This window comes from Variovorax sp. WS11 (assembly GCF_010499245.1).
In the GTDB taxonomy this organism is placed as follows: Bacteria; Pseudomonadota; Gammaproteobacteria; order Burkholderiales; family Burkholderiaceae_C; genus Variovorax.
The window spans coordinates 2,388,500-2,441,423 of sequence record NZ_JAAGOW010000001.1 but is presented as its reverse complement, the minus strand read 5'-3'; the positions used below and the strand labels follow the sequence as shown (position 1 = coordinate 2,441,423).

Genomic DNA, 52,924 nt, shown 5'->3' with positions numbered 1-52,924 from the left:
CTACGTGGCCCAGCTGCTCGGCGACGGCGTGCTCGTCTACTTCGGCTACCCGCATGCCAACGAGGACGATGCAGCGCGCGCCATCCACGCCGCCCTGGAGGTGATCGCCGCCATCGGCCGGCTCGCGACAAACGGCCGGCACTCCCTGCACACCCGCATCGGCATCGCGACCGGCCTCGTCGTCGTCGGCCAGATCGGATCCGGCACACCGGCCGCCGAGCTCAGCGCCAGCGGCGAAACCCCCAGCCTGGCCGCCCGGCTGCAGGCCCAGGCCGCGCCCGACTGCATCGTCATCGCCGACCGCACGCGCCAGCTCCTCGGCGAAGAGTTCGAGCTCGAGGCCCTGGGCGCGCTCGCACTCAAGGGCTTCGAAGCGCCCGTGCAGGCCTGGCAGGTGCTGCGCGAGCGCCGCACCGCCAGCCGCTTCGAGGCCATCCACACGCAGCAGCTGTCGCAGCTGGTCGGGCGCGACAGCGAGCTGGCCCTGCTGCTCGAGCGCTGGAACACCGCCTGCGAGGGCGAAGGCCAGATCGTGCTGCTCTCCGGCGAGCCGGGCATCGGCAAGTCGCGCATCACCCAGGCCCTGCGCGAACGCACCGCTGCCGAAGGCCGCGAGACGATCGTGCTGCAATGCTCGCCCTCCCACAGCAACAGCGCCCTCTACCCGCTGGTGCGCTGCATCGAGATCGCCGCGAACCTGGCGCCGGCCGATGCGCCCGACCGCCGCGCCGCGCGCTTCGAGCAGTACCTGGCCGAGCACGACGTCGCGCTCGCGCCCGAAGCCCTGGGCGGCCTGCTCCGGCTGATGACGCTGCCCGACGGCGGCCGCCCCGCCCCGGCCGGCCAGACGCAGCAGCAGCAGAAGGCCGCCACCTTGCAGGCCGCCATCGACGTCGTGCGCGGCCTTTCGCTGCGCGCGCCGTTGCTCGTGCTCATCGAAGACGCGCACTGGATCGACCCCACCACCGAGGAATGGATCGGCCTGGCCGTCGATGGCCTGCGCGACGCCCGCGTGCTGATGCTGCTGACCTGCCGCCCGCAGTACCTGCCCTCCTGGGGCAACCCCGTGAACTCGACCCGGCTCACGATGAACCGCCTGAGCCATCGCCAGTCGGCCGCGCTGATCGGCAGCGTTACCGGCGGCAAGCCGCTGCCCGCCGAGCTGGTCGACGAGATCATCCGCAAGACCGACGGCGTGCCGCTCTTCGTCGAGGAGCTGACCAAGACCGTGCTGGCTTCCGCGCTCGTCGAGGACACGCCGGCCGGCTACCGCCTGCACGGCCCCCTGCAGACGCTCGCGATCCCGTCGACCCTGCAGGATTCGCTGATGGCGCGCCTCGACCGGCTCGCACCCGCCAAGGAGATCGCCCAGGTGGCCGCCGCCATCGGCCGCGAGTTCAGCCACGCCCTGCTCGCCCAGGTCATGCAGATCCTCGCCGCGCAGCTCGAGCAGGCGCTCGACGAGCTGCTGCGCGCCGAGCTCGTGTTCCGCCGCGGCACGCCTGCCGAGGCCGGCTATGCCTTCAAGCATGCGCTGATCCGCGACACCGCCTACAACAGCATGGTCCGCAGCCAGCGCGCGCTGCGGCATGCGCAGATCGCGCACGCCCTCGAGCGCAACGAGCCGCAGACCGTCACCATCCATCCCGAGCTGCTGGCCCAGCACCACCAGGAAGCCGGCCACGTGAGCGAAGCCCTCCGCTACTGGACCGCGGCCGGCGACCTGGCGCAACAACGCTTTGCCAGCCGCGAGGCCAGCATCCACTACAAGGCCGCGGTCGCGCTCATCGCGCGCCTGCCCGCCGGCCCGTCGCGCAGCGAGCTCGAGCTGGCCCTGCACCTGAAGCTCGGCAACGCGCTGACCGTCTCGGAGGGCTATGCCTCGGGCGCCACCGACCAGAGCTACGCCAAGGCCCGCGAGCTGGCGCGCGAGCTCGGGCGTGTCGAAGACTACGTGAGCGCCTGGGTCGGCTCCGCTCCGTCGATGAACTCGGCCGGGCGCAACGGCGAGCTGATTGCAGGCATCCACGGCATCGAGCCGGCGCAGCTGGCGTTGCTGGCGCCGCGGTGGCGCGTCAACGTCTCGATCGTCCTCGGTGCCGCCCACTACCTGCGCGGTGAGATCGCCGAGGCGTGGCAGCACCTGGAGGATGCGAGGCTGCTCGACGACAGCGTGCAGCTCACGCACGAGCACCCCGTTGCGGGCGCCGACCCGGCCATCATGATCCGCGCCATCAGCATGCGCGTGCGCGGCATGCGCAGGGCTACCTGGAGCAGGCCGAGGCCCTCGCGGCCGAGGCCCGTGCGCATCGCCGAAGTCCGGGGCCCACGCCCGCCCACCATCGCCATGGCGAAGCAGGCGTGGATCAGGGTCCTGCTGTCGAAGGGCGAGCATGCCCAGGCGGCCGCGGAAGCGAAGCAGATGCTTGCGTTGTCGGAACGCTTCGGCATCCAGACGCGCGTTGCCAACGCCTGGATGTTTTTGGGCCGAACCAACATCGCGCTGGGCGATGTCGAGCCCGGCATCGCCCTTCTGCGCAAGGGCTACGAGCTCTGGGTATCCGCCGGCGGCAAGCAGCAGTGTTCGCAGTACGGCGCGCAGGCGGCCGATGCGCTGTTGCGGGCCGGCCGAAGCGAAGAGGCCAGGCGTTACCTTGCCGACGCGCAGGCCGCCCAGGCCGAGACCGACGAGCGCTTCTACGAGAGCGAGCTGCTGCGGCTCGCCGGCCGCCTGCTGGAGGGCGGCGGCGACGATGCCGGCGCCGAGGCGCGGTACCGCGAGGCCATCGCCATCGCGGAGGCGCGTGGACTCAAACTCTTTGCCTTGCGCGCGGCCCGCGACTTGGCAAACCTCTGGCAGCGCCAGGGCAAAGGCACCGAAGCACGGCAGGTGCTGCAGCCGCTCCATGCGTGGTTTACTGAAGGCTTCGGATTCAGCGAGCTCCGCGAAGCGAAGGCCGTGCTGGAAAAACTGGGCACGCAGCAAGTTCAAACGAACCAGAGGTAGATGACATGCAAATACAAGTGAACACCAGCAACGGCGTCGAGAACAAGGACGCCCTCGAACGCTGGGCCAACGAAGAGATCAAGCAGGCGCTGGACCGTTTCTCTGCCGACGTGACGCGCATCGAGGTCCACCTGAGCGACGAGAACCACGACCCGAGCGGCGGCGGCGACAAGCGCTGCGCGATGGAAGCGCGCGTCTCCGGGCGCCAGCCGGTGACCGTGACGCAGCATGCGCCCAGCCTCGACGAGGCCTTTCGCGGCGCGGCCGACAAGCTCAAGCGTGCGCTCGACAGCGCCCTGGGCCGCCAGGACAAGCACCGCGACCGCGAATCCATCCGCAGGGATGAAGACGCGCTCGACGACTGAGGGCTTCATGCGGGCATGCGTGGGGCACACGACGCCCCAGGTGCTCAAATATGATCGAGCTCGCGAAAGCTATCGAGCGCCAATCGAGCGCACGCAGGGCTATTTGTTCAAACACCAACGAAGAGAGAAATCACCATGGCAAAAGCCTATTGGGTCAGCGCATATCGAGCCGTCAAGGATGCCGACAAACTTGCGGCCTACGCCAAACTGGCCGGCCCCGCCATCACTGCCGGCGGCGGGCGCTTTCTGGCGCGCGGTGTGCCGGCCAAGGTCTACGAGTTCGGGTTGTCCGAGCGCACCGTCTTGATCGAGTTCGACAGCGTCGAGCAGGCCACCGCCACGCATGACAGCCCCGACTACCAAGCCGCGCTGGCCGCGCTGGGCGACGGGGCCGAACGGGACCTGCGGATTGTCGAAGGCGCTTGAGCGCCGCCATCAAGGCGAGATCACCATCGCCCCGTAGTAATACACGGTCGTCGTGGTCCCGTTCTGCAGATGCTTGTACCGCAGCCGGAACGCATAGGCGTCCGGCGGCAGGCATTGAACGACGGGCTGGCCATTGAGGAACGCGCCCGTTCCGTAGCACCCCAGGTAGCGCATCGTGTGCCCGAGCGTGTGGCCCGGAATCGTGCCGGTGACGACCTGTAGCCAGTTCCTGCGGTGGTTCACGTACGCGGCGGCGTCCTGATCGGGCGTGGTCAGGTATTCGAGCCCGTCGTACTGCAGCGTGCCCGGCGTGGCAAACGCGGTGAAGTAGCTCTCGCTGATATTGCGCTGGCCCGCCTTCAACGCCAGCACCTGCCCCTCCGTCCCGAATACGTAGGGCACGTTCGCGTCGGGCGCCACGGTGTAGCTCACCGGCAGCGTCACCGACAGCGGCGCCGGGTAGGTGGGCGTGCTCTGCTTCACCGAGATGGTGAGCGTTGCCGTGTAGGTGCCCGGCAGCGCGAGCTTTGCGCCGACGGTCAGGGCCGCCGTGCCGTCGGCGTTGGCCTGCGTGAAGTCGGCCGAGAAAAGCGGGTTGTTGCTGGAGACCACCAGGTTGCTGGAGGCCCAGCCGCTGGGTGAAGTGACGCTGACCGTCTGCGGCGTGGGCACGGCGCCGAAGCCGGTGGCCAGCTCTACCTTGTCGACCGCCGGCACCGCGTTGTCCTTCACCTTGATGTCGTAGGGAATGCTGTAGGGCACGTTGCCCAGGCGCACCGAGCAGCGGATGTCCAGGCACACGTAGATGCGCAGCGAGCCGGTGAACTCGCCGACCTTCTCGAGCTTCTTGCCCTTCAGCATGATGAGCATCCCGGGCGGAGGACCGGCCGTCACCGACACGGAAGTCGCCGACTCGAACAGCCCCGCCGGGTCTTCGATCAGCACATAGAGCGTCTTGCCCGCCACCACCGAGGCGTCTCCGATCCCCGTGCCGCGCAGCGATGTGTTGAGCATCACGTTGCCGACGCGTAATAGGTGCCCGAAATCGAAGTGGGCGTCACGTTGCTCCGGACAGATTGACGGTGGGGTGTACGTCGCATCGATGGGCAGCGTGGTCGGCGGGTTCGGGTCCGCCGGGCCGGTGGCCGAGCCGCTGCCGCTGGCCGGAAGCCCCGCGAATCCACCACCGCCGCCACCACCACCACCGCCGTCCGCACGGCCGCAAGCAACAAACGCCAGGCGAGCGCGCCCAGCGACCTGAAAGCCATTCATCTCTTGTTCTGCCTTCTTTGAAGTTGTTCAATGCCGGGCGCCGGTCAGTGACCAACTCCCCCTCGTGAGCGGGCGTGAGGATACAAAGCGTTTCCAAGAAAAGCAACCATTAGTTCTAAATTTTCTGGCGGATGATCCGGACGGTCGAGCGTCTGGAAATCCGAAGGGCGAGCATGACGAAGCCTTTCGCGGCGCGTAGAGTTGTCTGCAACTCGGAAGGCAGCGGAAATGAGCCAGGTCGCACGCACACACGTTCCCTTCATGGCCCGCTCGGCTCCACGATTCCGAAATCGCTGCTGCTCCTGCTGCTGCACGCCGACGAGGTGATCGAATGAAGCGGCGCGACGCGCTTCCCGCTCTTCTGGCAGTTGCCGCGACCGCGCCGGATTGCGCTTTGGCGCAGCCTCAGGGAGCAGTCGGGCGACGGGTGCTCGGCCTGCTCTATCCGAACCCAGGTTCTGCAAAGGCAACCCCGATCGGCGCGCGACTCAAGGAGCTCGGGTGGGACGAGGGCGAGAACCTCCAGATCGAGGAAGCCTCGGCGGAAGGGAGCAACGATCGCCTCGACGCGCTGGCGGCCGGGCTCGTGCGCAAGCGCGTCGATGTCATTTGGGCTGCGGGCCCGGAGGCCGCCCTTGCCGCCGCGCGCGCCACGCGCGACATTCCGATTGCGTTCTATGGCGTCGCCTTCCCGGTCGAGCAGGGATTGGTCGACGCGCTCGCGCGCCCCGGCCGCAACGTGACGGGCCTGGCTTCCAACGCGGGCAACGAAGGCCTGAAACGGCTCGAGATCCTCAAGGAGATCTTGCCGGCCATCAGGCGGCTCGCCATCGTGACGACCGCTTCGGCGGTGGGCACCCTTGCCGGGGGCGAATACCGAGTGCCCGTCAACCTTGTGGAATCCGCCGCCACCGTGCTTGGCTTCGAGGCGCAGACCTTCCCCGTGTCCCGTCGCGAGGACCTCGACGCGGCATTCGCGAAGATCCTCGAGATGCGCGCGCACGCGGTCTGGTTCGATCACACCGCGCTGACCTTCCGCGAGCGCCACCGGATCGCAGACTTCGCCAGCGGCGCGCGCCTGCCGAGCATCGGCGGGATCAAGGAGTTTGTCGAAGCCGGCGGCCTGCTCGCGTACGGCGCCGATCGCGGGTGGATGATCTTGCACAGCTTCAACCATGTCGACAAGCTGCTGCGCGGTGCGCGCGCGGCCGAGTTGCCGGTTGAGCTGCCGAGCAAGTTCGAGCTCACGCTCAACTTGAAGACCGCCAGCGCACTCGGCCTGACCATCCCGCAGACGGTGATGCTGCGTGCCGACCGGGTGATCGAATGAGTGCCGTGCCTCGGACGAACCCTTCTCTCGTCCAGGCGCTCTTTGCGGGCACGATCTTCAAATAGGGACTCGCGCGAGCCTGGAAGTCGCGAGATTTACGGCGCAAGCGAGACTTTGTGCCTCGCGCCCATGGCCGGGCGCCGCCAACAATCGCGGCCTCAAAAGAACAACCGGAGGCCGTCCCCCGTGCCCACCAACAAAGAACAACGACGCAGCAGCAGACCCGCGAAGACCCTCATCGCCATCACCGCCCTCGCCCTCGCCTTGAGCGGCTGCAGCACGATGGTGGCGTACACCCCCAAGGCGAACGCGCCCATCCAGACCCTGAAGTACACCCAGGGCGTCGGCACCGTCGCCGAGAAGAACGAGAGCCATGAGATCTTCATGTACCCGACGTTCCGGACGCAGGGTACGACCATGCCGACCTTCACCATCGGCTACGCCAACAACGGCGGCGAGGCCATCAACTTCACGCCCGACAACGTCAAGGCCTTCTTCCGCGGCCAGCCGGTGCCGATCTACACCTACACCGAGCGCATCGCCGAGATCCAGAGCGAGAAGCAGGCCAAGCAGATCGCCCTGGCCATCGTCGGCGGCCTCGCGGCCGGCGCTGCCGCCTACGGCGCGTCGCGCCAGACGTATCGATCGAACTACTCGGGCTACACCGCCGGTCCGCGCGGCATCAGGACCTTCGCGGGCACGAGCACCGTGCGCGTGTACGACCCGCTCGCCGGCATCGTGGCCGGCGCGGCCGTCGGCGGCGCCACGGGGCTGGGCATCCAGCAACTCGAATCCAACGCGCAGAACCAGGAGCAGGCGGCCCATTCGATCCTGCAAGCCAACACGGTCGAGCCGCTGCAGATGGTGACGGGGGATCTGGTGTTGAAGGGGTGCTGCGATCCGTATCCGAAGGCGCAGGATGTGATTCGGTTTGAGGTTACGGCGGGTGGGAAGGTGGCGGTGTTTGAGTTTGAGAGGGTGAAGGTTTCGAAGTAGGACTCCATCGCCACTACGACCGCTTCATGTGGGAGCGTCGTCGCCGCCTTGCCGGGCATGTTCCACCATCAGACTGCGATATTGATCATCGGGTGACTTCGACCTGTCCGAGGCCAAGTCTCTCGCGAGAATGCCGATCTCGCGTGCAGTCGCGACGGGGACCGGCGACGCGGCCTTCACGCAGGGGCCGCGATCCTGGATGCTGATTGCCGCGTTCCGTCCGTCTTCAGTTGGTCGCCGTCTTGCTGGCGTTGTCATCGTTGCGGGGCGATGCAAGTGCCCGTCCGGTGAATTCGTCAGCGCGGACGGATGCCTTCTTGCACCGCTGCGGTCTTCGCGGCTCTGACGCGGCCTCTGTCCCCCGGATCGATTCAGTCTCAAGCACCAGGCCATTCACGCCTCCTTAGAAAGGAGGATGCGCGCTTGGGTGTGTGTGATGGAGACTCGCAGTGCTCATAGGCAGAGTGGCTGCATCATCCCGCGGAATGTGGGACGCGGTCACGCGAATCGAGCCTTGCTGCCGCAGGTTCGGAGGAGGCCATATGTACGTTGACAGTGATCGCGCATGCGCTTCGCGGGTACATCCAACAGCATGGCAGGAGCCTCGACTGATATCGAGATGGACGTCAGCCTTGAGATCGACCTTGCAGGTCGCAGCGTTGGTAACTGCTGTCTCAGCAGGGGCTGCAGGATCTAGCATTGACCCCTCTTCTCTGGACGCCTGGCGTTCATTTCGCGCTGCACAACCATTCCAGGTCCAGGTCATAGCCGTCTCCGCGCCGGATGGCGACAAGGCGCGCATGCTCATCCTTTCCGAACCCGCCCCGACTATCAGATGGGAAGCCCTGAGGGCGATGCTTGAGCGAACCCAAAACCGTCATCGTAGAGGGCCGGCGAGCAGCGCTGCGTGAACTGACGTTGGACATAGTCGGCGCACCTTAGGAGCAATGCCACCCCCCGAGAACATCCGTGTTGACCCCAGGCAAGCGCTCAACGTCCGCGTTGCAATTCGTGTCTGGTGACCAAGCGCTCATAGAGTGACTCCAGCACCAGAGCCAGAGGCCCGTAGATGCCCGAACCGGTAGGCGACCAGTGGAGTGCGCTGTCTTCCACCGGCAGCACGGAACCTATCAATGCCGCGATGCACCGGCCTTCCCGGGCGCGCACCTCGGCACACCGCGCGGCGTCAATGGCGTCGAAGCACGCCTGCAGACGCAGCATGCGAGCGAGAAAGACCTCGGTGTCCAGCGACGGGAAGGCGCCCTGGACGCGCCGGCAGTCAGTTTTGAACTTCGCCACCACGCACGGCGCGTCGCACGTGGCGACAACGACACCGACATTGATGAACTCGGCCGTGCCGATGTCGTGCACGTAGCGAAGAACTCTGTAGGTGTAAGAGCTTTCCATCCCTCCATCGTCGACGAACGCCAATGCGTTTGCTCTACGAAAAACGTAGACGAGGCCCTATCGCCCATTCCGCTCAATGCTCTCCTTGAGCCGCACCATACTTTCCTCCCCCACCCGGACAAGCCCTGTCCGCGGCTGATCCATATCGACAATGATCGTGAACACCATCGCGATCAGCAACGCGAACAGCGCTGTCGATCCGTGCCGTCGATGCCCCGTCAGTCCATACCCGTAGGCGATGAAGCCGAGGGCGCCCAGCGCGACGACGACCAGCAGGCCGATCACGATCTGCGGCACATGGTTGTCGAGCGCGGCACGGCGCTTCTCGTTGGCGTTGAACATTTCGTTCAGCGACTGAATGACCAGGACCGTCGGCGGCGAGATCGGGCCTTCCGCCGCGGGTGTACCTGCCAGCGTCCAGAGCTGCGCCTCGATGTCCGACGCGGCGGCGCTGGCGGCGGCTAGCTGCGCCGGGTCGACGCCGGCGCGCATGAAGTCGATGCGTGCCGCGACATAACTGTTCAGCAGGTTCGAAATCTGTTGTCGCTGCAAGGGCGGCATCAGCTGCGCTCGGAGGGATGTCGTGCGGATGGCATTGACTTCTTCCTGAATGAGCGCCTTGCGCACATCGAAGCGTGACGCCGCCATCGCAAAATTGAAGCCCAGCAGCAGGGCAAGGAGCCCCAGGAGGGCGGCCTCCAGCGCGTTGATGTGCGATCTCGACCTCTCGTCATTCCGATCGCTGCTGCGGCGACCGGCCCGAAAAGCGATCTCGAGGACAGCAAAGAATGCTGCGATGACCAGGAGGAACAGTAGGCCCTCATCCACGCCAGCCAGCATGCTTGACCTCGCTCAAAGTTGATCGTCGCGGCGGAGGATCACCCATCCAGGCCGGATTCTGCGCCTCCATGCCAGCTACTCAAACCCCTTGAACTCCACCACCTCCCTCACATACCGCGCCTCCTCCCCCGCCGTCATCGTCCCCTCGATCTGCTCCAGCTCCAAGCATTCCAGGTCATACGCCACCCATTCAAAAAGCCGCGACTTCGGCATGTCCTCCAGCTGGTCCTCGTCCACCCAGTCCTGCAGCCGCTTCGGCGCACTGTCCAGCAGCATCCGCAGGTAGATCGCCCGCTTGATCTTCAGCTCGCTCAGCTCCTCCGCGGTCATACCCAGCCGGAGCACCACGACATGGTTCTCCCATGCCATCTCCCGCCCCGGCCGTTCCTCCAGCCGCGTCGACCGGCCCCGTGCGCGTGACGACCACGCCACCCGCCGGCTCTGCGCGATCGCCCTGGCATGGGCCAGCCCTTGCAAACTCCGCAGTGCCGTTTGAACGATGGGGCGCATGGTGAGGCGCATCAAACAGTCGGCCGCCACGCCGCGCGAGTAGGACGATCAAGATTCCCATCGACATCGCCGGCGTACCGAATGTCAAAAGACATGGCGTTAAGAAGAAAGGCCGCTCCGCCTACGCGCCGCAGGCCTCCTGTCCCAGCGAAATCTCTCCGGCCCGTCGCCTACCTTGGGCGCTCCAACACCGCGAGGAGATCCACCGTGCCCACTGCCGCCATTGCCGGCCCCCCTTCCAAGTTCCTGATGCTGGCCGAGTGCCGGGCACTCTGGGAAGCCAGCGCGACGCTCGCGCTATGGCCGTTGCTCCAGTGCGCGCCGCGCGGTGACGGCCATGCCGTCATGGTGTTGCCCGGCCTGGGCGCGAGCGACGGTTCGACTGAGCTGCTCCGCAGCTTCCTGGAAACCCGCGGCTACGCAGTCCATGGCTGGGGCCACGGCACCAACTGCGGGCCGTTGCCGGGTGTCGAGAAGGGCCTGCTGGACCTCCTGCATCGCCTGCACCAGAGCTCGGGCAAGGTCAGCCTGGTGGGCTGGAGCCTCGGCGGCGTGTTCGCCCGGATGCTCGCCGCCAAGTCCCCCGAGACGGTGCGCAACGTGGTCACGCTGGGCAGCCCCTTGCACGGCAGCCCCAAGGCCACGCGCGCGGCCAAGGTCTACGAGCTGCTGAGCGGCAGGCCGGCCGACGATCCCCGGCGCCAACGCTGGGCCAGGCCCACGCCGATGGTGCCCACCACCTCCATGTTCAGCCGCTCCGACGGGATCGTGTCGTGGCGCAGCAGCCTCGACGAGGAGACGCCGTTCTCCGAGAACATCGAGGTGGAAGCGAGCCACTTCGGCCTGGGCGTTCACCCCGCCGTGTTCTATGCGGTGGCAGACCGGCTGTCGCAGCCGGATGGCGGGTGGGCCCGCTTCGCCGCGCCGGCGAGCTTGCGTCCGTTCTACCCCGACCCGGCAAGGCCCTGAGGGCCTGCCTGCGGCCCCGGCCGGCCGATCGCTACATCGGGCGTCCATTCCCGCCTACACGGGCGGACGAAGTTCGGGGCTGTGCCGACCGGCAGGCGAATGCAGTCTGGTCGCATGGACACCGAGGAGCAGAGATCCTTCCTGCATCGCGGGCGCCGCGTGACCATCTCCCATTGGACGGATGCCGGCAAGATCTACGTCCGCGCGGAAATTCACCAGGGGAACACGCTGGTCTGCGTGCTGTCGAGGTCCGGCATCGTGGAGCGCGCGCCCAGGCTCATCGCTGGCCTGCACAACGCAGCCATCAAGTGGGCAGAACACGATGCGGCCGTGTCGAAGCGCCCCGGTCAGCCCTGGCCGCTCCGACCGGGGTTCACGACTAGACCCGCACCTCGCTGATCTTCGCGCCCTGCAGCGAAACGCCCGCCTCCAGGCCCAGGTTGGTCAGCACGAAGCCGACCACCGGCTGGCGCATCGTGTTGGTGTCGATCCGGCCGTTGGCGCCCATGGTCGCAGCGGCGACCGAGGCGTCGGCACCCGCCGTCCAGCCCTTGCTGTTGCGGAACTTGTCCAGCGCTTCCTGCGTGGTGAACAGATAGACGACGGCCCTGGAATGCGCGCCGGCCTGGAAGCCGATCGAGCCGGCCGTGGTGCTGTAGTAGGCCTGGGTGCGGTTGCCCACGCGCAGCGCGCCGCGCCCGTACTCGGCGCCGATCCCCAGGCTCCCGCCAACCACCGACGGGAACACCAGCACGCCCTTGGACTTGGCGACCATCTCGCGCGAATCCGGTACGGCGTTGTAGAGCTTGGAGAGCGTGGCGTCGACCTGCGCGTCGATGGACGTGCGCGACGATGCGCTGCTTGCGTTGTCGTCGGGCCGTGTGGTGGTGCAGCCGACGAAGGCAATGCTGCTGGCGGCAAGAGCTGCCGCGGTGAAGACGGTGCGGAGCTTGAGGGTGTTCATGGCCATTCCTTTCGTAACTTTACGATGCAATTTCTGCTTGCGAACGGTGCCAGTCCGTTGCGCATCAAGGTGTAGGACGGCCCTGCGCGCGGGCATCGAGCCCCTACAGTGGCGGCTCAGCCACGTCGAGCGCCACCCGATGAACATCTCCCTGCGCCAGCTCCGCTACTTCGTCGAAATCGCCCAGAGCCGCAGCTTCTCGCGCGCGGCCGAGCATCTCAACATCGCCCAGCCCGCGCTGAGCCAGAACATCGCCGCGCTGGAGCAAGACCTCGAGGTAGTGCTCTTCAAGCGCCATGCCCGCGGCGCGGAGCTCTCGCCCGCGGGCCGGCTGCTCTGCGACAAGGCGGTGGACTTGCTCGCGCGCACCGATGCGCTCAAGGAACAGGTCGCGGGCCGCGATGTGCGGCCCTCCGGCACGGTGCGCCTCTCGATCGCCGGTTCGCTCGCCGGCCTGCTGGTGGCGCCGCTGCTGCGGGCGGTGGCCGAGAAATTTCCCGATGTCGAGCTGACGGTGCGCGAAGGGATGTCGTCCGAAGTGCGCGCGCAGGTGGAGTCGGGCCAGGCGCACCTGGCCGCGATGCCGAGCCCGTCGGAGCTGCAGGGCATGGAGTCGCTGCCGGTGTTCGAGGAGCGCTTCATGCTCTTCGGCGCCAGCGCGGCGATGCGCCGCAAGCCGGCGCAGATCCCCTTCGCCGAGGTCGCGGCGCTCACGCTGGCGGAGCCCGACGGCGCGCACGACCTGCGCAAGATCATCGAAAGGGCCGCGAGTGCGATCGACAAGCGGCTCGACGTGCGCTACGAGCTCAACAGCCCGGCCATGCTGATCTCGGTGGTGCGCGAAGGGCTGGCGTTTTCGATCATGCCGCCCAGCGCCTGCCACGAGGCGGTGGCGGCGAAGTCCATCGCCGGACGGCTGGTGGTGGAGCCGGAGCTCACGCGCATGCAGGCGGTGGTGTGGCCGCGCGACCGCCCGCTGAGCCTCGCGGCGCTGGCGGTGCGCGACACGCTGATCGAGATCGTCCGCGGCATGGTGCGCGACGGCCGGCTGCACGGCCGCATCCCCGGCGCGAGCCATAAGAAAAAATGAAAGCGGCGTATCCCTAGACAGTATTGGATTCGTAGCGCCGGAGCGCTCACAGTCTCCACCAAGCGCTAGTGCCTACGCACGGCGCACCGCAGGAGACACAACACATGGCACAGAAGAGAAACGTCGTGGTCATCATGTCCGATGAGCACGACCCGCGGATGATGGGATGCTCCGGCCACCCCTTCGCCCAGACGCCCCACCTCGACGCGCTCGCGCAGCGCGGGGTGCGCTTCACCAACGCCTACACGCCCAGCCCGATCTGCGTGCCGGCGCGAGCCGCCTTCGCGACCGGTCTGCGGGTACACCAGCTGCGCCTCTGGGACAACGCCATGCCCTACACCGGCGAGCAGCGCGGCTGGGGGCATGTGCTGCAGGAGCATCGCATCCGCGTCGAGAGCATCGGCAAGCTGCACTACCGCAGCGAGGAAGACCCGGCGGGCTTCGACGCCGAGCACCTGCCGATGCATGTGGTGGGCGGGCACGGGATGGTGTGGGCTTCGATCCGCAACCCCTTCCGCCCGCGGCCCGACGGCCCGCGCATGCTGGGCGAGCGCATCGGCCCCGGCGAATCGTCGTACACGCAGTACGACCGCGCGGTGACGCAGCGCGCCGCCGAATGGCTGGGCGAGGCCGCCCGGCGCGCCGAGCAGGGCTTCGTGCTGTATGTGGGCCTGGTGGCGCCGCATTTCCCGCTGGTGGTGCCCGAGGCCTTCTACAACCTCTACCCCACCGACCGCCTGCCCGAGCCCAAGCTGCACCCCGGCACCGGCTACCAGCGCCATCCGTGGGTGCAGGAGTACTGCGACTTCATGGCCTCGGAAGAACGCTTTGCCGATGCGGACGAGCGGCGGCGCGCCTTCGCGGCCTACTACGGCCTGTGCAGCTGGCTGGACCACAACGTGGGCCAGATGATGGCGGCCCTGCGCACCGCGGGACTGGAAGACAGCACGCAGGTCATCTACACCTCCGATCACGGCGACAACCTCGGCGCGCGCGGCGTGTGGGGCAAGTCGACGCTGTACGAGGAGAGCGTGAAGGTGCCGATGCTGCTGGCCGGCCCGGGCGTCGCGCCCTCGGTGTGCGACACGCCGGTCGACCTGCTGGACCTGTTCCCCACCATCCTCGAAGGCGCGGGGCTCGACCCGGCGCCCGAGATGGCGGGGCGGCCGGGCCGCTCGCTGTACGAGGTGGCCACGGCCGCGCCGGAGCCCGAGCGCCCGATCCTCAGCGAATACCACGCGGCCGGCAGCAACACGGGCGGCTTCATGCTGCGCAAGGGCCGCTGGAAGTACCACTACTACGTCGGCTTCCGGCCCGAGCTCTTCGACCTGCAGGACGATCCGGAAGAGTTGGTCGACCTGGCCGGCAGCGCAGCGCATGCGGATGTACTGGCGGCCATGCACGAGGCGCTGCTGGCCATCTGCGACCCCGACGCGGTCGACCGCCAGGCGCAGGCCGACCAGGCCCGGCTGATCCAGCACTACGGCGGGCCGGATGCGGCGCACCAGCTGGGCTCGTCCACGTCCACGCCGGTCAAGGCGTGAGGCAGGCGCCATGATCACGACCGACATCGACGAGCGCTACCTGAAGGACTGGAGCGGCCTGCCCCACGGCATGCCGAGCGAGCTGCACCGGCCGACCACGACCGAGGAAGTCGCGGCCCTCGTGCGCCGCTGTCGCGACGAGAAGCGGCGCATCACCGTGCAGGGCGGCATGACCGGCCTGGCGGGCGGCGCGGTGCCGGGCGACGGCGACGTGGTGATCAACCTCGAGCGCATGAACCGCATCGAGGACATCGACGCGCTCGAAGGCGTGATGCAGGTGCAGGCCGGCGCCACGCTGCAGCAGGTGCAGGAAGCGGCGGCCGCGCAGGGCTGGATGTTCGCGGTCGACCTGGGGGCGCGCGGCAGCTGCACGGTGGGCGGCAATGCGGCGACCAATGCCGGCGGCATCCGCGTGATCCGCTACGGGACCATGCGCGATTCGGTGCTGGGCGTCGAGGCGGTGCTGGCCGACGGCACGGTGGTGTCCTCGCTCACGCGGCTGGTCAAGAACAGCACGGGCTTCGATCCGCGTTTTCTGTTCATCGGCACCGAAGGCACGCTGGGCATCATCACGCGGCTCACGCTGCGGCTGCATCCGCCGATGGGCGAGGTGGCTGCGGCGTGGGTGACGGCCGATCGCTTCGAGGCGCTGCCGGCCTTGCTGCGCGCGCTCAAGAGCCGCATGGGGCCGGCGCTGTGTGCCTTCGAGTTCATGTCGGGCCGCTTCGTGGGGATGGCGTCGAAGCTCTGCAAACAGGCGCCGCCGCTGGGCAGCGCGGCGCCCTGGCACGTGCTGATCGAGGCGGCCGGATCGGCCGGCCAGTCGATGGAAGACGAACTGCAGTCGGCCCTGGCCGATGCGCTGGACAAGGAAGAGATTGCCGACTGCGCTTTCGCCGCCACGCTCGCGCACCGCGAGGCCTTCTGGCGCCTGCGCGAGTCGATCCCCGAGCTGCTGTCGCACCTCAAGCCCACGGCCGCGCTGGACATCGGCATGCCCTGGGCCGAGACGGCCGGCTATATCGGCGAGGTCGAGGCGGCGTTGCGGCAGCGCATTCCATCGGCCGAGCATCTGTTCCTCGGCCACCTCGGCGACAACAACCTGCACCTCATCAGCGGGCCGGTCGATGCACAGGCCCTGCACGAGGTCGACGAGATCGCCTACGGCGCGCTGCGCGGACGCCGCGGCACCATCAGCGCCGAGCATGGCATCGGCCGCTTGAAGAAGGAATTCCTGCAGGTGTCGCGCAGCCCGGCGGAAGTCGAGCTCATGCGCCGGCTGAAGCAGGCACTCGATCCGGCCCAACTGCTCAACCCGGGCCGCATATTCGATCAGAACGAAGGAGACATCGCATGCAACGCAGAACCGTCCTCGCCGGCCTAGGCGCCTCCCTGTTCGGAGGCATCGGCACGGCCTTCGCCCAGGGCTACCCCAACGCGCCGGTGAAGATGATCGTGCCCTATTCCGCCGGGGGCGGCATCGATGCGGTCGCCCGCCTGATGGCGCAGGGCATGGGCGAAGAGCTGAAGCAGAACTTCGTGGTCGACAACCGTGCGGGCGCCGGCGGCATGCTCGGTGCCGAGGCCGCAGCCAAGGCGGCGCCGGACGGCTACACCGTGCTGCTCGCGGGCAACCCCGAGCTGACCATCACGCCTTCGCTCCACGCCAAGGTGTCGTATGCGCCGCTGAGCGACTTCACGCCGGTGGCGCTGGTGTCGCAGTCGCCCAACCTGCTGGTCGCCAATGCATCGCTGGGCGCGAAGACGCTGCGCGAGGCGCTCGATGCGGCGCGCAAGACATCGGGCGGCATCACCGTCGGCACGCCCGGCAACGGCACGCCGCAGCACATCGCGGTGGAGCTGCTGCGCTCGCAGACGGGCTTGGACATCGTGCACGTGCCCTACAAGGGCGCCGCGCCGGCGACGGTCGGGGTTCTGGGCGGCGAGGTGTCCTTCGCGCTGGTGGGCGCGCCGCCGCTGCTGTCGCACCTCAACGCCGGCAAGCTGGTGGCGCTGGCGGTGACGCAGCCCAGGCGCTCGCCGCTCGTTCCGGCCGTGCCGACGGTGGGCGAGGCGCTGGGCATCATGCGCGACGACGACTTCGTCGCGTGGTACGGCGTGCTGGTGCCTGCGCGCACGCCGGCGGAGATCGTCCAGCAGCTGGAGAAGGCCGCCTTCGCGGTGCTTCAGCGGCCAGACACGCGCGCCAAGCTCGCCGCGCTGGGGACCGATCTGGTCGCGATGCCGGGCAAGCAGTTTGCGGAGCGCATGCGTGCGGAGACGAAGCAGTACGGGGACATCATCAAGCGCTTTGCGATCAAGGCGACGTGAGGCGGACCTGGTTCGCCGGCGGCTGCGGAGCGCCCTTCTTTCGCTTACCGAGCGCACCGGCGCCCGCGGCCTTCAGGAGCCGCCGAAACGTAGGGCATTCCATATGGCTCGGCGCCGGGCAGACGGCCGCGTGGCGAAGGCTGTCGCGCATGGCGCTCAACTTGCGGATGGTCTTGTCCAGCTCATCCGCCTTGGCCGCGAGCATCTTGCGATCCAGACGCGGCTGCCCTTCCGGTGCAAACATGTGCGCGATCTCGTCGAGCGAAAAACCGGAGGCGCGCCCCAGCGAGATCAGCGCCAGCCGTTCGATCACGCCGGGGTCGAACAGCCGCCGCAGCCCGCGCCTTCCGGTGGAGGCAATCAGCCCCTTCTCTTCGTAAAAGCGCAGCGCCGACGCGGGAATGCCGGATTGCTGCGCGACCTCGGCAATGTCCAGGTGTCTCATGCTCTTGCTCTTGCTCTTGACTTGAAGTCGGCTTGAAGTTGCACAGTCTAGCTTTCGCCCCCTGGGCCAGCAAAGGAAAGATGACCATGGACACCACCACACCCCAGACCGGCAACGACCAGGCGGCCTTCTGGAACGGCCGCGCCGGACGCGCATGGGTCGACGAACAGCAGGTGCTCGACGCCGTGCTGCAGCCCTTCGAAGACCTGCTCGTCGAGGCGGTCGTCGCCGCGTCCGCGCAGCGCGTGCTCGACGTCGGCTGCGGCACCGGCGGCACGACCTTGGCCATTGCGCGGCGGCTCGGCGCCACGGGCCGCTGCATCGGCGTCGACGTCTCGGAGCCGATGATCGCCGTCGCACGGGCGCGCGCCGAAAGCGAAGGCGCGCCGGCCAGCTTCGTCTGCGCCGACGCGCAACGCCATGCCTTCGAGCCTGCGAGCTTCGACATGATCGTTTCGCGCTTCGGCGTCATGTTCTTCGACGACCCGGTCGTGGCCTTCGCGAACCTGCGGCGAGCGGCAAGCAAGGATGCGAGGCTGCACGCCATCACTTGGCGTAGCGCGGCGGACAACCCGTTCATGACGACGGCCGAACGCGCCGCGGCACCACTGCTGACCCTTCCCCCTCGGCCGCCAGGCGCGCCGGGCCAGTTCGCCTTCGCGGATCGGCAGCGAGTGGCTTCGATCCTCGAAGAGAGCGGGTGGACCGGCATCGACATTCAACCGATCGATGTCGCCTGCACCTTGCCCGAGAAGGAACTGGTCGGCTACTTCACCAGGCTGGGTCCAGTCGGCTTGGTGCTTCAGGACGCGGACGAGCGCACGCGTGCGCGCGTCATCGCAACCGTCCGCGCGGCCTTCGACCCGTTTGTGCAGGCAAGCGAAGTTCGCTTCTCCGCCGCCTGCTGGAGCGTCAGCGCAGCCGCTGCCTAGCCCGCCACGAGTAAGCGAACGAGAACGACAAGGGCCCCGGCAGCGAAGAACGCTGCAAGGGTCGTCGCCGCGAGGCCGAAGCTTTCGTCGTTCGCTTGCTGCCGCGCCGGCGAGGCGACGCTGGGCATCTTCGCCGCCGTCTCGAACGTGGGGCTGAATGGGTTGTAGAGCGCGCCGCCGAGGCTTGCAAAGTCTTGCTCGGAGCGCTGCGCATCGGCCTCGATGGAGGGTGCCTTGCCGGCTTCAGCTGCCAGCAAAGGCGTACCCAAGGCCAGCGTAAGCGCGGCCAGGCACAGGCCCGCCCATGCCCTGCGCGCTCGATCCTTGTTTTTGGCCACGGCAGCCCTTCCTGGATCGCCAGGTCCTTGCTACTTATTGCCCGTCAGCTTGTGTGCCTGATGGTTGCCGAAGGTCAGCGGGGCAGCGGCGTCATCGCAGTCCAGCACGGTCGACGCCCCCACCGTGATGAGGACCCGGGCAGTGTCCAATGTGCCAGGCTCTCCGGCATCGACGAACGTGAAGTTGATCGCCGCGGGCTGGCCATTGAATGTTCCGGTGCCTTCGCCCACGAAGGTGTCGAAAAGCGAACTGTTCGGGGGTGTCTGGTCGATGGCAGGGTCGTTGCTGCAAAGACCTTTCCTCAAAGTGGTCAGGTGGAAGTTGTCACCACCGGAAAAATTGATCTCCAGGTTGTTGGGCTCCGCGGGGTCGGCGCCTTCGAACGCTCCGCCGGTTCCACAGTGCAACTCGAATCCGTGGGTCACTTTCTGGGTCCCACCGTAGTAGGGGCAGAAAAAGCTGCCACCGCCAGTCATTCGGCCCGGCTCGTGGGCCCACGCAGGACTTATTACCATCATCGCCGCCGCTGCTGCGCCAGCGCAGAGCACGGCCATACCGCAAGGCTTGTCCATGATCCTTCTCCTGCCCCGCCACGGGCGGTGATACCAGGGCCGAAGCCGATCACCTGAAGATATTGAACACGCTGACAGACGCTCGGCCCCTTCGGGCGCGAATGTTGTACGCCCAAAACAAGGGCTCCTCCATATGGCGGATGGCCTACGTTTGCCGCGTAGCGGGGCGCGGTGCGCAATGCCCGTGTGGGCAGTGATGTCTCAGCTACTGCGCCGCGGCGCGAGCCTCGTCCTGCAAAGCGCTGCGTTCAACCGCACCGCAACCGAGACGCCTGCACCGGCCGCGCGAACGGCTTCGATTGCAGTCTTGCAGGTTTGGTCGTTAAACTGATCGACATTAACGAAAACCTTAACGGATACTGCAACATGCCATTGCGAGCATCAGACGTCGTTCCGATCAGCGAAGCGCGCGCCAGGCTCACCGACCTGGCCGAAGACGTGGTGGGAAGCGGCTCCGAAAAAGTGCTGACCAAGAACGGCGCGAGCTACGTCGCTCTGATCGACGCGCGCCGACTGGACTACTACCATGCCCTCGAAGCCGAGCATGCGAGCCTCGTGCTGGCCGAGGACGCCATCGCCGGCTTGCGGCAGGCCCTGGCGGGACAGTTCGTGGCTGACGAAGAACTGGATCAGGCACTCGGCGTCTCACCTGCGCCGTGAGCATTCCCGTCAACGCAAGGGTCCGGGCGGTTCCCAACTTCCTGGCGTGCCTGCTGGCCGCCCGCGCCTTCATGGAAGAACAGGACACCGCTTCTGCGCCCTCGCGCTTCAAGAAGCTGCAGGCGGAAGTTGTGAAAGCACGGGCGCTTCTTTCCTTCGCACCAGCGAGTGGCCGACCCGCCCGATTCCTCGACGCGAAATCAGGTTGGGGGCAGTTTCAGTCCGAGCAGGCCAGGCAACTCGCGCGAGCACTCGGTATGCCCGAACTGCGAGAGCTGGTGTTGGCTCGCCACGTCGTGCTCTACGCTCACTCCAAACAGGATGTGGTGCTGCTTTCGATGCGGCACGAGCGCCAACTGGCCTATCGATTGCAGTAGCCAAGCCAGGCATCGGCCCTTTCCTCAAGTCTTCAGACCTCACCCGCACCGCAACCTAAACGCCTGCACCGGCCGCGCAAACCCCTTCAACACCAGCGCCCCCGCCGCCTCGCCCTCCACGACCCCTTCGATCGCCCCACACGCGCTGCGACACCGGGACCTCGCCGCCTTGCGCCTCCCCGCACAGCCGCGCCGCGAGGTTGGTCACGGTCCCGATCGCCCCCGTAGTCGATGCGCCCCGGAAAGCCGATCCCGCCCAGCGTCGCGAAGCCCTGCGCGATGCCCACGCCCATCTGCAGCTCGTGCCCGCGCTTGCGCCAGCGCTCGGCCAGCAGCGCCACGTCGCCCTGCATCGCCAGCGCCATGCGTGCCGCGCGCGGCGCCGGGTCGGGGATCGGCGTCGGGTCGTTGAAGAACACCATGATCCCGTCGCCGGTGAAGCGTTCTAGCGTGCCTTCGAACTCGAGGATGCGCCGCCCCATCGCGGCGTGGTAGTCGGCGAGCACGGCCATCACCTCCTCCGGGTCGGCGGTCTCGGTGAAGGCGGTGAAGCCGCGCAGGTCGAGAAAGACGACGGTGATCTCGCAGCGGTGGCTCTTCAGTGGATCGTCGGCGCCGCCGTTGACGATGGCCTCCGCAAGCTGCGGCGAGAAGAAGCGCCGCAGCCGGCCGACCCGCTCGAGCTCCTGCACGCCCTCTTGCACCCGCTGCTCCAGCGTGCGGTTCCATTCCGCCAGCGCGCTGCGCTGGCGCTCGACCTCGTCGTACAGCTGCTTGATGCGAAGCAGCGACTTCACGCGCGCCAGCAGCTCGGCCTGCGCCACCGGCTTGCTCAGGAAGTCGTCCGCACCGGCCTCCAGGCCTTTCACGCGCTCCGCCGCCGGGTCGAGCGCAGTCACCAGCACCACCGGCAGCATCGCGTGCGCCGGATCGGCGCGGATGGCGGCGCAGACCTCGTAGCCGCTCATGCCCGGCATCATCACGTCGAGCAGCACCAGGTCGGGCTTCTCTTCGGCCAGCTTGCGAAGCGCTTCGGGGCCGGAGGCCGCGGTCACGGCCCGGTAGCCTTTGACGCACAACAGGTCAGCGAGCAGCTTGGCGTTGAGCGGCGTGTCGTCGACGACGAGGATAGTGGCGCTCATCGAACAGGCCGCCCTTCCCGCAGCATGCGCTGCACGGTCTCGCGAAACTGCTGCAGCTGGATCGGCTTGGTGATGAAGGCATCGAAGCCGGAGCTGACGATCTTCTGCTGCTCGTCGGGCATCACCGAGGCCGACACCGCCAGCACCGGCACCGCGTCGAGCGCGGCATTGCGGCGGATCTCGCGCAGCACGGCGATGCCGTCGATGTCGGGCAGCTGGATGTCCATCAGCACCAGGTCGGGCTGCGCGTCGACGGCGAGGCGCAGGCCCTCGCGGCCGGTCGCGGCTTCGAGCGTGGCGTGGCCCGCGTGCTGGAGGATGTCGCGCACCAGCTTCATGTTCTTCTCGTTGTCCTCGACGATCAGGATGGTGCTCATGCTGTTTCTCCCCGCATCATTCGATCACCCGGTCGGCCTGCAGCAGCAGCGACGGCGTGACCGACAGGCCGAGCGCCTCGGCGGTTTTCCGGTTGATGACCAGCTCGTAGCGGGTCGGCTGCTCCACCGGCAGGTCGGCGGGCTTGACGCCATCGAGAACCTTCGCGACATAGTAGGCGACGCGCTCGAACAGGAAGCGCAGGTTCACCCCGTAGGAACACAGGCCGCCGGCAAGCACGTGTTCCTGCAAGGCATAGATGGCGGGCAGCCGGTGCTTCAGCGAGAGCTCGGCCAGCAGCGTCCGGTGCTGCAGCAGGAAGGGGCTTTCGATGGGCGACAGTGCCGTGCCGGGCCGCGTTGCGAACGAGGCGAACAGGCCGTCCCATTGCGTCGGGTCGGGGGCCGCCTCGATGAGCTCGAAGCCCAGGCGCAGCTTGCGGGCGGCCGCCTCGCTCTCGCGCACCCACTGGACCACGAGCGGAACATCCAGCGCGCCGGGACCGGTGCAGAAGCCGATCACTCGCCGGCTCCCCGGGTACAGCTCCTTCATCAGCTCGAGCCGCTTGCGCACCAGCTCGGTGGCGATCAGCGTCAGGCCGGTGATATTGCCTCCGGGGTGCGCCATGCTGTCGACGAGTCCGGCGCCGACGGCATCGGCGCTGACCATCACGACGGGGACGGTGCGCGTCGCGGCCTTTGCGGCACCGGTCGCGATGGTGCCCACGGTCCAGATCGCGTCGACGCCGAGGCCCACGAGCTCGGCCGCGAGCTCGGGCAGCCTGGCGTAGTCGCCGGCGGAATTCCGTGCTTCGATCACGATGTCCGGGTAGCCGAACTCGCGCATTGCCTTGCGGAATCCGTCCAGCGTGTCCGCGCTCGGTGGCCCGCCTTCGGAAAGGCGGCCGATCTTCGGGGCTCGTGCGCCGGCAGGCGCCGCGCGCGCGAGGCCGGCCAGCGCGGCCGCGGCGAGGAGCGTCGTGACGTCGCGCCGTTTCATTCGATCACCTGGTCGGCACTCACCAGCACGCTCTGCGGAATGGTCAGGCCGAGCGTCTTGGCCGCCTTGAGGTTGACGACGAGTTCCAGCTTGGTGCCCTGCTCGAAGGGGATGTCGCCCGGCTTGGTGCCCTTGAGGATCTTGTCGACGAAGCCGGCGGCGCGGTAGAAGAGCGCGGACCAGTCGCCCTGGTAAGACAGCAGGCCCCCGACGTCGAGATAACCAGCGCCGCCCCAGATCGATGGCAGGCGGTGCTTCGCGCACAGCGCGCCGAGCTTGGCGCGCTCGGTCCAGATCATGGGGTCCGCCAAGAGAGCGACCGCGTTCGTGCCTGCGCCGACGATGGATGCGAAGGCGGGCTCGAAATCATCCGGGCCGCGTATCGCGTCGATCTGCAGCGCCACGCCGAGGGCCGGCTCCCAGTTGGCCACGCTCCGCGCGAGGTCCGCGTGCGGCACGGTGTTCGGGTTGAACACGATGGCGAAGCGGCGTGCCCCCGGCAGGATGTCCTTGAGCAGCTGCAGGCGCTTCTGCAGGAGGCCGTCGAACGCGGCCGAGATGCCGGTGATGTTGCCGCCCGGGCGTATGTGGTCGGCGACCAGTCCCGACTTCACCGGATCGTCGACGCCCACGGCGACGATCGGCAGGGTCTTCACCGCCTCCTTCGCGAGCAGCGCCGGGCGCGGGCTGGTGGTCATCAGGATGTCGATGTCGCTTCGGAGCAGTTCGTCCAGCAAGGCGGGCAGCCGGTCGAACTTGCCCTCGGCCCAGCGCATTTCGATGGACAGGTTCCGCCCTTCGGCATGGCCGAGCTCGCGCAGCCCCTGGCGCAAGGGATCGATCTGGGTGCGCAGCGTGATCGGGTCGGGGGTCGAGGCGCTGAGGATGCCCAGCCGCGCCTTGCCGGCCGCGCGCGTCTGTGCGCCTGACGGCCTGGCGAAGGCCGCGAGCGCGGCGACGATCGCAGCACGGCGTGACAGCGGGATGCTGAGTCGGTTCGATGCCATTCGATCACCTCCTCTGCGCGTCGCGGGCTGTGCGCGGGATGGGAGCCCGGGCGCCATGTTCCTCCTCTTGCCCTCGGCGATCAATCCCGTTCGTGCAACGAATCCCCCAGCGCCCGCCGCGGCAGGACGAAGGCGAAGGTCGAGCCCTGCCCCAGGGCGCTCTCCACCCGAAGCGTGCCGCCGTGCAGCTCCACGAAGCGCCTGGCGAGCGCCAGCCCCAGGCCGGTGCCCTCGGCCTTGCGCAGGTAGTCGCCGCCGGCCTGGCGGAACTCCTCGAACACCAGCGCCTGCTGGTCGGCGGCGATGCCCACGCCGGTGTCGACGACGGCGATCTCCACCGCATCCTCGAGCGCGCGTGCGCGCAGCGTCACGCACCCGCCGGCCGGCGTGAACTTGACGGCGTTCGACAGCAGGTTGATCACCACCTGCTTGAGCTTGCGCGCATCGGCCACCCAGTCGCCGAGGGTCGGGTCGATCTCCAGCGCCAGCGTCAGCCCGTGCCGCAGCGCGCGCTCGCGCACCAGCGTGACGGTGTTGTCGAGCAGCATCGGTAGGTGGAAGCTCGACAGGTCCAGCTCCATGCGGCCGGCCTCGATCTTCGAGAGGTCGAGGATGTCGTTGATCAGGCTCAGCAGGTGGTGGCCGGAGGCGTGGATGTCCTTCAGGTATTCGAGCTGCTTGTCGTTGACCTCGCCGAACATGCGCTCGGCGAGCACCTCGCTGAAGCCGATGATCGCGTTCAGCGGCGTGCGCAGCTCGTGCGACATGTTGGCCAGGAACTCCGACTTGTGCTTGTTGGCCAGCTCGAGCTGGTGGCCCTTGTCCTGGATCTCGCTGAACAGGCGCGTGTTCTGGATCGCGATGACGGCCTGGTCGGCAAAGGTCTTGAGCAGCGCGAGCTCCTTGGCCGAGAAGGGATTCGTCGGATCGCGCAGCACCAGCACCGCGCCGACGCCGCGCTGGTCCCACAGCATCGGCGCGATCGCGATGGAGAAGTCGCCGGTGGTTGCGGCCACGTCGCGCAAACCCGCCGGTGCGTCCGCGGAATCGAGCACCACGGGATAGTGGACGACGCGCCGCTCGCGCAGCGCGAGCCCGGTCGCGCTGCCTTCCAGCGGGCGCGGAAAGGCGCCGACGATGGCGCGCAGCAGCTGCTCGCGGGCGCCGCGGAAGCCGCCGTTCTGCAACATGCCGGCATCGTCGACCAGCGCGATGCCCAGCCCGCTCGCCGAAAGAAAGCGCTCGCAGCTGCCGAGGATGGCGTCGAAGGCCGGCCGCGCGTCGGCCACCGAGCTGCTGATGACCCGCAGCACCTCGGCGCTGGCGGTCTGCTGCGCGAGCGCCTCCTGGGTCTCGTTGATGAGTCGCAGGTTCTCGATGGCGATCGCGGCCTGCCCGGCGAAGGTCTCGAGCAGGTCGATCTGGCGCTGCGGCGTCGTGCCGGGGTCCGCCCAGGCCACCGCGATCGCGCCGATGGGCAAGCCGTCCCGCAGCAGCGGGACGCCGAGCATGCGGCGCCAATGGCCGGTCGACGCGGTGGAGCGGTCGTAGTCCGCGTCGGCCGCTGCGTCGGCGATCGCCACCGCCTTGCGCGACGCGATCACCCGGCCGCTGAGCATGCGCGTGTCGGGCGGCCCGGGATAGAAGCGCGCGGCGTTCTCGACGGCCGACGGCGACCAGTTTCGATGGGCCGCCAGGTACACCAGCCGCCCGTCGTAGCGGAATACCGCGGCGGTCACACTGCCGAGCAGCCGCACCGCGCAGTCGAGGATCGCCTCGAAGACCGGCTGCACGTCGGTCGGCGATTCGCTGATGACGCGCAGCACCTCGCTGATGGCGGTCTGGTAGGCGAGCGACTCGCTCAGTTCGGCGGTGCGCAGCTCGACCTTGCGTTCCAGCTCCGCGTACGACTCGCGCAACTGCGCGGCCATCTGGTTGAACTGCTCGGCCAGCCCTTCGAGCTCGTCGCCGGTGTGGACCTCGATGCGCCGGTCCAGGTCGCCGGCGCCGATCTGCGCCGCGCCGGCCTGCAGCGCGCGCAGCGGGCGCACCAGCGCGCGTGCCAGGAAGAAGGTGGCCGCCATCGAGGCCAGCAGCGCCAGCACGAGCACCAGGCCCATGCGCTGCAGCATGACGTACAGCGGCGCGAAGGCCTCCTTGCGCGGCGACTCGACGAACACCGTCCACCCGAGCGAGGGGATGGGCATGTGCGCAGCCAGCATGCGCTGGCCGGACAGGTCGCGCGCAGGCGCCTGCGACGCGTCGGAGCCGGGCCGCAACCCGGCCGCCACCTGCGGCAGTGCGGCCATGTCGGTCTTCTTCAGCACCAGGCTGATGTCGGGGTGGGCGATCAAGGTGCCCTCGGCATCGATCACGTAGGCCAGGCCCTTGGCCCCGATGCGGATGCGCGAGACCACGTCCCAGACGAACTTCAGGTTGAGCTCGGCCATCGTGACGCCGCCGCCGGGCCCGGAGGGGCGCGCGAGCGTCATGTAGGGCTCGGTGCCCATGCGGAAGTAGACCGGGCCGAACCAGGTGCGGCCCTCGACCGCACTGCGAAAGCCCGGCTCGGCCGAACGGTCGACGCCGCGGCCCAGCTCGTTCATCGCCAGCCGGGAGACGCGCAGCTGCTCGCGCCCGGCGCCGTCGATCCACGCCACGTCGGTGATGGCCGGCGCCTGGCGCAGCAGCTTGAGGTACTCGATGTAGCGGGCCTCGCGCGGATCGCTGCCGGGCGCATCGACGCGCGGCAGCGCGGTCCAGCCCAGCTGCTGCTCGATGTTCAGCACGTACTGCTCGATGCGCGTGGCCGCGGCCTGGGCCTTCTCGGCCTGCAGCGCGACGACGTGGGCCTGGTTCTCGCGGTAGGAGAAGTAGGTGACGACCGCGCCGCTGACGACGAGCATGCTGCAGACCAGCGCGATGATCAGCAGCGCGTACTTGGGGAACAGGTGCCACCGGCGCGCCGGGCGTTGGCGTGCGCCCTTCTGCTGCGCAGCGAGTGGATCTGACGGCGCTGGCGCGGGTGGCGCGCGAACCATTTCCGAATCCGCGTCGACGAGCATGGACACCTCCGGATGGCATTGTGGTTCAGTCGCGCGATGCCGCACAGGGGGGCGCTTCCGATGCGGACTCGCGGCGTTGTGCCTTCCTGCGACAAGTGATAGGGTCCGAACGCTTACCCGCTCGACCGAGCGACACGACGAAGAGAGGTGCCCCATGGGAGATCCGCTTCACCCGCTGCAGCCGGGAGATCCAGCGCCCGCGTTCGCGCTCCCCGCGGCCAACCGCGAAGGCAGCGTCTCCCTCGCCGACCTGCGCGGCCGCCCCTTCCTGATCGGCCTGTTTCGCGGGCTGCACTGCCCCTTCTGCCGGCGTCAGGTGACGCAGCTGGCCGACATCCAGCCGGCCCTGCGCGCCGAGGGGATCGAGACGGTGGCGGTGATCAACACGCCCGTGGAGCGCGCCCGCATGTACTTCCGCTACCGCCCGGTGCCGCTGCTGCTCCTGGCCGACCCGGCTTGCGGCACGCACCGGGCCTTTGGCGTGCCGGCCGTCGAGTTCCTGCCCGACGGAAGTACAGAGCCGACCCAATGGCCTTCCCGCACGCGCATGGCGGACTTCGAGGCGGCGCGCGTCAATCCCACCGGTGAGCTGCCCGAGCCCATGCAGCCGATGGCCGCCAATGCCGCGATGAATGCCAAGGACGGCTTCGAGCCCGACGAAACCGACACCGCGATCATGGCGAGCCATGCCACGCAGCTGGTCGGGCACTTCCTGATCGATGGCACCGGCACCATCGCCTGGGCGAACATCGAGGCGCGCGACGGGCCGAGCAGCCTGTGCTACTTTCCGGACGCGGCGCAGATCATGGCCGCTGCGGGCGCCCTCGAGCGCTGATCTGGAAACTCCATCACTTGTCCCTGCTCTGGCGAATCCTCGCGATCCTGTTTCTTGCGCTCGCAATCGTCGGCGCTGTGCTGCCGCTTCTTCCCACGGTTCCCTTCCTGCTCCTGGCCGCGTGGTGCGCAGGGCGCGGATGGCCGGCGCTCGAGCAATGGCTGCTCGGGCATCCACGCTATGGGCATTCGCTTCGTGAATGGCGCCGGGGCCAGGTTGTGTCTCGCCGCGCGAAGTGGGCGGCCAGTGTCTCGATGGCGTTCGGTGCGCTGGTGCTGCAGTTCGCGCCCGTGCCCGTGGCGGCCAGAGTCGCCGTCCCGCTGGTCATGCTGATCGTGTCGATCTGGCTCTGGCGAAGACCCGAGCAGTAGCCTCGGGCGGCGCGGCTTCCCTTACGCCCGAACTTCTTCTTGCCTGACAGCACGGCGCTGCCCCGGCCGCCATGCTCGGAGCGTGCCGGCGATCGGCACCGGACCGCCCGCGCGGCGGCCATATGCAAGGAGACACCATGAACACGAAGGAACAGCCCAAGACGAGCCGCGAGAGCGTCAAGGACAACATGGAGAAGAGCACGGAAGATCAACCCGGCGAGTTCCGCGACGAGGCCAACGAGGACAAGGTCGTCGAGATCGGGAAGGACGTGACGAAAAATCCGATCGAGGGCATCGATCCCAAGGAATGAACATCCCGGTCCGCGGCTGTTAGAGGCAGAGGCGGCATGAGCATCGACCTGCCCGCCTCGCCGTCATGGCCCACCTGGCTTGCGCTGGCGCTGGCGATCGTCGTCGTGATGCTGGGGCTGGTGATCTGGTCGATTCGCCGGCATCGCGATCCAGGCCTGGTGATCGAGTGCGATGCCGCCATCACCGATCTGCTGCCCTCCTTGTCGGGGCTGACGCAAGGCACGATCTACGAAGGCAACGCGGTCGAGCTGCTGGAGAACGGCGCCTTCTTCGAGGCCATGTTCGAAGAGATCCGCGGGGCCAAGGGCTCCGTGCATTTCGAGACCTTTCTGTGGAAGGAAGGCACGCTGGGGGCACGGGTCGTGGATGCCTTGCTGGAACGCCATCGCGCCGGGATCAAGGTGCGCGTGCTGGTCGACGCGAATGGCGGGAAGCAGATGGGGCGCGATGCCGTGCGCCTTCGGGAAGCGGGCTGTCCGCCCAGGATGCATCACCCGCGGCACATCCGCAACATCGGCGTCTTCAACGAACGCGACCATCGCAAGCTCCTGGTCGTCGATGGCCGGGTGGCGCTGGTCGGAGGCCATTGCATCGTCGACGGCTGGCTGGGCAACGGCGAGACCCGCGAGCACGTCCGCGACCTGGGCGTGCGCCTGCGCGGGCCGATCGTCCATGCGGTGCAGGGGGCGTTCAGCGAGAACTGGGTGGAGGACACGGGGGAGCTGTTCGTCGGCGACGAGGTGTTCCCGCCGCTCGAGCGCGTGGGCGATGTCGCCGTCCATGTCGCCAGCCTCAAGCCCGAAGGCTCTCCGCCGGCGGTGAAGATCCTGCACCACCTGGTGCTGTGCGTCGCGCGCAAGCGCATCTGGATCCAGAACCCCTACTTCCTGCCGGACAGGGAGGCGATCGATGCCTTGTGCGACGCGGCGCAGCGCGGCGTCGACGTTCGCGTGATGGTGCCGTCGACCGAGGCGTCGGACATGCCGATGGTTCAGCACGCGGCGCATCGCAACTTTCACCTTCTGCTCGCCGGCGGCGTGCGCATCTTCGAGTATCCGAAGTGCCTGCTGCACCAGAAGGTGATGGCCGTCGACACGGCGTGGTGTGCGATCGGGTCCAGCAACTTCGACGACCGGTCCTTCGAGACCAACGACGAGATCACGCTGGGCGTGCGCGACGACGCGCTGGCCGCGCAGCTGGAGGCGATCTTCGAGCGCGACGCGCGGGACTGCACGGAGCTGCGCCTCGATGCATGGGCCCGGCGTGGACTCTGGCATCGGTGCCAGGACAACGTGCTCTATGCGTTCAACGAGGCGTTGTGAGCGGCGGCCCGGTCAAGGCGTGAGCACCACCTTGCGGCAGTCTTCCCGCTGCTGGTTGAAGACGCGGTAGCCGCGCGCCGCCTCGGCCAGCGGAAGCCGGTGGGTGATGATGGCCTCGGGCTTCAGGCGGCCGTTGCCGATGTGTTCGAGCAGCTCCGGCATGAAGCGCTGGGCGTGCGTCTGCCCACCCTTGATCGTGAGGCCCTTCTCGAAGATGTCGCCGAAGAGAAAGCCGTGCAGGAAGCCCGCGTAGACGCCCGGCACGCTCACCACCCCTCCGCGGCGCACGGCGGCGATGCACTGGCGCAGCGCCTTGCCGCTGCTGGCCTCCACCTTCAGCGTGGTGAGGACGGTCTCGATCGCACTGCCCTTGGCCTCGAAGCCCACCGCGTCGATGACGGCGTCGACGCCGCGGCGGTGCGTGGCCTCGACGATCACCTCCGCGGCATCGACCTTGTCGAAGTTGATCGGCACGGCGCCATAGGTCCGCTGTGCGAACTCGAGGCGGTACTCGTGGTGGTCGACCATGATGATTCCCTCTACCCCGAGCATGCGCGCGCAGGCCGCGGCCATGAGGCCCACCGGGCCGGCACCGAAGATGGCAATGTTCGAGCCCGGCCCGACTTCCGCATTGAGAATCGCCTGGTAGCCGGTCGGCAGGATGTCGCTGAGGAACAGCACCTGCTCGTCGGACAGCGCATCGGGAATGCGGATGGGGCCGACGTTCGCCTTGGGCACGCGCACGAACTCGGCCTGTCCGCCGGGCACCCCGCCATAGAGATGCGTGTAGCCGAAGAGCGCGGCGCCGGGCCGAAGCCCCTTGGCGTTGAGAAGGGCTCCGCGGCCGGTGTTGGTGCGCTCGCAGGCCGCGAACAGCCGCGTGCCGCAGAAGAAGCATTCGCCGCAGGCGATCGCGAAGGGCACCACCACGCGATCACCGGCCTTCAGCGCCGTCACGGCGCTGCCGGTCTCCACCACCTCGCCCATGAACTCGTGGCCGAGGATGTCGCCGGACTGCAGGCCCGGCACCTTGCCGCGGTAGAGATGAAGATCGGAGCCGCAGATGGCGGTGGCGCTTACGCGCAGGATGATGTCGTCAGGCTCCTTCAGCACCGGGTCCTTGACCGTTTCGACGCGAACGTCCTTGCTGCCGTGGTAGACGAGTGCCTTCATGATGATGAGCCTTTCTGGAAAATGAGCCACGACGCTAGGGAGCAGGCATGCGGCGCCGTGTCCTCAGGGCCCCTCGCCTGCTGTAGGACCCGCGAGCGGCCGTGCAGGGCGGCCTCAAGGCCAATTCCTACACGCGAAGCCGACAACCACGCATTGCCGCGCACGGCATGCGCTCTACATTGGCGCTCGCGCCCAGGGGAGCTTCGCGGCGTCACGACATCGGGCCTTCACGCCGAGCATCTGCCGCCACATCGGACTGCTTCTTCATGATGTTCTCGCGCTCATGCGTCCTCGCCATCTTGGCTGGGGCGGGATTCTCCATGTCGACTTCTGCGCTCGCCGAGCCCTCGCCCGCACTGGACCGCTTCAGCCTCTCGGTCGGCGCCTTCCACGCCGAACCCACTCTCGACGCCGGGTTGAACACGCCCTACGGCCGCTTCGACACACGCGACATCGAGGGCGGTAGCGTGACCATGCCGCGCATCACGGCCGATGTGCTGATCGGTGACAGCCAGGGCTTCTCGCTCGACTACTACCGCTTCAACCGCGACTACGGCACCGGCTTCGCCAACAGCTTCGCGATCGGGCCGACCTCGGTCACGGCGCTCGGCAACGTCAACCTCGACCTCAAGCTGGACTTCGCCAAGTTCGCCTACAAGTGGTGGATCGGCTCGGGCAACACGGTGCTGGGCCTGGGGGCGGGGGTGGCGTATTACCGCGTGAGCCTGGACAGCAACGCACTCGCCGGCGTGAACGGCGCCACCGCCACCTTCAGCCAGCATGACAGCGACGACGCCTTCGCGCCGCTGCTGGAGATCGGCGTGCGGCATGCCATCAGTCCGGACCTTCGCCTCTTCGCCGACGTGTCGGGCGTGCGCAAGGGGGGCAGCAATCTGCGCGGGCACATCTACAACGCGGCGCTTGGGGTGGAGTGGTTTCCGATCAAGAACGTGGGCGTGGTGCTGTCCTATGGGGTGAGCGAGATCGAGCTGAAGCGGGACTTCGATACGCTGAGCAGCACGGCGCGGCTGCGGGTCAAGTTGAAGGGGCCTTCGGCGTTTCTGAAGGCGCGGTTCTAGGGCTGTCGGTCGACAGTTCATGGCCCCGCCCCAACCTCTCGAAAGCTCGCAACAGCTGCCCCCCAGCCTCAGCCAGGCTCCCATCGTTGCGCACCTCGATCGCATGCGGCGGCGCCCGAAACACCAGCGCCCGCCGCACCCGCGCCTCGACCATCTCCGGCGTCTCGCGCCCGCGCGCCAGCAGGCGCTGCCGCAGCACCTCGAGGCTGGCCGTGACATGAACCACGGTCAGATGCGGAAACTTCGCGACAGCCTGCGGCAGGTAGGCCCGCGATCCATTGACCAGCACCCAGTTGCCGCGATGCAGCGGCGCCAGCTCGTCGTGCCGCACTCCGTAGCGCAGCCCATTGGCCTGCCAGTCGAGCGCGAAGGCCTGTGCCTGGTGCAGTAGCGCGAAGGCCTGTTCGCTCACGCTGTGGTGCTGCTCGTCGCCGTGGCGGATCGGCCGCGTGATCGTGCGGCGCGCCAGGTGCAGCGGCAGATGCGGCGGAAGATGGTCCTTGAGCCAGGCGATCAGGCTGTCCTTGCCCGCGCCGGAAGGGCCCATCACATAGACCAGCTGCCCCTTCATACGCCGAGCTCCATTTGCTCGACGAGCATGAAGTCCGCGCCCGGCCGGGGCTCGGCGAACAGCGAAACACTCTCGACGCGGCAGGCCGGCAGCGCATCGAAGCGATGGCGCGCCGCTTCCTTCAACGCCTCGATTGCCGCGGGCTCGGCGTCCTTCAGCGAGCCGGTGAGTGAGAGGTGGAAGCGAAAGCGCTCCAGCACGAAGGGGTAGCCCCAGCGCAGCAGCAGCGCATCTTCCTCAGGCGTGAGCCCGGCCGCGCGGCGGCGTTCGACTTCGGCGGGCGCGAGCGGCGCCGCCAGCGGTTGCAGGCGGGTCACGCAGGCGGCGGCCAGGGCCTCGACCGCGTGCGCATCGCCATCGGGCACCAGCGCGAGGAAATCGTCGAGCATCGCGACCTTCAGCGGAGGCAGCGTGAAAGGCTGGAAGTCGGCCGCGAGCGCGCGCAGGCCGTCGCGCAGCTGCGATGCATCGACACCCGGCGCCAGCGCGAAGGGCGCCTTCAGCGTCGCATGCCAGCCGTAGCGCCGCGGCGCCTTCGTCAGCCGATGCAGCTCGGGCGCCGGCAGCCCCGGCACCGGTGCCTGCGCAATCGGCTCGCCGCGCGCCGCGCAGCGCCCCAGCCAGCGGCTGCCGGCCAGCCACCACGGGCTGTTCACGCGCGGCGCGAAATAGACCGCATAGCGATGCATCGGCGTCTCATTCATCGTGGGTCACCGTCAGCGTGACGCGGTCGCCCGCAAACCAGGTGCGCGCGAACTCGATCGGCTGCGCCTCGGTGTCCACGTTCACGCTCTCGACCAGCAGCACCGGCCGCGCGGCCGGCTGGCGCAGCTGCGCCGCCACTTCGGGCTCGGGCATCTGCGCCGTGATGCGGCTCTCGTGGCGCGTGTAGTCGGCCACGCCGTGCACGGCGAAGGCGGCGGTGATGGAGCCGGTCTCGCGCACCACCGCCTCGAGCTGCGCGAAGCGCGGCAGCGGAAAGAAGCGCTCGCCCACGTGCAGCGGCTGCTGCTCGGCCTCGCCCAGCACCTGAAGGCGCAGCAGCATGCTGCGCACGGGCACCTGCAGCGCGCGCGCCTGCGCGGCGTTCGCGCGCACGGTGCCCGCGCCCAGCACGCGCAGCTCGCCGCGCAGGCCGGCCAGCGCCATGTTCTGGTGATGCCGCGTGCGCTTGGCCAGCACCAGCTCGACCGCGAACTCCTCCACATAGGTGCCGCTGCCCTGCGTCACGCGCAGCAGGCCCTGGCTGCTGAGGCTGGCCAGCGAGCGGCGGATGGTGTGGCGGTTGACGCCGAACTGCTCGGCCAGCGCGTGCTCCGAGGGCAGGCGCTCGCCGGGCGGATAGACGCCGCGCGCGATGGCCTCGGCCAGCTCGGCCGCGATGCGGGTCCAGAACGAATCGCGCGCCGGGCGCGGGGTGAGGGCAAGCGGGGAGGAAGACGTCGTGGTGGTTGTCATGAAAGGGACACGGGTCGCGCCTAAGCTGGCGCCAGTTGTTCGATTTGTCTATACAACTTTCTCAGAGTATCACCCCGATGTTTCATGCCTTTGACAACCACCCTGCGAACCGCCCGCCGGGCCGCTCGCAGTGGATGGCCGTGCTGGCAAGGGCGCCGCTCTCGATGCTGGAGCCGGCGCTGGGCGAGCACGCGAAGCGTACGCCGCAATGGCTGCGCGCGCCGGAGACGGGTCTCATGATGGTCCAGGGCCGCGCAGGCGGCACCGGCGAGCGTTTCAACCTCGGCGAAGTCACGGTCACCCGCTGCGCTCTGCGCCTGGCGGGCATGGCGCAGGAAGACGCGGCCGTCGGCGTCGCCTACGTGCTGGGCCGCTCGCACCGGCAAGCGCAGCTCGCGGCCGTGGCCGATGCGCTGCTGCAGGACCCGGCGCAGCAGGAGGCGCTCGATGCCAGCCTGCTCGAGCCCGTGCGGCTGCACCTGGCGCAGCAGTGCGCCGAACGCCATGCGCGCGCGCAGGCCAGCAAGGTCGAGTTCTTCACCGTCGCGCGCGAAGCCGGCGGTGCGGATGGCGACGACGAGGAAGACGAATGAGACATCCTGGGTCAACCTCCCTCGCTGGAAGCGAGCTTGAGGGCGCCAAGATGGCGCGCTGGGTCATAGGGAATGCGGTCGGTCCATGCGCGCCAGATGACGCGCAGCCAAGCTCGCGCGAGGATGCGGATCGCATGGGGGTGATCGCAGCCGCGGGCACGCGCTGCGGCGTAGATGGAGCGTGCCCAGTCGTTGGCGTGACGCGAGTTGTCGGCCAGGCAAGTGATGGCCTGGCGCAGGCGGTGATTGCAGGCCCATCGGAAGGCCACGCTGCGGGTCTTGCCGGACTGGTAGGTCACTGGGACGGCGCCAGCTTCAGAGGCCAGCTGATCGAGCGTGGGGAAACGCTCGCGCACATCACCCAACTCGGCCAGGATCTGCGCGGCGCAGACACGGCCGGCCCGCGGGAAGGACATGATGATCTGCCCGTCGGGCAGCGACTCGACGAAGCGCTCGATGCGTCGCGTGAGTTCGGCGATCTGTTCGACCAGCGGCTGCAGCACCGCCACCATCGAGCGCACGAGCTGCCCAGCAGCCTCATTGGTGAGGGGGCCGGCCAGGCCCGTTGCGGCGCTGTTGAGCCGCACCAGCAACTCGGCCGGACTGCGGCGTCCGCTGTAGTGCTGGCTGCGGCAGAACCGGTTCAAGGCGGCCTCGCTCAGCCGGGTGGCCGACACGGCCGAGGGATAGCGCTTGAGAAACGCCAACCCGATGGGCGAAGTGATGTCGCAGAAGATGCAAGCCGCGCCGGGCCAGAAGGCCTCGAGCGTGCTGCGCAGTTGGTTGCCCAGTGCCACGCGGGTGGCCACCAGATCGTCGCGCGAGCGCACCAGCGCACGCAGCGCGCGGATCGAATCGGACTGCGGCGACAACTCCCCCCAGCGGTGGCCGTCGGTGCGCAGCAGGTCGGCCAGCAGGTAAGCATCGGAGGCATCACTCTTGGCGCCATGGCTGCGGTAGCGCGGACGGCTGGCCTTGACCGCGTTGGGATGAATCGGAAAGACACGATGGCCGGCCTCGACCAGGGCGTCGACGATCAGGCCCGAAGGCCGCTCGATGGCGATGCGCACACGCGCGCCGAAGCGAGCCAGGCGTCGCATCAACTCGGCCAGGCCCTCGCGATCGTGGGCGATCTCGAAGCGCTCAAGCACACGGCCTGTGATGTCGACGACACACACCGCATGGGTGTGCACGGCCCAGTCCAGGCCGACAAACACGCTGCTGCAAGCATTGGTACTCATGGACAGACTCCTGGAAGTTGCGGTATGACTGCCCGTGTCGGAAGGCGCGGCGGGAAGCTCATAAATTGGCGCTCCAGCTGGGTAGGCCTGGCGCTACATCCTGTGGCCCGTCGTGGCCTTCCGGCACCCTGCGGGCTGCGGGTCTCATTCGGGCCTTTGAAAGGCAAGCGCACTAGGCAGTCACCGCAGGGGCACGGAAGTCGGTCGATACCTTCGGTTGTTCTCCTCGACGGCGTCAATGCCGCACACACGCAAAGTCCTCGCGCTGAACACGGGTTGACCACCGGGTGCTTCGCAGTTGTGGACAACACGCTTCGTGGCCTGACAAAGGGCCAGCGCGTTGTCCACAACCAAGCCCGGTGGACAACCCTGCGCCGCAGCACTTCGGCGGCCTTCAACCAAAGAGAGCTTGCCTTATGAGCGCCGCCCGGCCGCCCGAAGGCGCTCGCACCGCAGCCGAAGGCGAAGGTGTTTCGATAGGCCAGACCATGACCACCACCGACCTGTCCGCCGTCGGCGCGGGCTTCTCCGACCTCGCGCTCGGCAGCCAGGCCGTGTTCCGCGCGGCGCTGGAGGCACTCTCGCACCCGGGCCGCATCGTCGACCTGCCGCACGATGCCCAGGTGCCTTCGCGCGGGCATGCGGCTTCGGCTGCCCTGCTGCTGGCGCTGCTCGATCCGGACTGCAAGCTGTGGCTTTCGCCTTCGCTTGCAGCCAGCGACGCGGCCGCCTGGCTGCGCTTCCACAGCGGCTGCACGCTGGTGGACGATCCGGCCCAAGCCCAGTTCGCCTGGATCGCGGGCAGCGACGAGCTACCCGCGCTGGAGCACTTCGCGCAGGGCACCGACGTCGCGCCCGAGCAGTCCGCCACCTGCGTGGTCGATGTGCCCTCGCTGGCCGATGGCGACGAGGACGAGGGCTGGACCTTGCGTGGCCCCGGCATCCGCACGCAGACGCGCCTGTGCGTCGACGGCCTGCCCAGCGAGATGGCGCACCGGCTGGTGGCGCAGCGCGCCGCGCAGCAGGCCGCCTTCCCGCGCGGCGTGGACCTGTTCCTCGCGACGCAGCACCAGATCGTCGGCCTGCCGCGCACCACGCGCATCGAACTCGAGGACTGAAGCGGATGTACGTCGCAGTCAAGGGCGGTGAAGCCGCCATCCTCCAGAGCTATCGCCTGCTGGCCGAACAGCGCCGCGGCGACAACGCCACGCCCGAGCTCTCGGTCACGCAGATCCGCGAGCAGCTCAAGCTGGCGGTCGATCGCGTGATGACCGAGGGCTCGGTCTACGACCCCGAGCTCGCCGCGCTGGCCATCAAGCAGGCCGCGGGCGACCTGGTCGAAGCCATCTTCCTGCTGCGCGCCTACCGCGCCACGCTGCCGCGCCTGGGCGCGAGCCTGCCGCTGGACACCGCGCGCATGCAGCTGGACCGCCGCATCTCCGCCACCTTCAAGGACCTGCCCGGCGGCCAGGTGCTGGGGCCGACCTACGACTACACGCAGCGCCTGCTCGACTTCACGTTGCTCGCGAATGGCGAGGCACGCGCGCGCTCCGAAGTCGAGACGACGCCGGTCGAAGCGCCCGCCGCCACGCCGCGCGTGGTGGACCTGCTCAACCACGAGCGCCTGATCGAGACCCGCCCCGTGCCCCCCGGCGATCCCGCGCCGGTGGACCTCACCCGCGAGCCGCTGCGCTTCCCGGCCGACCGCGCCACGCGCCTGCAGAACCTCGCGCGCGGCGACGAGGGCTTCCTGCTCGCGATGGCCTACTCGACCCAGCGCGGCTATTCGCACAGCCATCCCTTCGTCGGCGAGATCCGCTTCGGCAGCGTCGCGCTGGAGCTGGCGCCCGAGGAGCTGGGTTTTCCCATCTCCATCGGCGAGCTGGAGATCACCGAGTGCGAGATGGTCAACCAGTTCGCCGGCAGCAAGACCGAGCCGCCGCAGTTCACCCGCGGCTACGGCCTGGCCTTCGGCCACAGCGAGCGCAAGGCGATGGCGATGAGCCTGGTCGACCGCGCGCTGCGCGCCGGCGAGCTGGGCGAGACGGTCGAATCGCCCGCGCAGATGCAGGAATTCGTGCTCTCGCACAGCGACAGCCTCGAAGCCTCGGGCTTCGTGCAGCACCTGAAGCTGCCGCACTACGTGGACTTCCAGGCAGAGCTTGAGCTGGTGCGCCGCATGCGCGCCACCCACGCGCCGAAGGACGACGAATGAACGCCCCCGACATCAACTTCGCCTATCTCGACGAGCGCACCAAGCGCATGATCCGCCGCGCCATCCTCAAGGCAGTGGCCATCCCCGGCTACCAGGTGCCCTTTGGGTCGCGCGAGATGCCGCTGCCCTACGGCTGGGGCACCGGCGGCATCCAGGTCACCGCCTCGGTGATCGGTCCGAAGGACGTGCTCAAGGTCATCGACCAGGGCTCGGACGACACTGTCAACGCGGTCAACATCCGCCGCTTCTTCGAGCGCACTACCGGCGTCGCGACCACCACCCGCACGCAGGAGGCGACGCTGATCCAGACGCGCCACCGCATTCCCGAGACGCCGCTGGCCGAAGGCCAGGTGCTGGTCTACCAGGTGCCGGTGCCCGAGCCCATGCAGCGGCTGGAGCCGCGCGAGACCGTCACCCGCACCCTGCACGGCCTGGCCGAGTACGGCCTGATGCACGTCAAGCTCTACGAGGACATCGCACGCTACGGCCACATCGCGACGACCTACGACTACCCGGTGCTGGTGAACGAGCGCTACGTGATGTCGCCCTCGCCCATCCCCAAGTTCGACAACCCCAAGATGCACATGAACCCCGCGCTGCAGCTCTTCGGCGCCGGCCGCGAGAAGCGCATCTACGCCGTGCCGCCCTACACGCCGGTGGAGAGCCTGGGCTTCGAGGACCATCCCTTCGAGGTGCAGCGCTGGGACGCGCGCTGCGCGCTGTGCGGCGCCGGCGACAGCTTCCTCGACGAGCTGATCACCGACGACAGCGGCACACGCATGCATGTGTGCTCGGACTCGGACTACTGCCAGTCGCGGCAGCAGAATCAGGAGGCGCCCGCGCTCGTGCTGCCCGCCGATCGCGTGACGGAGGCGGCATGAGACGCCGGGCCGCTCCCAAGTCGAATAGCACCGCAGCGCGCAGCGCGGAGGTTACCCAATGAACGCAGCGATGCCTTCCCCCCAGCCGCTGCTGCGCGTGCGCGGAATCGGCAAGCGCTACGGCGACCGCGTCGCCCTGCAGGACGCGAGCTTCGACCTCTGGCCCGGCGAGGTGCTGGCCATCGTGGGCGAGTCGGGCTCCGGCAAGTCCACCCTGCTCAATGCGGTGGCGGCGCGCGACAAGCCCGATGCCGGCAGCGTGCAGTTCCAGACCCGCAGCGCCGGACTGCGCGAGGTCTTCGCGATGAGCGAGGCCGAGCAGCGCCTGCTGGCGCGCACCGACTGGGGCTTCGTCCACCAGAACGCGGCCGAGGGCCTGCGCATGGACGTCTCGGCCGGTGCGAATGTCGGCGAGCGGCTGATGGGCCTGGGCGAGCGGCACTACGGCCGCCTGCGCGCCACCGCTTCGGAATGGTTGGCGCGCGTCGAGATCGATCCGGCGCGCATCGACGACGCGCCGCGCACCTTCTCCGGCGGCATGCGCCAGCGGTTGCAGATCGCGCGCAACCTGGTCACGCGTCCGCGCCTGGTCTTCATGGACGAGCCGACCTCGGGGCTCGACGTCTCCGTGCAGGCGCGTCTGCTGGACCTGCTGCGCCAGCTCACGCGCCAGATGCAGCTGGCCGCCATCGTGGTCACGCACGACCTCGCGGTGGCGCGGTTGCTCGCGCACCGCATGATGGTGATGCAGCGCGGCCGCGTGGTCGAGGCCGGCCTCACCGACCAGCTGCTCGACGACCCGCAGCATCCCTACACCCAGCTCCTCGTCTCCTCGGTGCTGCAACCATGAGCAGCACGGCCGCTCCGAAGGCGAATAGCACCGTAGCCGAAGGCGAAGGTACTCCAATGAACCGACCCCTGCTCCAGCTCCAGGGGGTGGCCAAGCGCTTCACCCTCCATCACCAGAACCAGCTCGAATTGCCGGTCTTCGACGGCGTCGAGCTCAGCGTCGCGTCCGGCGAATGCGTGGTGCTCGACGGCGCCTCGGGCCTGGGCAAGAGCACGCTGCTCAAGCTCATCTATGCCAACTACAGCGCCAGTGCCGGCCGCATCCTGGTGCAGCCGCGCGAGGGCGAGGCGGTCGACGTGACCGCCGCCACGCCGCGCGAGCTGGTGCGCCTGCGCCGCGACACCATCGGCTACGTGAGCCAGTTCCTGCGCGTCATTCCGCGCGTGCCGGCGCTGGACGTGGTGGCCGAGCCGCTGGCCGAGGATGCCGGCGACGACGCCGAAGGGCTGGAGGCCGCGCGCGCCGAGGCGCGTCGGTGGCTGGAGCGCCTGCGCATCCCCGAGCGCCTGTGGCACCTGCCGCCCGCTACCTTCTCGGGCGGCGAGCAGCAACGCATCAACATCGCACGCAACATGATCAAGCCCAAGCCCCTCTTGCTCTTGGACGAGCCCACCGCGTCTCTGGACGCGGCCAACACCCGCACCGTCATCGAGCTGATCCGCGAGACCACCGCACGCGGCGCTGCGCTGGTGGGCATCTTCCATGACGCCGAGGTGGGTGCGGCGGTGGCGACGCGCCGAGTCAACGTCGCCGACTTCAGGAGCGTGGCATGAGCGAAGCGATCGTGTTCTCCAACGCGCGCATGGTGCTGCCCGACGAGGTGGTGCGCGGCAGCCTCTCGGTCGTCGACGGCCGCATCGCCGCGCTCGACGGCGGCAACACGGCGGCAGGCATCGTGGACCTCGAGAACGACTACCTCCTGCCCGGCCTGGTCGAGGTGCACACCGACAACTTCGAGCGCCACCTGATGCCGCGCCCCAAGGTGCAATGGGCCGAGATGCCCGCGCTGCTCGCGCACGACGCCGAGGTGGCCGCCGCCGGCATCACCACCGTCTTCGATGCGCTGGGTGTCGGCGAGGCCGACCCCGAGAGCCTGCGCGGCAGCACCTGGACCCGGACCCTGGCCACGCTCGACAACTGCGCAGCGAAGGACCTGCTGCGCGCCGATCACCACCTGCACGTGCGCTGCGAGCTGCCGGCGCCCAACACCATCGAGCTCTTCGAGCCCTTCCACGGCCATCCGCGCGTGTCGCTGATCTCGCTGATGGACCACACGCCCGGCCAGCGCCAGTGGGAGAACATCGAGGTCGCACGCATCTACTACACCGGCAAGAAGGGGTGGAGCGCGGAGAAGTTCGAGCGCCAGGTCGCACACGCGGCCACGCTGCAGGCCCAGTACGCCGAGCCGCATCGCCGCCACTTCGTCGACTACTGCCGCACCCACGGCATCGCGCTCGCCAGCCATGACGACACCACCGTGGCCCACGTCGAGCAGGCGCATGCCGAGGGTGCGAGCATGTCGGAGTTCCCGACCACGATGGCCGCAGCCTCGGCCGCGCGCGAACGCGGGCTGGCCACCGTGATGGGCGGGCCGAACGTGGTGCGCGGCGGCTCGCATTCGGGCAACGTCGCGGCGGCCGAACTGGCGCGCCACAGGCTGCTCGACATCCTCTCGTCCGACTACGTGCCCAGCAGCCTGCTCGGCGCCGTGATGCGCCTGGTGGCCGACGACATCTTCACCCTGCCGCAGGCGGTGGCCACGGTCACCCGCGCCCCGGCGAAGGCCACCGGCCTCAGCGACCGCGGCGCCATCGAGCCCGGCCTGCGCGCGGACCTGGTGCGCGTGCGCATGACCGAGCTGCCCGATGGCTCGCGGCATGCGGTGGTGCGCGGGGTGTGGCGTGAAGGGCGACGGGTGCTGTAGCGCGGTGTGTCAACGGTCGGCCCAGGGGGCGTACCCCTCAAGCAATGGCAAAGCTCGGCGGCAAATCGACCTCGACCCACACGGGCGCATGATCGCTCGCCCCAGGACGACCGCGCACCTCGCGGTCCACGCTTGCAGCGCTCAGCATCGGCGCGAGTTCGTCGTTGAGCAGCAGGTGATCGATGCGCAGGCCGGCGTTGCGCGGCCAGCGATTGCGCCAGTAGTCCCAGTAGGTGTAGATCGCCTCATGCGGATGCAACGCGCGTACCGCATCGGTCCAGCCCTGCTGGAGCAGCCGTGCGAAGGCGGCGCGGCTCTCGGGCTGCAGCAATGCGTCGTCCCGCCACGAGGCCGGGTTGTAGATGTCGGCATCGGTGGGCACCACGTTGAAATCGCCCGCCAGCACCACGGGCAGACCGCAGGCGAAGAGCCTGCGCGCATGGACGCAGAGCCGTTCGAACCATTCCAGCTTGTAGTCGAACTTGGGACCGGGCCAGGGATTGCCATTGGGCAGATAGAGGCAGCCGATGACGATGCCATCGACCACGGCTTCGATGTACCGGCTTTGGTCGTCCTGCGCGTTGCCCTCAAGCCCGCGCCCGGTCTCGATCGGGTCCTTGCCGCGCGCCAGGATGGCCACGCCGTTCCATGCGCGCTGGCCGTGGAAGACCGCCCCGTAGCCGACCTCGCGCAGCGCAGTCGCCGGAAAGTTCTGGTCGGGGGACTTCAATTCCTGCAGGCACGCCACGTCGGGCTTGGACTCGTCGAGCCATTCGAACAGCCGCGGCAGCCGGCCGTTGATACCGTTGACGTTGAAGCTGGCAATCTTCATGGCTTGCGATCAGCGGAAGAAGGATGTCGACATCATGGTCGGATTTCCTTCAGGAAGCACGTAGGCGCGATGGTCCATTGCATCGATGAATTCCGGAACCGCACCGCGTGCACCCATCTTGCCGATGCTCGCCAAGACGGCCGCGAGCCTGCCGGAGGGCGAGGAATTCCTGTTCGAGCCGAAGTGGGACGGCTTCCGCGCGATCGTCTTTCGCAACGGCGGCGGGACGATGATCCAAAGCCGCGAGGGCAAGCCGCTCGACCGCTACTTCCCCGATCTGCATGAAGCTTTCGCGGCAGCGCTGCCCGAGGGCTCCGTGCTCGACGGCGAGATCGTCGTCGCCACGCCGCGCGGGCTCGACTTCGACGCGCTCCAGCAGCGGGTGCATCCCGCGGCTTCACGGGTCGCGCGCCTGGCCGCCGAAACGCCTGCTTCCTTCGTCGCCTTCGATCTGCTGGCGCTGGAGGGCCGGGAGTTGATGACCCGCCCGCAGGCCGAGCGCCGGCTTCTGCTCGAGGCGCTGCTGGCGGAGTCGGCGTCGACGATCCGGCTGACGCCCATGACCACCGACCGCGCATTGGCCATGCAGTGGCTGCGGCACTTCAAAGGCGCCGGCCTCGATGGGGTCATCGCCAAGTGGGCGGACCAGCCCTATCTGCCGGGCAAGCGCGCCATGTGGAAGGTCAAGCACCAGCGCACCGCGGACTGCGTGGTGGCGGGGTTCCGGTGGCACAAGAGCGGGCCCCCGGCGGTGGGCTCGCTGCTCCTGGGCCTCTACGATGAATACGATGTCCTGCATCACGTGGGCGTGACCTCCTCCTTCGACATGGAAAGGCGTCGGAGCCTGTCCGACGAACTGCAGCCGCTGCGCGACAACGCGTTGGCGGGGCATCCCTGGTCGGGATGGGCAGGCGGTGCGGCTGGTGGGCTGCGCCAGCGGATGCCGGGCGCGCGAAGCCGGTGGAGCGGGGGTAAGGATCTGTCGTGGGAGCCTTTGCGCATCGAGCGCGTGTGCGAGGTCCGCTACGACCACCTGCAGGGGGACCGGTTTCGTCATGCGGCCGTGTTCCTGCGCTGGCGGTGGGACAAGTCGCCCGGCGCCTGCCGTTACGACCAACTGGAGGTCACGCCGCCCTATGAACTGGCTCGGGTGTTTTCGGGGCATTGAGACGCACCCCTTCGTCGGCGCCGGCTTCGATGGGTGGTGTCAGCGCCAGATATGTACAATAACACGTACACATTCCGGGCACTGAAACATGGACGCCATCACCTATTCCTCCGCGCGCGCCAATCTGGCCAAGACGATGAACCGCGTTTGCAACGACCACGAGGCGCTCATCATCACGCGCAGCGGGGAGCAGTCGGTCGTGATGCTGTCGTTGGAAGATTACAAGTCGCTGGAGGAGACGGCCTACTTGCTCAGGAGCCCCGCCAACGCCAGGCGCCTGCTGGCCGCAATGGAGGCGCTCGAATCTGGCAAGGGCAAGGTTCGAAAGCTCGCCAAGTGAAGCTGGTCTTTGCTGAGCAGGCGTGGGAAGACTATGTCTATTGGCAGCAGCAGGACAAGCGCATGGTCAAGCGAATCAACGAGTTGATCGACAACACGATGCGCGAACCCTTCACGGGCATCGGAAAGCCCGAGCCGCTGAAACACGCTCTGAGCGGCTACTGGTCCCGGCGGATCACGGACGAGCACCGGATGGTCTACAAGCCCGAGAGGGAAGGGCTTCTCATAGCTCAGCTGCGCTATCACTACTGACTTGAGCAAGTCAGGGGCACTTCGGCCTCACTCGACGCGCAAGCCGGCCTGGCTCCCTTCCCTCTCGGGGGAGGGCCGGGGTGGAGCCCCGGACCTTCGAAGTGCGCGCAAGCCGTGCACATTCCCGCACGACATCTCCGACGCGCTTTCAGGTTTGCAGCTCAGCACGCCCTATCGCCGAGCGCCGTAGCGTTTCCGCCAAGCCTTGGCCGTCATTCGCCCGACAGCCGCTTCATAGCGTGTCGAAGAGAATTCCGTCTCGGTAGTGGCCGCCTTGTGAAGCAACTCCGCGAGCACATTGCCGATGGCATGCAGTGCATCGTGCCGTGAAAGGCCTTCGCTCTGCAGGCGGACCATCGCGCGGACGACGTAGAGGCATCCCTCGGCGATCTGGTTTTCCACGATGGCGTGGAAGCACGCGTGGACCCTGGCGTTGGGAAGCCTGATGCGCGCGGCACGGTGATGCGTTTCCGCCAGCGCGATTCGCTCGTCCTCGTCGAGTTCGAGCCATTCCCGAGGGTCGGGTGCAAGCTCAGGGTCATAGACCTTCACGATCGGCCTCCGTGGGGTTCCGCGTTCAACACGTCGGCATTCTTGCCTGACACGCGATCGTAGCCAAAGCGTCAAGCGCCCGTCACAGGACCAGCGCAGACTCTGGTTGTCTAGACGACTTCGAAGCCGACGATGGAAACAGCCCTGCGCATCCGCCAGCTCAACAAGCATTTCGCCAGCGGCAGGCATGCCCTGCGCAACATCGACCTCGACGTGTGCCGGGGCGAGATGGTCGCGCTCATCGGCGCCTCCGGCTCCGGCAAGTCCACCTTGCTGCGCCATGTGGCCGGCCTCGTGGCGGCCGACGGCGAGAGCGATTCGCTGGTCGAGATCGACGGCAAGCGCGTGCAGCAGCGCGGCCGCATCGACCGCGACATCCGCCGGGTGCGGGCGGAGATCGGCTTCGTGTTCCAGCAGTTCAACCTGGTGGCGCGGCTGCCGGTGCTGGTGAATGTGCTGGTGGGCTCGCTGCACCGCATGCCCTGGTGGCGCAGCTGGACGCGCGCCTTCACCCGCGAGGAACGCACGCAGGCGCTCGAGGCGCTCGCCCGCGTGGGCATCGCCGACTGCCAGGCGCAGCGCGCCTCCACCCTTTCGGGCGGGCAGCAGCAGCGCGCCGCCATCGCGCGCACCCTGGTGCAGGGCGCGAAGGTGGTGCTGGCCGACGAGCCCATCGCCTCGCTGGACCCGGAGTCCTCGCGCAAGGTGATGGAGATCCTGGCGCGCATCAACCGCGAGGACCGCTGCACGGTGATCGTCTCGCTGCACCAGGTCGACATCGCGATGAAGTACTGCCCGCGGGTCGTAGCCCTCAAGCAGGGCGAGATCGTCTACGACGGGCCCTCGTCGGCGCTCACTGCGCCGCTGCTGCGCGAGCTCTACGGCGTGCAGGCCGACGAGCTGCTGGCCCCGCCTTCGGGCGAGGCGCAAGTGCATGTGCTGCCGCAGCCGGCGCTGGTGCCGCTGGCGGCCGCGGCCTGAGTTCCTCTCTCTTTTCTCCTTCTCTTCTTTTAACCTGGAGTCACTCCATGATCAAGAAACTGTGTGCGGCCCTGGCGCTGGGCGTCGGCATGACGGCCGCGCCCGCGCAGGACATCAACTTCGGCATCATCTCCACCGAAGCGACCCAGAACCTCAAGCAGGACTGGCAACCGCTGATCGACGACATGAGCCGCCAGACCGGCCTCAAGGTCACGGCCTTCTTCGCGCCCGACTACGCCGGCATCATCGAAGGCATGCGCTTCAACAAGGTGCAGCTCGGCTGGTTCGGCAACAAGTCGGCGATGGAGGCGGTGGACCGCGCCGGCGGCGAGGTGTTCGCGCAGATGGTGAATGCCGACGGCACCCAGGGCTACTACTCGCACCTGATCGTGCACAAGGACAGCCCGCTCAACACGCTCGACGACGTCATCAAGAACGGCAAGTCGCTGAGCTTCGGCAACGGCGACCCGAACTCCACCTCGGGCTTCCTGGTGCCCAGCTACTACGCCTTCGCGCAGAACAAGGTGGACGCCAAGTCGCTGTTCAAGGTCATCCGCAGCGCCAACCACGAGACCAACGCGCTGGCGGTGGCCAACAAGCAGGTGGACGTGGCGACCAACAACAGCGAGAACATGGAAAAGATCAAGGAGCGCGCGCCCGAGAAGTTCAAGGAGATCAAGATCGTCTGGACTTCGCCGCTGATCCCGCTGGACCCGCTGGTCATGCGCAAGGACCTGCCCGAGGCCACCAAGACGAAGCTCAGGAACTTCTTCTACAACTACGCCAAGACCGACGCGCGCGAGAAAGAGATCGTCATGAAGATCTCCAAGCTCTCGGGCTTCAAGGAATCCAGCGACAAGCAGCTGACCCCGATCCGCCAGCTCGACCTGTTCGGGCAGCGCAACAAGGTCGAGGCAGACAACGCGATCGCCGACGCCGACAAGAAGACCCGCCTTGCCGACATCGACAAGAAGCTCGCTGCCCTGAACTGACGACGATGCAGGCGGCGCTCACGCCGCCTGCCTTCCCGCACCCATGCACTCGACGGTCTTGACCTCCCATCCGCCGCTGCCGGCCGCGCCGGCCCCGAAGCGCAGCCTGGCCTGGCAGCTCTCCTGGGCCCTGCTGCTGTTGCTGCTGGCCGCCTCCTGGAAGGGCGCCGACATGCGGCCCTTCGAGTTGCTGCGCGACTCCGGCAACATGGCCACTTACGCAGCCGAGTTCTTCCCGCCGGACTTCACCGACTGGCGCATGTATGCCCAGGAGATGGTGATCACGCTGCAGATCGCGCTGTGGGGCACGGCGCTGGCGGTGGTGTCGGCCGTGCCGATGGCGCTGCTGGCATCCGCCAACATCGTGCCCTGGTGGATCTACCAGCCCATGCGCCGGCTGATGGACGCTTGCCGCGCCATCAACGAGATGGTGTTCGCGATGCTCTTCGTGGTGGCCGTGGGCCTCGGCCCCTTCGCGGGCGTGCTGGCGCTGTGGGTGCACACCACCGGCGTGCTGGCCAAGCTCTTCGCCGAAGCGGTAGAGGCCATCGACCCGCAGCCGGTGGAGGGCATCCGCTCCACCGGCGCCAGCGCGCTGCACGAGATCGTCTACGGCGTGATCCCGCAGGTGATGCCGCTGTGGATCTCCTATGCGCTCTACCGCTTCGAATCCAACGTGCGCTCGGCCTCGGTGGTCGGCATGGTGGGTGCCGGCGGCATCGGCGTGGTGCTGTGGGAGATCATCCGTGGCTTCAAGTACGACCAGACCTGCGCCGTGATGATCATCATCGTGGTGAGCGTGAGCTTGATCGACCTGGTCTCCGCGCGCATCCGCAAGCTGCTCGTTTGAAGGCATTCATGGCCCTGAACCTGGAAGAGATCGCGCGCCTGCTCGAAGCCAAGGGCCAGCGCCAGTACGGCCGCGAGGCCGTGAGCCAGCTGGCGCATGCGTTGCAGTGTGCACAGCTTGCCGAGGAAGCCGGCGAAACGCCCGAGACCATCGTGGCCGCCCTGCTGCACGACCTGGGCCATCTGCTCGCACCGGAGCGCACCGACGAGACCCCAGACGCGCAGCAGCAGCGCGACGACCTGCACCAGTACATCGCGCTGCCCTTCCTGCGCGGCCTGTTCGCGCCGGCGGTGCTGGAGCCGATGCGCCTGCACGTGGACGCCAAGCGCTACCTGTGCGCGGCCGATTCCGGCTACTGGGACACGCTCTCCCCCGCCTCGAAGCGCAGCCTCGAGCTGCAGGGCGGCATCTACACCGACGAGGAGGCGCAGCGCTTCCTGGCGCAGCCCTTCGCGGCCGAGGCCGTGCGGCTGCGGCGCTACGACGATGCGGCCAAGGTGCCGGGCCAGCGCACGCCTGCGCTGGACCACTTCATGGAAATCGCCCACTCGCTGACCGGAGCCTGAGCACCGCGTTTTTCCTCTTTGCAGGATCGAGCAATCTTGCGCCACGATTCGGCATGCGGCGCAAGCGCATCGGGGCGGATACTTCCCAGCCCTCAGCAAGGAGTCCCACTCATGCGTTTCAAGAAATTCGGCCGCACCGGCCTCTTCGTTTCGGAACTGTGCCTCGGCACCATGACCTTCGGCGGCGAAAGCGGCATCTGGAGCCAGATCGGCAACCTGGAGCAGCGCCAGGTCGATGAGCTGGTCGGCCGCGCGATCGATGCCGGCATCAACTTCATCGACACCGCGAACGTGTATGCCGAGGGCCGCTCGGAAATCATGACCGGGCAGGCACTCAAGAACCTGAAGATCCCGCGCGAGAACGTGGTGGTCGCCACGAAGGTGCTGGGCGAGATGGGCCCGGGGCCCAATGCGCGCGGTGCCTCGCGCCATCACATCCTGCATTCGGTGCATGCGAGCCTGAAGCGGCTGCAACTGGAGCACGTCGATCTCTACCAGATCCACGGCTTCGACCCGGCCACGCCCATCGAGGAGACGCTGCGCGCACTCGACACGCTGGTGCAGCAGGGCCTGGTGCGCTACGTGGGCGTGTCGAACTGGGCGGCCTGGCAGATCGCGAAAGCGCTGGGCATCTCCGAGCGCCTGGGCCTTGCGCGCTTCGAATCGCTGCAGGCCTACTACACGATCGCCGGCCGCGACCTGGAGCGCGAGCTGGTGCCGATGCTGCAGAGCGAGCAGGTGGGCTTGATGGTGTGGAGCCCCTTGGCGGGCGGCCTCTTGAGCGGCAAGTACGGCCGCAGCACCCAGGCCGAGCAGGGCAGCCGCCGCACCACCTTCGACTTCCCGCCGGTGCAGCTCGATCGCGCCTGGGACACCATCGACACGATGCGCGCCATCGCCGAGGCGAAGAAGGTCTCGGTCGCGCAGGTCGCTCTGGCCTGGCTGCTGCACCAGCCGGTGGTCACCAGCGTGATCGTCGGCGCCAAGCGCGTGGACCAGCTGGACGACAACATCGCGGCGACGGCGGTGAGGCTGAGCGGCGAGGAGCTGGCGCAGCTGGACAAGGTGAGCGCACTGCCTTCCGAATACCCGGGCTGGATGCTGGAGCGGCAGGGCGGGGCCAGGCGGAAGCAGCTGGCGCAGTAATCGCGCGGGACCCGTCGCCGCAATGGCTGTGCGGCGACGGGCCATCCAGCCGCCCTCACGCTGGCCTCGGCAAACTCACTTCCGTGGCCGCCATGGCGGTGCGGGCTTGAAGCGCTCCTGCAGGAACGACAGGAACAGCTTCACCCTGGCGGACATCCCTGCGCGTTGCGCCACGAGCGCTACCACATCGGCGGGCGGCAAGCTCCAGTCGTCCAGCACGCGAACCAGTTGCCCGCAGGCCAGGCTCTCCGCGACGTCCCACTCCGAGCGCATGATCAGGCCCTTGCCCTTGAGCGCCCACTGCCGCGCGACGTCGCCATCATTGCTGCTCAGGGTCGGCGCCACCCGCACCGCGACTTCATTGCGCTTCTTCCTGAAGTGCCACAGCGTGACGTCTTCCTGGTTCTCCCGCAGCACGATGCAGTCGTGCGCGGCCAGCTCGTCCGGCGTGCGCGGGGCAGGGCTGCGGGCGAGGTAGTCGGGCGCGGCGCAGACGAAGCGCGCATTGGGCGCGATGGGATAGGCGACCATGCTCGAGTTCGCGAGGCTGCCGATGTGCACGATCAGGTCGAAGCGATTCGCGTCGGCCGCCGACACCACGTCGCTGAGCGTCAGGGAAACCTTCAGACGGGGGTGCAGCGTATGAAAGTCGGCGATGGCCGCAGCCAGGTGATGCCGGCCGAAGCCCAGGGGGCCGCAAACGTCCAGCGTCCCCGCGACCTCGCCCGAGCGTGCACGCAGGTTGTCGATCAATCCGTCCAGCTCGGCGAGAAGATTCACGGCCCCGGCGTGGAAGAGCTCGCCCTCTTCGGTGAGGCTGAAGCGGCGCGTGCTGCGGTGGACCAGGTGCAGCCCCAGGCGGTCTTCCAGTTGGCGCAGCCGCTGCGACACGGACGAGGCCGTCACGTCCATGCGCCGGGCTGCTTCCGCGAGGGAGCCGCTTTCGGTGATGACGACGAAGAAGCGGAGGTCGGTGACGTCGTGTGACATCCGCGAATGCTAGGGCTTGTCGACCGGCCCTAATAGTCCACGCTGCTGCCGAGTCCCCGCTGCCTGGCCGTGCGGACGGCAAGCTCGGCCACGGCCAGGTCCTGCAGCGCCACGCCCGTTCCGTCGAAGAGGGTGATCTCGTCGGCCGTGCGGCGCCCGTCGCATGCACCTTCGATGACGGCGCCGATGCTGCCGCGAAAGCTCTGCGCGGTGATCAGGCCGGCGTCGTAGGCATGCTGGCATTCGCCGATGCGGACCGCCTGTTCGGCCTCGTCGACGAACAGGGCCGCTGCCGCCACCAGGGCCGGATCCAGCTCCTGCTTGCCGCGGGTGTCGGCGCCCATCGCGTTGATGTGGGTGCCGGGGCGCACCCAGGATCTCTGGACCAGGGCCTTCTGCGAGGGCGTCGCAGTGATCAGGATGTCGGCGTGGGCGGCCACGGTCTCGACCTGGGTCTCCGGCACGAATTCCAGGTCGAGCTGCTGCACGAGGCGGCCGAAGGCAGCAAGGTTTTCAGGGGAGGGATCCCACGCATGCACCTGGCGGATGGCACGCACGGCCAGCGTCGCACGCAGCTGGTGGTGCGACTGAACGCCCGCGCCGACGATGCCGAGCACGGTGCTGTCGGGGCGCGACAAGTGCCGGGTGGCGATCGCGCTGGCGGCGCCGGTGCGCACGCCGGTCAGGTAGTTCGCGCTGACGAGTGCCGAAGCGCGGCCCGTGTCCGGGTCGAAGAGCAAGGTCGACGACTGGTGGTTGCCCAGGTTCCGGTCCGCGTTGTGCGGCCAGTAGCCGCCCGCCTTGAGGCCGAGCAGGGGGGCGCTGGTGTCGCAGCCGGCCTTGACGCCGTAGACGGCATCGCGGCAACCCACCCCCTCGCGCACCACCGGGTAGTTGCGCGCCTCCTGGCGCGCCATCGCGGCGAAGCATCGCTCGACCGCCGCGATGGCGTCCTCGACGCTCACCAACGCGCGGGCCACCTGTTCCGAAATGATCAGCATCGCGTCTTTCTGTGTGGGGCAGCTTTCACCAGCCGCTGATGCGCGGCCAGGTCGCTTCGATCTCGTGGCCCGGGCCGAGCACCTTGTAGTGGTCGTACTGCGCCGCGGTGGGGCAGGCATGGTTGGGCAGGATGCGCACTTGCGCACCGACCGGCAGCTGCAGTGCGCCTTCGATCTTGCCGCTGCGGTGCGCCATGATCCCGTGCTCCTGGTTGGCGCCCACGAGGATCAGGTCCTCCAGCGGCCGCCCGTCGAGGTCGCAAACCAGCCCGTAGCCCTGGTCCACCGGCTGCCTCGCCGTGCCGCGGTCGCGCGACATCGCCATCCATCCGGCGTCCAGGATCGTCCAGCCCTTTTCGCGCTGGTGACCGATCACCGTGGCCAGCACCGACAGGGCGATGTCGTCCACGCCGCAGACATTCAAGCCTGCCATGAAGAGATCGAAGAACACGAATACGCCGGCGCGCACTTCGGTGATGCCTTCGAGCCGCTCGGCGAAGAGCGCGGTCGGCGTCGAGCCGACGCTGACCACGGGGCAGGCGATGCCGGCAGCACGCAGACGCTGCGCCGCATGCACGGCCGCCGCGCGCTCCTGCTCGGCCATCGCGCAGATCGCGTCGGTGGATGTGCAGTCGTAGGAGCTTCCGGCGTGCGTGAGGATGCCCTGCACCGGGATGCCGGCGGCTTCGAGGAACTGCGCGATCGAGAGCAGCTCGCCGGAATCGGGATTCACGCCCGAGCGGTGGCCGTCCGAGTCCACCTCGATGAGCAGCTCGAAATGCCGTTGCGCCTCATGCGCGCACTGGGCCAGCACCCGTGCCGCCTCCATGCTGTCGAGAATCAGCGTGAGCCGCACTCCCTGGTCCTGCAGCCTCATCACGTGATCCAGCTTGTTCGGCGCGATGCACACGGCATAGAGGATGTCCTTGACGCCATGCGCCGCAAAGTAATCGGCCTCGCGCAGCGTCGACACCGTGATCGGTCCCTCCGGCGTCTCCATCATCCGGCGCGTCACGTCCATCGACTTGTTGGTCTTCACGTGCGGGCGCAGCGTCACGCCCAGGCGCCGCGCCTGGTTGCGCATGCGCTCGATGTTGCGATCCATGCGCGCCGGGTCGAGCAGCAGCGCGGGTGTCTCCAGTTGTTCGAGAACCTGTTTCGTCATGTCAGTTCATTGCCTTGTTCGTTTCCCGCGCGAGCACGCGTCCGGGCCGCGCACCGGTCGGGCGGCCGCCTTGCCAGACGACCGCGCCGTTGACGATCACCGCATCGATGCCGCGGGCCGGGGCGATCGGCGTTTCGTAGGTGGCCGCTTCGTCCACGGTGTCGGCGTCGAACAGGGTCAGGTCGGCGTACGCGCCTTCCTTCAGCACGCCGCGGTCCTTGAGGCCGAAGTTCTTCGCCGTGAGGCCGGTCATCTTGTAGACGGCCGTCTCCAGCGGGAACAGCCTGAGCAGCCGGCCGTA

Annotated in this window: 59 protein-coding genes (2 of these 59 cut by a window edge); 35 read left to right on the top strand and 24 right to left on the bottom strand. The window is 68.2% G+C overall.

Annotated elements, in window-relative coordinates; translation table 11 throughout:
- The 3 genes from GXN78_RS12010 to GXN78_RS12000 form a co-directional block, all read left to right on the top strand.
- Nucleotides 1-3,007 carry the 3' portion of an adenylate/guanylate cyclase domain-containing protein gene (locus GXN78_RS12010; RefSeq protein WP_164255430.1) on the top strand. 380 nt of this gene lie to the left of the window's left edge, so only the last 3,007 of its 3,387 coding nucleotides appear in the window; its start codon lies beyond the left edge, outside the window; the stop codon is at nt 3,005-3,007.
- A 5-nt stretch (nt 3,008-3,012) separates the two neighbouring features.
- Entirely contained in the window at nt 3,013-3,372 is a 360-nt protein-coding gene (locus tag GXN78_RS12005) for an HPF/RaiA family ribosome-associated protein (protein WP_106559357.1), read from the top strand.
- Between the two features lie 135 nt (nt 3,373-3,507).
- Nucleotides 3,508-3,798: a DUF1330 domain-containing protein gene (locus GXN78_RS12000; protein WP_106559356.1), complete on the top strand. Its 291-nt coding sequence runs from the start codon at nt 3,508-3,510 to the stop codon at nt 3,796-3,798.
- A 9-nt stretch (nt 3,799-3,807) separates the two neighbouring features.
- On the opposite strand, the gene GXN78_RS11995 is transcribed toward GXN78_RS12000, so the two are convergent.
- On the bottom strand, nt 3,808-5,070 hold the full coding sequence (locus tag GXN78_RS11995) for a hypothetical protein (RefSeq protein ID WP_164255324.1): 1,263 nt from the start codon (nt 5,068-5,070) through the stop codon (nt 3,808-3,810).
- A gap of 173 nt (nt 5,071-5,243) precedes the next feature.
- Between GXN78_RS11995 and GXN78_RS11990 the strand changes: the two genes are divergently transcribed.
- The 3 genes from GXN78_RS11990 (at nt 5,244) to GXN78_RS11980 (ending at nt 7,396) form a co-directional block, all read left to right on the top strand.
- Nucleotides 5,244-5,405 (top strand): hypothetical protein, encoded by a 162-nt coding sequence (locus GXN78_RS11990; protein WP_164255429.1) that lies wholly within the window; start codon nt 5,244-5,246, stop codon nt 5,403-5,405.
- Complete coding sequence (locus GXN78_RS11985; RefSeq protein ID WP_106559354.1) at nt 5,402-6,400, top strand: ABC transporter substrate-binding protein; 999 nt, start codon at nt 5,402-5,404, stop codon at nt 6,398-6,400. The genes GXN78_RS11990 and GXN78_RS11985 overlap by 4 nt, the downstream gene beginning before the upstream one ends.
- 186 nt (nt 6,401-6,586) lie before the next feature.
- Entirely contained in the window at nt 6,587-7,396 is an 810-nt protein-coding gene (locus tag GXN78_RS11980) for a hypothetical protein (RefSeq protein ID WP_146163139.1), read from the top strand.
- Nucleotides 7,397-8,386: 990 nt separating this feature from the next.
- Here the strand turns inward: GXN78_RS11980 and GXN78_RS11975 are convergent.
- The 3 genes from GXN78_RS11975 to GXN78_RS41920 all read right to left on the bottom strand — a co-directional run bounded on the left by GXN78_RS11975 (nt 8,387) and on the right by GXN78_RS41920 (nt 10,165).
- Nucleotides 8,387-8,827, bottom strand: coding sequence for a DUF3037 domain-containing protein (locus GXN78_RS11975; RefSeq protein ID WP_106559351.1), 441 nt, complete (start codon nt 8,825-8,827; stop codon nt 8,387-8,389).
- A 33-nt stretch (nt 8,828-8,860) separates the two neighbouring features.
- Nucleotides 8,861-9,643: a hypothetical protein gene (locus tag GXN78_RS11970; protein ID WP_106559350.1), complete on the bottom strand. Its 783-nt coding sequence runs from the start codon at nt 9,641-9,643 to the stop codon at nt 8,861-8,863.
- A gap of 75 nt (nt 9,644-9,718) precedes the next feature.
- On the bottom strand, nt 9,719-10,165 hold the full coding sequence (locus GXN78_RS41920) for a hypothetical protein (protein WP_106559349.1): 447 nt from the start codon (nt 10,163-10,165) through the stop codon (nt 9,719-9,721).
- A gap of 195 nt (nt 10,166-10,360) precedes the next feature.
- On the opposite strand from GXN78_RS41920, the gene GXN78_RS11960 reads away from it, so the two are divergent.
- Nucleotides 10,361-11,122 (top strand): alpha/beta hydrolase, encoded by a 762-nt coding sequence (locus tag GXN78_RS11960; protein WP_239142676.1) that lies wholly within the window; start codon nt 10,361-10,363, stop codon nt 11,120-11,122.
- Between the two features lie 114 nt (nt 11,123-11,236).
- Nucleotides 11,237-11,521, top strand: a complete 285-nt coding sequence (locus GXN78_RS11955) for a hypothetical protein (RefSeq protein WP_106559348.1) — start codon at nt 11,237-11,239, stop codon at nt 11,519-11,521.
- Here the strand turns inward: GXN78_RS11955 and GXN78_RS11950 are convergent.
- On the bottom strand, nt 11,502-12,086 hold the full coding sequence (locus tag GXN78_RS11950; protein WP_106559382.1) for a YSC84-related protein: 585 nt from the start codon (nt 12,084-12,086) through the stop codon (nt 11,502-11,504). The two genes, GXN78_RS11955 and GXN78_RS11950, sit on opposite strands and share 20 nt — an antisense overlap.
- A 139-nt stretch (nt 12,087-12,225) precedes the next feature.
- On the opposite strand from GXN78_RS11950, the gene GXN78_RS11945 reads away from it, so the two are divergent.
- The 4 genes from GXN78_RS11945 to GXN78_RS11930 all read left to right on the top strand — a co-directional run bounded on the left by GXN78_RS11945 (nt 12,226) and on the right by GXN78_RS11930 (nt 17,051).
- Nucleotides 12,226-13,176 carry a LysR family transcriptional regulator gene (locus GXN78_RS11945; RefSeq protein ID WP_106559347.1) on the top strand — a complete coding sequence of 317 codons (951 nt, stop codon included), beginning with the start codon at nt 12,226-12,228 and terminating at the stop codon, nt 13,174-13,176.
- Between the two features lie 104 nt (nt 13,177-13,280).
- Nucleotides 13,281-14,720, top strand: a complete 1,440-nt coding sequence (locus GXN78_RS11940) for a sulfatase-like hydrolase/transferase (protein ID WP_106559346.1) — start codon at nt 13,281-13,283, stop codon at nt 14,718-14,720.
- Nucleotides 14,721-14,730: 10 nt separating this feature from the next.
- The gene (locus tag GXN78_RS11935; protein ID WP_106559345.1) at nt 14,731-16,104 is read left to right on the top strand and encodes an FAD-binding oxidoreductase; all 1,374 of its coding nucleotides are present in this window, start codon (nt 14,731-14,733) and stop codon (nt 16,102-16,104) included.
- Nucleotides 16,074-17,051, top strand: a complete 978-nt coding sequence (locus tag GXN78_RS11930; RefSeq protein ID WP_106559344.1) for a tripartite tricarboxylate transporter substrate-binding protein — start codon at nt 16,074-16,076, stop codon at nt 17,049-17,051. The genes GXN78_RS11935 and GXN78_RS11930 overlap by 31 nt, the downstream gene beginning before the upstream one ends.
- On the opposite strand, the gene GXN78_RS11925 is transcribed toward GXN78_RS11930, so the two are convergent.
- Nucleotides 17,038-17,496, bottom strand: coding sequence for a helix-turn-helix domain-containing protein (locus GXN78_RS11925; protein ID WP_106559343.1), 459 nt, complete (start codon nt 17,494-17,496; stop codon nt 17,038-17,040). The genes GXN78_RS11930 and GXN78_RS11925 overlap by 14 nt on opposite strands.
- 86 nt (nt 17,497-17,582) lie before the next feature.
- Here GXN78_RS11925 and GXN78_RS11920 point away from each other — a divergent pair, with 86 nt between their 5' ends.
- The gene (locus tag GXN78_RS11920) at nt 17,583-18,428 is read left to right on the top strand and encodes a class I SAM-dependent methyltransferase (protein WP_106559342.1); all 846 of its coding nucleotides are present in this window, start codon (nt 17,583-17,585) and stop codon (nt 18,426-18,428) included.
- Here the strand turns inward: GXN78_RS11920 and GXN78_RS11915 are convergent.
- Both GXN78_RS11915 and GXN78_RS11910 read right to left on the bottom strand, forming a co-directional pair.
- Nucleotides 18,425-18,766: a hypothetical protein gene (locus tag GXN78_RS11915; RefSeq protein WP_106559341.1), complete on the bottom strand. Its 342-nt coding sequence runs from the start codon at nt 18,764-18,766 to the stop codon at nt 18,425-18,427. The two genes, GXN78_RS11920 and GXN78_RS11915, sit on opposite strands and share 4 nt — an antisense overlap.
- Nucleotides 18,767-18,796: 30 nt before the next feature.
- A complete protein-coding gene (locus GXN78_RS11910) occupies nt 18,797-19,339 on the bottom strand; it encodes a hypothetical protein (protein ID WP_106559340.1) in 543 nt (180 codons plus the stop codon).
- Between the two features lie 186 nt (nt 19,340-19,525).
- Here GXN78_RS11910 and GXN78_RS41155 point away from each other — a divergent pair, with 186 nt between their 5' ends.
- Both GXN78_RS41155 and GXN78_RS11900 read left to right on the top strand, forming a co-directional pair.
- Nucleotides 19,526-19,999 carry a type II toxin-antitoxin system Phd/YefM family antitoxin gene (locus GXN78_RS41155; RefSeq protein WP_239142675.1) on the top strand — a complete coding sequence of 158 codons (474 nt, stop codon included), beginning with the start codon at nt 19,526-19,528 and terminating at the stop codon, nt 19,997-19,999.
- Nucleotides 19,996-20,376, top strand: a complete 381-nt coding sequence (locus GXN78_RS11900) for a hypothetical protein (protein WP_106559338.1) — start codon at nt 19,996-19,998, stop codon at nt 20,374-20,376. The genes GXN78_RS41155 and GXN78_RS11900 overlap by 4 nt, the downstream gene beginning before the upstream one ends.
- An 86-nt stretch (nt 20,377-20,462) precedes the next feature.
- Here GXN78_RS11900 and GXN78_RS11895 read toward each other — a convergent pair whose 3' ends face one another.
- The 5 genes from GXN78_RS11895 to GXN78_RS11875 form a co-directional block, all read right to left on the bottom strand.
- Nucleotides 20,463-21,518 carry an adenylate/guanylate cyclase domain-containing response regulator gene (locus GXN78_RS11895; RefSeq protein WP_204162215.1) on the bottom strand — a complete coding sequence of 352 codons (1,056 nt, stop codon included), beginning with the start codon at nt 21,516-21,518 and terminating at the stop codon, nt 20,463-20,465.
- Nucleotides 21,515-21,895, bottom strand: coding sequence for a response regulator (locus tag GXN78_RS11890; protein WP_106559336.1), 381 nt, complete (start codon nt 21,893-21,895; stop codon nt 21,515-21,517). Before GXN78_RS11890 ends, GXN78_RS11895 begins: the two co-directional genes overlap by 4 nt.
- Nucleotides 21,896-21,911: 16 nt before the next feature.
- The gene (locus GXN78_RS11885; protein WP_106559335.1) at nt 21,912-22,892 is read right to left on the bottom strand and encodes an ABC transporter substrate-binding protein; all 981 of its coding nucleotides are present in this window, start codon (nt 22,890-22,892) and stop codon (nt 21,912-21,914) included.
- Entirely contained in the window at nt 22,889-23,899 is a 1,011-nt protein-coding gene (locus tag GXN78_RS11880; RefSeq protein WP_164255428.1) for an ABC transporter substrate-binding protein, read from the bottom strand. Before GXN78_RS11880 ends, GXN78_RS11885 begins: the two co-directional genes overlap by 4 nt.
- A gap of 80 nt (nt 23,900-23,979) precedes the next feature.
- Nucleotides 23,980-26,964, bottom strand: a complete 2,985-nt coding sequence (locus GXN78_RS11875; protein ID WP_164255427.1) for a GAF domain-containing protein — start codon at nt 26,962-26,964, stop codon at nt 23,980-23,982.
- Between the two features lie 154 nt (nt 26,965-27,118).
- Here GXN78_RS11875 and GXN78_RS11870 point away from each other — a divergent pair, with 154 nt between their 5' ends.
- From GXN78_RS11870 to GXN78_RS11855, 4 genes are all read left to right on the top strand, one after another.
- Nucleotides 27,119-27,799 carry a redoxin domain-containing protein gene (locus tag GXN78_RS11870; RefSeq protein ID WP_106559332.1) on the top strand — a complete coding sequence of 227 codons (681 nt, stop codon included), beginning with the start codon at nt 27,119-27,121 and terminating at the stop codon, nt 27,797-27,799.
- Nucleotides 27,800-27,816: 17 nt separating this feature from the next.
- Nucleotides 27,817-28,170, top strand: a complete 354-nt coding sequence (locus tag GXN78_RS11865; protein ID WP_239142674.1) for a YbaN family protein — start codon at nt 27,817-27,819, stop codon at nt 28,168-28,170.
- 137 nt (nt 28,171-28,307) lie between these two features.
- Nucleotides 28,308-28,481 (top strand): hypothetical protein, encoded by a 174-nt coding sequence (locus GXN78_RS11860; protein ID WP_164255426.1) that lies wholly within the window; start codon nt 28,308-28,310, stop codon nt 28,479-28,481.
- A 36-nt stretch (nt 28,482-28,517) separates the two neighbouring features.
- Nucleotides 28,518-29,804: a phospholipase D-like domain-containing protein gene (locus GXN78_RS11855; protein WP_106559331.1), complete on the top strand. Its 1,287-nt coding sequence runs from the start codon at nt 28,518-28,520 to the stop codon at nt 29,802-29,804.
- Nucleotides 29,805-29,816: 12 nt separating this feature from the next.
- Here GXN78_RS11855 and GXN78_RS11850 read toward each other — a convergent pair whose 3' ends face one another.
- The gene (locus GXN78_RS11850) at nt 29,817-30,977 is read right to left on the bottom strand and encodes a zinc-dependent alcohol dehydrogenase (protein WP_106559330.1); all 1,161 of its coding nucleotides are present in this window, start codon (nt 30,975-30,977) and stop codon (nt 29,817-29,819) included.
- A 320-nt stretch (nt 30,978-31,297) separates the two neighbouring features.
- Between GXN78_RS11850 and GXN78_RS11845 the strand changes: the two genes are divergently transcribed.
- Nucleotides 31,298-32,056 carry a hypothetical protein gene (locus GXN78_RS11845; RefSeq protein WP_239142673.1) on the top strand — a complete coding sequence of 253 codons (759 nt, stop codon included), beginning with the start codon at nt 31,298-31,300 and terminating at the stop codon, nt 32,054-32,056.
- Here GXN78_RS11845 and phnN read toward each other — a convergent pair.
- From phnN to phnF, 3 genes are read right to left on the bottom strand one after another with little or no spacing between them, the layout of a single operon-like run.
- Complete coding sequence (phnN, locus tag GXN78_RS11840) at nt 32,013-32,627, bottom strand: phosphonate metabolism protein/1,5-bisphosphokinase (PRPP-forming) PhnN (RefSeq protein ID WP_106559328.1); 615 nt, start codon at nt 32,625-32,627, stop codon at nt 32,013-32,015. The two genes, GXN78_RS11845 and phnN, sit on opposite strands and share 44 nt — an antisense overlap.
- Complete coding sequence (locus GXN78_RS11835) at nt 32,624-33,316, bottom strand: DUF1045 domain-containing protein (protein WP_239142672.1); 693 nt, start codon at nt 33,314-33,316, stop codon at nt 32,624-32,626. Before GXN78_RS11835 ends, phnN begins: the two co-directional genes overlap by 4 nt.
- A gap of 7 nt (nt 33,317-33,323) precedes the next feature.
- A complete protein-coding gene (phnF, locus tag GXN78_RS11830; RefSeq protein ID WP_106559326.1) occupies nt 33,324-34,085 on the bottom strand; it encodes a phosphonate metabolism transcriptional regulator PhnF in 762 nt (253 codons plus the stop codon).
- Between the two features lie 77 nt (nt 34,086-34,162).
- On the opposite strand from phnF, the gene phnG reads away from it, so the two are divergent.
- Nucleotides 34,163-34,678, top strand: a complete 516-nt coding sequence (phnG, locus tag GXN78_RS11825) for a phosphonate C-P lyase system protein PhnG (protein WP_106559325.1) — start codon at nt 34,163-34,165, stop codon at nt 34,676-34,678.
- A gap of 11 nt (nt 34,679-34,689) precedes the next feature.
- On the opposite strand, the gene GXN78_RS11820 is transcribed toward phnG, so the two are convergent.
- A complete protein-coding gene (locus tag GXN78_RS11820; RefSeq protein WP_106561506.1) occupies nt 34,690-35,919 on the bottom strand; it encodes an IS110 family transposase in 1,230 nt (409 codons plus the stop codon).
- 488 nt (nt 35,920-36,407) lie between these two features.
- Here GXN78_RS11820 and phnH point away from each other — a divergent pair, with 488 nt between their 5' ends.
- The 6 genes from phnH to GXN78_RS11790 are packed head-to-tail and all read left to right on the top strand — an operon-like array spanning nt 36,408 to nt 41,789.
- Entirely contained in the window at nt 36,408-37,037 is a 630-nt protein-coding gene (phnH, locus tag GXN78_RS11815; protein WP_106556062.1) for a phosphonate C-P lyase system protein PhnH, read from the top strand.
- 5 nt (nt 37,038-37,042) lie between these two features.
- The gene (locus GXN78_RS11810) at nt 37,043-38,134 is read left to right on the top strand and encodes a carbon-phosphorus lyase complex subunit PhnI (protein ID WP_106556063.1); all 1,092 of its coding nucleotides are present in this window, start codon (nt 37,043-37,045) and stop codon (nt 38,132-38,134) included.
- Complete coding sequence (locus GXN78_RS11805) at nt 38,131-39,015, top strand: alpha-D-ribose 1-methylphosphonate 5-phosphate C-P-lyase PhnJ (protein WP_106556064.1); 885 nt, start codon at nt 38,131-38,133, stop codon at nt 39,013-39,015. Before GXN78_RS11810 ends, GXN78_RS11805 begins: the two co-directional genes overlap by 4 nt.
- Before the next feature lie 58 nt (nt 39,016-39,073).
- On the top strand, nt 39,074-39,865 hold the full coding sequence (gene phnK, locus GXN78_RS11800; protein ID WP_181360524.1) for a phosphonate C-P lyase system protein PhnK: 792 nt from the start codon (nt 39,074-39,076) through the stop codon (nt 39,863-39,865).
- Between the two features lie 56 nt (nt 39,866-39,921).
- Nucleotides 39,922-40,638, top strand: coding sequence for a phosphonate C-P lyase system protein PhnL (gene phnL / locus GXN78_RS11795; RefSeq protein WP_106556065.1), 717 nt, complete (start codon nt 39,922-39,924; stop codon nt 40,636-40,638).
- On the top strand, nt 40,635-41,789 hold the full coding sequence (locus GXN78_RS11790) for an alpha-D-ribose 1-methylphosphonate 5-triphosphate diphosphatase (RefSeq protein WP_106556066.1): 1,155 nt from the start codon (nt 40,635-40,637) through the stop codon (nt 41,787-41,789). Before phnL ends, GXN78_RS11790 begins: the two co-directional genes overlap by 4 nt.
- 37 nt (nt 41,790-41,826) lie before the next feature.
- Here GXN78_RS11790 and GXN78_RS11785 read toward each other — a convergent pair whose 3' ends face one another.
- The gene (locus GXN78_RS11785) at nt 41,827-42,621 is read right to left on the bottom strand and encodes an exodeoxyribonuclease III (RefSeq protein WP_106556067.1); all 795 of its coding nucleotides are present in this window, start codon (nt 42,619-42,621) and stop codon (nt 41,827-41,829) included.
- Nucleotides 42,622-42,706: 85 nt separating this feature from the next.
- Between GXN78_RS11785 and GXN78_RS11780 the strand changes: the two genes are divergently transcribed.
- From GXN78_RS11780 to GXN78_RS11770, 3 genes are all read left to right on the top strand, one after another.
- On the top strand, nt 42,707-43,789 hold the full coding sequence (locus tag GXN78_RS11780; protein ID WP_106556068.1) for an ATP-dependent DNA ligase: 1,083 nt from the start codon (nt 42,707-42,709) through the stop codon (nt 43,787-43,789).
- Between the two features lie 88 nt (nt 43,790-43,877).
- Entirely contained in the window at nt 43,878-44,129 is a 252-nt protein-coding gene (locus tag GXN78_RS11775; RefSeq protein WP_106556069.1) for a type II toxin-antitoxin system prevent-host-death family antitoxin, read from the top strand.
- Complete coding sequence (locus GXN78_RS11770; RefSeq protein ID WP_106556070.1) at nt 44,126-44,380, top strand: Txe/YoeB family addiction module toxin; 255 nt, start codon at nt 44,126-44,128, stop codon at nt 44,378-44,380. Before GXN78_RS11775 ends, GXN78_RS11770 begins: the two co-directional genes overlap by 4 nt.
- Nucleotides 44,381-44,551: 171 nt before the next feature.
- On the opposite strand, the gene GXN78_RS11765 is transcribed toward GXN78_RS11770, so the two are convergent.
- Complete coding sequence (locus tag GXN78_RS11765) at nt 44,552-44,932, bottom strand: hypothetical protein (RefSeq protein ID WP_106556071.1); 381 nt, start codon at nt 44,930-44,932, stop codon at nt 44,552-44,554.
- A gap of 132 nt (nt 44,933-45,064) precedes the next feature.
- Between GXN78_RS11765 and phnC the strand changes: the two genes are divergently transcribed.
- The 5 genes from phnC to GXN78_RS11740 all read left to right on the top strand — a co-directional run bounded on the left by phnC (nt 45,065) and on the right by GXN78_RS11740 (nt 49,467).
- Entirely contained in the window at nt 45,065-45,913 is an 849-nt protein-coding gene (gene phnC / locus GXN78_RS11760; protein WP_106556072.1) for a phosphonate ABC transporter ATP-binding protein, read from the top strand.
- A gap of 47 nt (nt 45,914-45,960) precedes the next feature.
- The gene (gene phnD / locus GXN78_RS11755) at nt 45,961-46,905 is read left to right on the top strand and encodes a phosphonate ABC transporter substrate-binding protein (protein WP_106556073.1); all 945 of its coding nucleotides are present in this window, start codon (nt 45,961-45,963) and stop codon (nt 46,903-46,905) included.
- Between the two features lie 43 nt (nt 46,906-46,948).
- The gene (phnE, locus tag GXN78_RS11750) at nt 46,949-47,755 is read left to right on the top strand and encodes a phosphonate ABC transporter, permease protein PhnE (protein ID WP_106556074.1); all 807 of its coding nucleotides are present in this window, start codon (nt 46,949-46,951) and stop codon (nt 47,753-47,755) included.
- Between the two features lie 8 nt (nt 47,756-47,763).
- The gene (locus tag GXN78_RS11745; protein WP_106556075.1) at nt 47,764-48,321 is read left to right on the top strand and encodes a phosphonate degradation HD-domain oxygenase; all 558 of its coding nucleotides are present in this window, start codon (nt 47,764-47,766) and stop codon (nt 48,319-48,321) included.
- A gap of 111 nt (nt 48,322-48,432) precedes the next feature.
- A complete protein-coding gene (locus GXN78_RS11740; RefSeq protein WP_106556076.1) occupies nt 48,433-49,467 on the top strand; it encodes an aldo/keto reductase in 1,035 nt (344 codons plus the stop codon).
- A 75-nt stretch (nt 49,468-49,542) separates the two neighbouring features.
- Here GXN78_RS11740 and GXN78_RS11735 read toward each other — a convergent pair whose 3' ends face one another.
- The 4 genes in view from GXN78_RS11735 to GXN78_RS11720 are tightly spaced (at most 29 nt apart) and all read right to left on the bottom strand, a layout consistent with a single transcriptional unit that may run on beyond the window.
- Nucleotides 49,543-50,457 carry a LysR family transcriptional regulator gene (locus GXN78_RS11735; protein WP_106556077.1) on the bottom strand — a complete coding sequence of 305 codons (915 nt, stop codon included), beginning with the start codon at nt 50,455-50,457 and terminating at the stop codon, nt 49,543-49,545.
- A 29-nt stretch (nt 50,458-50,486) separates the two neighbouring features.
- On the bottom strand, nt 50,487-51,458 hold the full coding sequence (locus GXN78_RS11730) for an ornithine cyclodeaminase family protein (RefSeq protein WP_106556078.1): 972 nt from the start codon (nt 51,456-51,458) through the stop codon (nt 50,487-50,489).
- Between the two features lie 25 nt (nt 51,459-51,483).
- Entirely contained in the window at nt 51,484-52,623 is a 1,140-nt protein-coding gene (locus tag GXN78_RS11725) for a DSD1 family PLP-dependent enzyme (RefSeq protein WP_106556079.1), read from the bottom strand.
- Nucleotide 52,624: 1 nt separating this feature from the next.
- On the bottom strand, nt 52,625-52,924 hold the end of the coding sequence (locus GXN78_RS11720) for a D-aminoacylase (protein ID WP_106556080.1). 1,167 nt of this gene lie beyond the right edge of the window; only the last 300 of its 1,467 coding nucleotides appear in the window; the start codon falls outside the window, past its right edge; its stop codon occupies nt 52,625-52,627.

What these genes read in the sequence shown, in the direction of transcription:
- GXN78_RS11805 (WP_106556064.1), top strand. Translation starts at nt 38,131, where the DNA reads ATGAACGCCCCCGACATCAACTTCGCCTATCTCGACGAGCGCACCAAG.
- GXN78_RS11955 (WP_106559348.1), top strand. Translation starts at nt 11,237, where the DNA reads ATGGACACCGAGGAGCAGAGATCCTTCCTGCATCGCGGGCGCCGCGTG.
- phnL (WP_106556065.1), top strand. Translation starts at nt 39,922, where the DNA reads ATGAACCGACCCCTGCTCCAGCTCCAGGGGGTGGCCAAGCGCTTCACC.
- GXN78_RS11880 (WP_164255428.1), bottom strand. Translation starts at nt 23,899, where the DNA reads ATGGCATCGAACCGACTCAGCATCCCGCTGTCACGCCGTGCTGCGATC.
- GXN78_RS11995 (WP_164255324.1), bottom strand. Translation starts at nt 5,070, where the DNA reads ATGAATGGCTTTCAGGTCGCTGGGCGCGCTCGCCTGGCGTTTGTTGCT.
- phnF (WP_106559326.1), bottom strand. Translation starts at nt 34,085, where the DNA reads ATGACAACCACCACGACGTCTTCCTCCCCGCTTGCCCTCACCCCGCGC.
- GXN78_RS11810 (WP_106556063.1), top strand. Translation starts at nt 37,043, where the DNA reads ATGTACGTCGCAGTCAAGGGCGGTGAAGCCGCCATCCTCCAGAGCTAT.
- GXN78_RS11925 (WP_106559343.1), bottom strand. Translation starts at nt 17,496, where the DNA reads ATGAGACACCTGGACATTGCCGAGGTCGCGCAGCAATCCGGCATTCCC.
- phnN (WP_106559328.1), bottom strand. Translation starts at nt 32,627, where the DNA reads ATGAAGGGGCAGCTGGTCTATGTGATGGGCCCTTCCGGCGCGGGCAAG.
- GXN78_RS11985 (WP_106559354.1), top strand. Translation starts at nt 5,402, where the DNA reads ATGAAGCGGCGCGACGCGCTTCCCGCTCTTCTGGCAGTTGCCGCGACC.
- GXN78_RS11845 (WP_239142673.1), top strand. Translation starts at nt 31,298, where the DNA reads ATGTCGACTTCTGCGCTCGCCGAGCCCTCGCCCGCACTGGACCGCTTC.
- GXN78_RS11740 (WP_106556076.1), top strand. Translation starts at nt 48,433, where the DNA reads ATGCGTTTCAAGAAATTCGGCCGCACCGGCCTCTTCGTTTCGGAACTG.
- GXN78_RS11945 (WP_106559347.1), top strand. Translation starts at nt 12,226, where the DNA reads ATGAACATCTCCCTGCGCCAGCTCCGCTACTTCGTCGAAATCGCCCAG.
- GXN78_RS11850 (WP_106559330.1), bottom strand. Translation starts at nt 30,977, where the DNA reads ATGAAGGCACTCGTCTACCACGGCAGCAAGGACGTTCGCGTCGAAACG.
- GXN78_RS11885 (WP_106559335.1), bottom strand. Translation starts at nt 22,892, where the DNA reads ATGAAACGGCGCGACGTCACGACGCTCCTCGCCGCGGCCGCGCTGGCC.
- phnE (WP_106556074.1), top strand. Translation starts at nt 46,949, where the DNA reads ATGCACTCGACGGTCTTGACCTCCCATCCGCCGCTGCCGGCCGCGCCG.
- phnK (WP_181360524.1), top strand. Translation starts at nt 39,074, where the DNA reads ATGAACGCAGCGATGCCTTCCCCCCAGCCGCTGCTGCGCGTGCGCGGA.
- GXN78_RS11745 (WP_106556075.1), top strand. Translation starts at nt 47,764, where the DNA reads ATGGCCCTGAACCTGGAAGAGATCGCGCGCCTGCTCGAAGCCAAGGGC.
- phnC (WP_106556072.1), top strand. Translation starts at nt 45,065, where the DNA reads ATGGAAACAGCCCTGCGCATCCGCCAGCTCAACAAGCATTTCGCCAGC.
- phnG (WP_106559325.1), top strand. Translation starts at nt 34,163, where the DNA reads ATGTTTCATGCCTTTGACAACCACCCTGCGAACCGCCCGCCGGGCCGC.
- phnD (WP_106556073.1), top strand. Translation starts at nt 45,961, where the DNA reads ATGATCAAGAAACTGTGTGCGGCCCTGGCGCTGGGCGTCGGCATGACG.
- GXN78_RS41920 (WP_106559349.1), bottom strand. Translation starts at nt 10,165, where the DNA reads ATGCGCCTCACCATGCGCCCCATCGTTCAAACGGCACTGCGGAGTTTG.
- GXN78_RS11940 (WP_106559346.1), top strand. Translation starts at nt 13,281, where the DNA reads ATGGCACAGAAGAGAAACGTCGTGGTCATCATGTCCGATGAGCACGAC.
- GXN78_RS11775 (WP_106556069.1), top strand. Translation starts at nt 43,878, where the DNA reads ATGGACGCCATCACCTATTCCTCCGCGCGCGCCAATCTGGCCAAGACG.
- GXN78_RS11790 (WP_106556066.1), top strand. Translation starts at nt 40,635, where the DNA reads ATGAGCGAAGCGATCGTGTTCTCCAACGCGCGCATGGTGCTGCCCGAC.
- GXN78_RS11930 (WP_106559344.1), top strand. Translation starts at nt 16,074, where the DNA reads ATGCAACGCAGAACCGTCCTCGCCGGCCTAGGCGCCTCCCTGTTCGGA.
- GXN78_RS11820 (WP_106561506.1), bottom strand. Translation starts at nt 35,919, where the DNA reads ATGAGTACCAATGCTTGCAGCAGCGTGTTTGTCGGCCTGGACTGGGCC.
- GXN78_RS11875 (WP_164255427.1), bottom strand. Translation starts at nt 26,964, where the DNA reads ATGCTCGTCGACGCGGATTCGGAAATGGTTCGCGCGCCACCCGCGCCA.
- GXN78_RS11870 (WP_106559332.1), top strand. Translation starts at nt 27,119, where the DNA reads ATGGGAGATCCGCTTCACCCGCTGCAGCCGGGAGATCCAGCGCCCGCG.
- GXN78_RS11855 (WP_106559331.1), top strand. Translation starts at nt 28,518, where the DNA reads ATGAGCATCGACCTGCCCGCCTCGCCGTCATGGCCCACCTGGCTTGCG.
- GXN78_RS11910 (WP_106559340.1), bottom strand. Translation starts at nt 19,339, where the DNA reads ATGGACAAGCCTTGCGGTATGGCCGTGCTCTGCGCTGGCGCAGCAGCG.
- GXN78_RS11780 (WP_106556068.1), top strand. Translation starts at nt 42,707, where the DNA reads ATGAATTCCGGAACCGCACCGCGTGCACCCATCTTGCCGATGCTCGCC.
- GXN78_RS11725 (WP_106556079.1), bottom strand. Translation starts at nt 52,623, where the DNA reads ATGACGAAACAGGTTCTCGAACAACTGGAGACACCCGCGCTGCTGCTC.
- GXN78_RS12005 (WP_106559357.1), top strand. Translation starts at nt 3,013, where the DNA reads ATGCAAATACAAGTGAACACCAGCAACGGCGTCGAGAACAAGGACGCC.
- GXN78_RS11990 (WP_164255429.1), top strand. Translation starts at nt 5,244, where the DNA reads ATGACGAAGCCTTTCGCGGCGCGTAGAGTTGTCTGCAACTCGGAAGGC.
- GXN78_RS12000 (WP_106559356.1), top strand. Translation starts at nt 3,508, where the DNA reads ATGGCAAAAGCCTATTGGGTCAGCGCATATCGAGCCGTCAAGGATGCC.
- GXN78_RS11935 (WP_106559345.1), top strand. Translation starts at nt 14,731, where the DNA reads ATGATCACGACCGACATCGACGAGCGCTACCTGAAGGACTGGAGCGGC.
- GXN78_RS11970 (WP_106559350.1), bottom strand. Translation starts at nt 9,643, where the DNA reads ATGCTGGCTGGCGTGGATGAGGGCCTACTGTTCCTCCTGGTCATCGCA.
- GXN78_RS11835 (WP_239142672.1), bottom strand. Translation starts at nt 33,316, where the DNA reads ATGCATCGCTATGCGGTCTATTTCGCGCCGCGCGTGAACAGCCCGTGG.
- GXN78_RS11730 (WP_106556078.1), bottom strand. Translation starts at nt 51,458, where the DNA reads ATGCTGATCATTTCGGAACAGGTGGCCCGCGCGTTGGTGAGCGTCGAG.
- phnH (WP_106556062.1), top strand. Translation starts at nt 36,408, where the DNA reads ATGACCACCACCGACCTGTCCGCCGTCGGCGCGGGCTTCTCCGACCTC.
- GXN78_RS11860 (WP_164255426.1), top strand. Translation starts at nt 28,308, where the DNA reads ATGAACACGAAGGAACAGCCCAAGACGAGCCGCGAGAGCGTCAAGGAC.
- GXN78_RS11895 (WP_204162215.1), bottom strand. Translation starts at nt 21,518, where the DNA reads ATGAGCGCCACTATCCTCGTCGTCGACGACACGCCGCTCAACGCCAAG.
- GXN78_RS11950 (WP_106559382.1), bottom strand. Translation starts at nt 12,086, where the DNA reads ATGAACACCCTCAAGCTCCGCACCGTCTTCACCGCGGCAGCTCTTGCC.
- GXN78_RS11785 (WP_106556067.1), bottom strand. Translation starts at nt 42,621, where the DNA reads ATGAAGATTGCCAGCTTCAACGTCAACGGTATCAACGGCCGGCTGCCG.
- GXN78_RS11735 (WP_106556077.1), bottom strand. Translation starts at nt 50,457, where the DNA reads ATGTCACACGACGTCACCGACCTCCGCTTCTTCGTCGTCATCACCGAA.
- GXN78_RS11890 (WP_106559336.1), bottom strand. Translation starts at nt 21,895, where the DNA reads ATGAGCACCATCCTGATCGTCGAGGACAACGAGAAGAACATGAAGCTG.
- GXN78_RS11920 (WP_106559342.1), top strand. Translation starts at nt 17,583, where the DNA reads ATGGACACCACCACACCCCAGACCGGCAACGACCAGGCGGCCTTCTGG.